The organism is Streptomyces sp. NTD107, assembly GCF_059510435.1.
Window position 1 is genome coordinate 230,687 of record NZ_JCAJZV010000007.1, and the last position, 56,170, is coordinate 286,856.

56 protein-coding genes (2 of these 56 cut by a window edge) are annotated in these 56,170 nt (G+C 70.1%); 40 read left to right on the forward strand and 16 right to left on the reverse strand.

Annotated elements, in window-relative coordinates; genetic code table 11:
- The 3 genes in view from AC5WRL_RS16760 to AC5WRL_RS16770 are tightly spaced (each overlapping or abutting the next) and all read left to right on the forward strand, a layout consistent with a single transcriptional unit that may run on beyond the window.
- Nucleotides 1-510, forward strand: the 3' portion of a protein-coding gene (locus AC5WRL_RS16760) for a hypothetical protein (protein WP_496089341.1). Its footprint begins 423 nt before the window's first position; 510 of the gene's 933 nt are visible here — the last part of the coding sequence; its start codon lies beyond the left edge, outside the window; the stop codon is at nt 508-510.
- Nucleotides 507-1,601 carry a hypothetical protein gene (locus tag AC5WRL_RS16765; RefSeq protein ID WP_496089342.1) on the forward strand — a complete coding sequence of 365 codons (1,095 nt, stop codon included), beginning with the start codon at nt 507-509 and terminating at the stop codon, nt 1,599-1,601. Before AC5WRL_RS16760 ends, AC5WRL_RS16765 begins: the two co-directional genes overlap by 4 nt.
- Nucleotides 1,598-3,190 carry a hypothetical protein gene (locus AC5WRL_RS16770; RefSeq protein ID WP_496089343.1) on the forward strand — a complete coding sequence of 531 codons (1,593 nt, stop codon included), beginning with the start codon at nt 1,598-1,600 and terminating at the stop codon, nt 3,188-3,190. Before AC5WRL_RS16765 ends, AC5WRL_RS16770 begins: the two co-directional genes overlap by 4 nt.
- Here the strand turns inward: AC5WRL_RS16770 and AC5WRL_RS16775 are convergent.
- Together AC5WRL_RS16775 and AC5WRL_RS16780 are read right to left on the reverse strand one after the other, a co-directional pair.
- Complete coding sequence (locus AC5WRL_RS16775; protein ID WP_496089344.1) at nt 3,187-4,446, reverse strand: AlbA family DNA-binding domain-containing protein; 1,260 nt, start codon at nt 4,444-4,446, stop codon at nt 3,187-3,189. The genes AC5WRL_RS16770 and AC5WRL_RS16775 overlap by 4 nt on opposite strands.
- 134 nt (nt 4,447-4,580) lie before the next feature.
- Nucleotides 4,581-4,910 (reverse strand): hypothetical protein, encoded by a 330-nt coding sequence (locus tag AC5WRL_RS16780; protein WP_496089345.1) that lies wholly within the window; start codon nt 4,908-4,910, stop codon nt 4,581-4,583.
- Between the two features lie 620 nt (nt 4,911-5,530).
- Here AC5WRL_RS16780 and AC5WRL_RS16785 point away from each other — a divergent pair.
- The 9 genes from AC5WRL_RS16785 to AC5WRL_RS16825 all read left to right on the forward strand — a co-directional run bounded on the left by AC5WRL_RS16785 (nt 5,531) and on the right by AC5WRL_RS16825 (nt 12,979).
- Nucleotides 5,531-6,451: a peptidoglycan recognition protein family protein gene (locus tag AC5WRL_RS16785; protein WP_496089346.1), complete on the forward strand. Its 921-nt coding sequence runs from the start codon at nt 5,531-5,533 to the stop codon at nt 6,449-6,451.
- Between the two features lie 17 nt (nt 6,452-6,468).
- Complete coding sequence (locus AC5WRL_RS16790) at nt 6,469-6,723, forward strand: hypothetical protein (RefSeq protein ID WP_496089347.1); 255 nt, start codon at nt 6,469-6,471, stop codon at nt 6,721-6,723.
- Between the two features lie 19 nt (nt 6,724-6,742).
- The gene (locus tag AC5WRL_RS16795) at nt 6,743-6,997 is read left to right on the forward strand and encodes a hypothetical protein (protein ID WP_496089348.1); all 255 of its coding nucleotides are present in this window, start codon (nt 6,743-6,745) and stop codon (nt 6,995-6,997) included.
- A 104-nt stretch (nt 6,998-7,101) separates the two neighbouring features.
- Nucleotides 7,102-7,695 (forward strand): hypothetical protein, encoded by a 594-nt coding sequence (locus tag AC5WRL_RS16800; protein WP_496089349.1) that lies wholly within the window; start codon nt 7,102-7,104, stop codon nt 7,693-7,695.
- Nucleotides 7,696-7,888: 193 nt separating this feature from the next.
- Entirely contained in the window at nt 7,889-8,659 is a 771-nt protein-coding gene (locus tag AC5WRL_RS16805; protein WP_496089350.1) for a recombinase RecT, read from the forward strand.
- 55 nt (nt 8,660-8,714) lie between these two features.
- Nucleotides 8,715-9,821, forward strand: a complete 1,107-nt coding sequence (locus tag AC5WRL_RS16810) for a PD-(D/E)XK nuclease family protein (protein ID WP_496089351.1) — start codon at nt 8,715-8,717, stop codon at nt 9,819-9,821.
- 16 nt (nt 9,822-9,837) lie between these two features.
- Entirely contained in the window at nt 9,838-10,683 is an 846-nt protein-coding gene (locus tag AC5WRL_RS16815) for a helix-turn-helix domain-containing protein (protein WP_496089495.1), read from the forward strand.
- A 120-nt stretch (nt 10,684-10,803) separates the two neighbouring features.
- Entirely contained in the window at nt 10,804-11,484 is a 681-nt protein-coding gene (locus AC5WRL_RS16820) for a hypothetical protein (RefSeq protein ID WP_496089352.1), read from the forward strand.
- Between the two features lie 64 nt (nt 11,485-11,548).
- A complete protein-coding gene (locus AC5WRL_RS16825; protein ID WP_496089353.1) occupies nt 11,549-12,979 on the forward strand; it encodes a DNA cytosine methyltransferase in 1,431 nt (476 codons plus the stop codon).
- Nucleotides 12,980-13,098: 119 nt separating this feature from the next.
- Here the strand turns inward: AC5WRL_RS16825 and AC5WRL_RS16830 are convergent, their stop codons facing one another.
- Nucleotides 13,099-13,344: a hypothetical protein gene (locus AC5WRL_RS16830; protein WP_496089354.1), complete on the reverse strand. Its 246-nt coding sequence runs from the start codon at nt 13,342-13,344 to the stop codon at nt 13,099-13,101.
- A 727-nt stretch (nt 13,345-14,071) separates the two neighbouring features.
- On the opposite strand from AC5WRL_RS16830, the gene AC5WRL_RS16835 reads away from it, so the two are divergent.
- From AC5WRL_RS16835 to AC5WRL_RS16855, 5 genes are all read left to right on the forward strand, one after another.
- A complete protein-coding gene (locus AC5WRL_RS16835) occupies nt 14,072-14,917 on the forward strand; it encodes a phosphoadenosine phosphosulfate reductase (RefSeq protein WP_496089355.1) in 846 nt (281 codons plus the stop codon).
- Nucleotides 14,918-14,957: 40 nt separating this feature from the next.
- Complete coding sequence (locus AC5WRL_RS16840) at nt 14,958-15,908, forward strand: hypothetical protein (RefSeq protein WP_496089356.1); 951 nt, start codon at nt 14,958-14,960, stop codon at nt 15,906-15,908.
- Between the two features lie 192 nt (nt 15,909-16,100).
- A complete protein-coding gene (locus AC5WRL_RS16845) occupies nt 16,101-16,982 on the forward strand; it encodes an N-6 DNA methylase (protein WP_496089357.1) in 882 nt (293 codons plus the stop codon).
- A 95-nt stretch (nt 16,983-17,077) separates the two neighbouring features.
- A complete protein-coding gene (locus AC5WRL_RS16850; RefSeq protein WP_496089358.1) occupies nt 17,078-17,422 on the forward strand; it encodes a hypothetical protein in 345 nt (114 codons plus the stop codon).
- Nucleotides 17,415-18,470, forward strand: coding sequence for a DUF4192 family protein (locus AC5WRL_RS16855; protein WP_496089359.1), 1,056 nt, complete (start codon nt 17,415-17,417; stop codon nt 18,468-18,470). The genes AC5WRL_RS16850 and AC5WRL_RS16855 overlap by 8 nt, the downstream gene beginning before the upstream one ends.
- Before the next feature lie 380 nt (nt 18,471-18,850).
- Here AC5WRL_RS16855 and AC5WRL_RS16860 read toward each other — a convergent pair whose 3' ends face one another.
- Together AC5WRL_RS16860 and AC5WRL_RS16865 are read right to left on the reverse strand one after the other, a co-directional pair.
- Nucleotides 18,851-19,375, reverse strand: coding sequence for a hypothetical protein (locus tag AC5WRL_RS16860; RefSeq protein ID WP_496089360.1), 525 nt, complete (start codon nt 19,373-19,375; stop codon nt 18,851-18,853).
- A 78-nt stretch (nt 19,376-19,453) separates the two neighbouring features.
- A complete protein-coding gene (locus AC5WRL_RS16865) occupies nt 19,454-19,765 on the reverse strand; it encodes a hypothetical protein (RefSeq protein WP_496089361.1) in 312 nt (103 codons plus the stop codon).
- A gap of 397 nt (nt 19,766-20,162) precedes the next feature.
- Here AC5WRL_RS16865 and AC5WRL_RS16870 point away from each other — a divergent pair, with 397 nt between their 5' ends.
- On the forward strand, nt 20,163-22,595 hold the full coding sequence (locus AC5WRL_RS16870; protein ID WP_496089362.1) for an NB-ARC domain-containing protein: 2,433 nt from the start codon (nt 20,163-20,165) through the stop codon (nt 22,593-22,595).
- 16 nt (nt 22,596-22,611) lie between these two features.
- Here AC5WRL_RS16870 and AC5WRL_RS16875 read toward each other — a convergent pair whose 3' ends face one another.
- From AC5WRL_RS16875 to AC5WRL_RS16890, 4 genes are all read right to left on the reverse strand, one after another.
- A complete protein-coding gene (locus tag AC5WRL_RS16875) occupies nt 22,612-24,321 on the reverse strand; it encodes a hypothetical protein (protein ID WP_496089363.1) in 1,710 nt (569 codons plus the stop codon).
- 322 nt (nt 24,322-24,643) lie between these two features.
- On the reverse strand, nt 24,644-27,070 hold the full coding sequence (locus tag AC5WRL_RS16880; RefSeq protein WP_496089364.1) for a polysaccharide lyase family 8 super-sandwich domain-containing protein: 2,427 nt from the start codon (nt 27,068-27,070) through the stop codon (nt 24,644-24,646).
- 64 nt (nt 27,071-27,134) lie between these two features.
- Nucleotides 27,135-28,181, reverse strand: a complete 1,047-nt coding sequence (locus AC5WRL_RS16885; RefSeq protein WP_496089365.1) for an L-idonate 5-dehydrogenase — start codon at nt 28,179-28,181, stop codon at nt 27,135-27,137.
- Between the two features lie 38 nt (nt 28,182-28,219).
- Nucleotides 28,220-28,990 carry a glucose 1-dehydrogenase gene (locus AC5WRL_RS16890; protein WP_496089366.1) on the reverse strand — a complete coding sequence of 257 codons (771 nt, stop codon included), beginning with the start codon at nt 28,988-28,990 and terminating at the stop codon, nt 28,220-28,222.
- A 132-nt stretch (nt 28,991-29,122) separates the two neighbouring features.
- Between AC5WRL_RS16890 and AC5WRL_RS16895 the strand changes: the two genes are divergently transcribed.
- From AC5WRL_RS16895 to AC5WRL_RS16920, 6 genes are all read left to right on the forward strand, one after another.
- On the forward strand, nt 29,123-29,899 hold the full coding sequence (locus tag AC5WRL_RS16895; RefSeq protein ID WP_496089367.1) for an IclR family transcriptional regulator: 777 nt from the start codon (nt 29,123-29,125) through the stop codon (nt 29,897-29,899).
- A 449-nt stretch (nt 29,900-30,348) separates the two neighbouring features.
- Complete coding sequence (locus AC5WRL_RS16900) at nt 30,349-31,071, forward strand: GntR family transcriptional regulator (RefSeq protein ID WP_496089368.1); 723 nt, start codon at nt 30,349-30,351, stop codon at nt 31,069-31,071.
- Nucleotides 31,068-32,069 carry an ADP-ribosylglycohydrolase family protein gene (locus AC5WRL_RS16905; protein WP_496089369.1) on the forward strand — a complete coding sequence of 334 codons (1,002 nt, stop codon included), beginning with the start codon at nt 31,068-31,070 and terminating at the stop codon, nt 32,067-32,069. The genes AC5WRL_RS16900 and AC5WRL_RS16905 overlap by 4 nt, the downstream gene beginning before the upstream one ends.
- Before the next feature lie 16 nt (nt 32,070-32,085).
- Entirely contained in the window at nt 32,086-33,552 is a 1,467-nt protein-coding gene (locus tag AC5WRL_RS16910) for a purine-cytosine permease family protein (RefSeq protein ID WP_496089370.1), read from the forward strand.
- The gene (locus AC5WRL_RS16915) at nt 33,549-34,484 is read left to right on the forward strand and encodes a PfkB family carbohydrate kinase (RefSeq protein ID WP_496089371.1); all 936 of its coding nucleotides are present in this window, start codon (nt 33,549-33,551) and stop codon (nt 34,482-34,484) included. The genes AC5WRL_RS16910 and AC5WRL_RS16915 overlap by 4 nt, the downstream gene beginning before the upstream one ends.
- A gap of 21 nt (nt 34,485-34,505) precedes the next feature.
- On the forward strand, nt 34,506-34,727 hold the full coding sequence (locus AC5WRL_RS16920) for a hypothetical protein (RefSeq protein WP_496089372.1): 222 nt from the start codon (nt 34,506-34,508) through the stop codon (nt 34,725-34,727).
- Here AC5WRL_RS16920 and aztA read toward each other — a convergent pair.
- Nucleotides 34,699-35,325, reverse strand: a complete 627-nt coding sequence (gene aztA / locus AC5WRL_RS16925) for a zinc ABC transporter ATP-binding protein AztA (RefSeq protein ID WP_496089373.1) — start codon at nt 35,323-35,325, stop codon at nt 34,699-34,701. The genes AC5WRL_RS16920 and aztA overlap by 29 nt on opposite strands.
- A gap of 51 nt (nt 35,326-35,376) precedes the next feature.
- Here aztA and aztB point away from each other — a divergent pair, with 51 nt between their 5' ends.
- The 8 genes from aztB (at nt 35,377) to AC5WRL_RS16965 (ending at nt 43,826) form a co-directional block, all read left to right on the forward strand.
- Nucleotides 35,377-36,213, forward strand: coding sequence for a zinc ABC transporter permease AztB (gene aztB / locus AC5WRL_RS16930; protein WP_496089374.1), 837 nt, complete (start codon nt 35,377-35,379; stop codon nt 36,211-36,213).
- 20 nt (nt 36,214-36,233) lie between these two features.
- A complete protein-coding gene (locus AC5WRL_RS16935; protein ID WP_496089375.1) occupies nt 36,234-37,259 on the forward strand; it encodes a hypothetical protein in 1,026 nt (341 codons plus the stop codon).
- Nucleotides 37,256-38,185, forward strand: coding sequence for a zinc ABC transporter substrate-binding protein AztC (aztC, locus tag AC5WRL_RS16940; RefSeq protein ID WP_496089376.1), 930 nt, complete (start codon nt 37,256-37,258; stop codon nt 38,183-38,185). The genes AC5WRL_RS16935 and aztC overlap by 4 nt, the downstream gene beginning before the upstream one ends.
- A 23-nt stretch (nt 38,186-38,208) precedes the next feature.
- A complete protein-coding gene (gene aztD, locus AC5WRL_RS16945) occupies nt 38,209-39,399 on the forward strand; it encodes a zinc metallochaperone AztD (protein ID WP_496089377.1) in 1,191 nt (396 codons plus the stop codon).
- 110 nt (nt 39,400-39,509) lie between these two features.
- Entirely contained in the window at nt 39,510-40,571 is a 1,062-nt protein-coding gene (locus tag AC5WRL_RS16950) for an NUDIX hydrolase (protein ID WP_496089378.1), read from the forward strand.
- Nucleotides 40,568-42,667 carry an ABC transporter ATP-binding protein gene (locus AC5WRL_RS16955; RefSeq protein WP_496089379.1) on the forward strand — a complete coding sequence of 700 codons (2,100 nt, stop codon included), beginning with the start codon at nt 40,568-40,570 and terminating at the stop codon, nt 42,665-42,667. Before AC5WRL_RS16950 ends, AC5WRL_RS16955 begins: the two co-directional genes overlap by 4 nt.
- A 45-nt stretch (nt 42,668-42,712) precedes the next feature.
- Entirely contained in the window at nt 42,713-43,384 is a 672-nt protein-coding gene (locus tag AC5WRL_RS16960) for a restriction endonuclease (RefSeq protein ID WP_496089380.1), read from the forward strand.
- A gap of 43 nt (nt 43,385-43,427) precedes the next feature.
- Nucleotides 43,428-43,826 (forward strand): hypothetical protein, encoded by a 399-nt coding sequence (locus tag AC5WRL_RS16965; protein ID WP_496089381.1) that lies wholly within the window; start codon nt 43,428-43,430, stop codon nt 43,824-43,826.
- Between the two features lie 218 nt (nt 43,827-44,044).
- Here the strand turns inward: AC5WRL_RS16965 and AC5WRL_RS16970 are convergent, their stop codons facing one another.
- Nucleotides 44,045-44,641: a TetR/AcrR family transcriptional regulator gene (locus AC5WRL_RS16970; protein ID WP_496089382.1), complete on the reverse strand. Its 597-nt coding sequence runs from the start codon at nt 44,639-44,641 to the stop codon at nt 44,045-44,047.
- 74 nt (nt 44,642-44,715) lie between these two features.
- Here AC5WRL_RS16970 and AC5WRL_RS16975 point away from each other — a divergent pair, with 74 nt between their 5' ends.
- The gene (locus AC5WRL_RS16975; protein ID WP_496089383.1) at nt 44,716-45,213 is read left to right on the forward strand and encodes an FBP domain-containing protein; all 498 of its coding nucleotides are present in this window, start codon (nt 44,716-44,718) and stop codon (nt 45,211-45,213) included.
- A 10-nt stretch (nt 45,214-45,223) separates the two neighbouring features.
- Here the strand turns inward: AC5WRL_RS16975 and AC5WRL_RS16980 are convergent, their stop codons facing one another.
- From AC5WRL_RS16980 to AC5WRL_RS16990, 3 genes are all read right to left on the reverse strand, one after another.
- Nucleotides 45,224-46,459 carry a cytochrome P450 family protein gene (locus tag AC5WRL_RS16980; protein WP_496089384.1) on the reverse strand — a complete coding sequence of 412 codons (1,236 nt, stop codon included), beginning with the start codon at nt 46,457-46,459 and terminating at the stop codon, nt 45,224-45,226.
- 315 nt (nt 46,460-46,774) lie between these two features.
- Nucleotides 46,775-48,109 carry an MFS transporter gene (locus tag AC5WRL_RS16985; protein ID WP_496089385.1) on the reverse strand — a complete coding sequence of 445 codons (1,335 nt, stop codon included), beginning with the start codon at nt 48,107-48,109 and terminating at the stop codon, nt 46,775-46,777.
- Nucleotides 48,106-48,645, reverse strand: a complete 540-nt coding sequence (locus AC5WRL_RS16990; protein ID WP_496089386.1) for a MarR family winged helix-turn-helix transcriptional regulator — start codon at nt 48,643-48,645, stop codon at nt 48,106-48,108. The genes AC5WRL_RS16985 and AC5WRL_RS16990 overlap by 4 nt, the downstream gene beginning before the upstream one ends.
- Nucleotides 48,646-48,815: 170 nt before the next feature.
- Between AC5WRL_RS16990 and AC5WRL_RS16995 the strand changes: the two genes are divergently transcribed.
- The 6 genes from AC5WRL_RS16995 to AC5WRL_RS17020 all read left to right on the forward strand — a co-directional run bounded on the left by AC5WRL_RS16995 (nt 48,816) and on the right by AC5WRL_RS17020 (nt 54,073).
- Nucleotides 48,816-49,532 (forward strand): FadR/GntR family transcriptional regulator, encoded by a 717-nt coding sequence (locus AC5WRL_RS16995; RefSeq protein WP_496089387.1) that lies wholly within the window; start codon nt 48,816-48,818, stop codon nt 49,530-49,532.
- A 17-nt stretch (nt 49,533-49,549) separates the two neighbouring features.
- Nucleotides 49,550-50,539 (forward strand): NAD(P)-dependent oxidoreductase, encoded by a 990-nt coding sequence (locus AC5WRL_RS17000; protein WP_496089388.1) that lies wholly within the window; start codon nt 49,550-49,552, stop codon nt 50,537-50,539.
- Nucleotides 50,536-51,930, forward strand: a complete 1,395-nt coding sequence (locus tag AC5WRL_RS17005; protein WP_496089389.1) for a GntT/GntP/DsdX family permease — start codon at nt 50,536-50,538, stop codon at nt 51,928-51,930. The genes AC5WRL_RS17000 and AC5WRL_RS17005 overlap by 4 nt, the downstream gene beginning before the upstream one ends.
- Nucleotides 51,931-51,978: 48 nt before the next feature.
- Nucleotides 51,979-52,848 (forward strand): aldo/keto reductase, encoded by an 870-nt coding sequence (locus AC5WRL_RS17010; protein WP_496089390.1) that lies wholly within the window; start codon nt 51,979-51,981, stop codon nt 52,846-52,848.
- Between the two features lie 27 nt (nt 52,849-52,875).
- Nucleotides 52,876-53,760, forward strand: a complete 885-nt coding sequence (locus AC5WRL_RS17015) for a fumarylacetoacetate hydrolase family protein (RefSeq protein ID WP_496089391.1) — start codon at nt 52,876-52,878, stop codon at nt 53,758-53,760.
- 115 nt (nt 53,761-53,875) lie between these two features.
- Nucleotides 53,876-54,073: a hypothetical protein gene (locus AC5WRL_RS17020; RefSeq protein ID WP_496089392.1), complete on the forward strand. Its 198-nt coding sequence runs from the start codon at nt 53,876-53,878 to the stop codon at nt 54,071-54,073.
- A 28-nt stretch (nt 54,074-54,101) separates the two neighbouring features.
- Here the strand turns inward: AC5WRL_RS17020 and AC5WRL_RS17025 are convergent, their stop codons facing one another.
- Both AC5WRL_RS17025 and AC5WRL_RS17030 read right to left on the reverse strand, forming a co-directional pair.
- Nucleotides 54,102-54,854, reverse strand: a complete 753-nt coding sequence (locus AC5WRL_RS17025) for an ABC transporter permease (protein WP_496089496.1) — start codon at nt 54,852-54,854, stop codon at nt 54,102-54,104.
- Nucleotides 54,855-54,898: 44 nt separating this feature from the next.
- Nucleotides 54,899-55,819 (reverse strand): ATP-binding cassette domain-containing protein, encoded by a 921-nt coding sequence (locus AC5WRL_RS17030; protein ID WP_496089393.1) that lies wholly within the window; start codon nt 55,817-55,819, stop codon nt 54,899-54,901.
- A 144-nt stretch (nt 55,820-55,963) separates the two neighbouring features.
- On the opposite strand from AC5WRL_RS17030, the gene AC5WRL_RS17035 reads away from it, so the two are divergent.
- Nucleotides 55,964-56,170: the beginning of a PadR family transcriptional regulator gene (locus tag AC5WRL_RS17035; RefSeq protein ID WP_496089394.1), read on the forward strand. Its footprint extends 414 nt past the window's final position; the window shows 207 of its 621 coding nt (coding positions 1-207); its start codon is at nt 55,964-55,966; the stop codon falls past the right edge of the window.

The window sequence follows — 56,170 nt, forward strand, 5'->3', positions numbered from 1 at the left end:
CGGCTCGACCTCCCGGCGAACACCTCGATCGTCACCGCCGCCATGATCAAGGACCTGCGGCAGATCGCGAACCCCCGCCGGGACCGCCGCCTGTACAGCGCCTACCCCTCGTCACTGGACGAACTGCCGGTCCGAATCGGGCAGTGGGTGAACTGGCCGCCTCATGCCCGGTGGACGATCGACGTTCCCGCCTGGGCGGCCCGGTGCATTCTCACCGTGACCATTGGCGGACTGCGCCTGACCGCAGGGAATGTCTGGACCAGCGGCAGAGCCGTCTTCGGCGAGCGACAAGGGCAGGTGACGTCTATTGACGACAACCAGACGGGCGCCAACCGCCGCGCCACCGAGATGATCGCGGACACCTTCAGCGTCCCCGCCGACTATCGCGGTACCAGCCGCGTGCTCTACCTGCAGATGTACCACAACCGCGCCGAGGACACCGGCCGGATCTCGGTGAACGGATCGACCTCAATCGTCGCGGACCTTGAGTTCACCGAGGGGGTCATGTGAGACCCGCCTACCGGTTCGAGACCCGGCACGCTCTCACCGGCGAACTGCTTGCCCACGACCTCCCCCTGAGCGGCGTTGAGTTCGGGGCCTCGCTCAACGCCACCGGCACACTGTCCGCCACCCTGAAGCCGGGCTTCCCGCACCTGGGTGATGCCATCGACCCCGGCAACACCATCGTGACCGTCACCAGGAACGGCGCGGTGCAGTGGGGCGGCCTGGTGTGGTTGACCGCCCCCGAAGGTCCCGAACTCTCCCTCGAAGCAGCAGGCTGGGGCAGCTACCTGCACCGCCGCCACGATCTCCACGGGAACCTTGGCGGCCGAGGCCCGTACGTCTACGCCGACCCGTGCTCCGTCATCCGGCACACCTGGGAGTACGCACAGGAGCAGCCCGACAGCGACCTCGGGGTGCTGGTCGACTCCACCGTCAGCGGCAGCACCGTCGGAACACCGGCCGAGCCCTACGCCAGCCAGTGGTGGGACGCACCGGCCTTGGGCCGAATCGTTGACGACATGGTCGGTCTCGACGGCGGTCCCGAGTGGACGGACGAGACCGTGCTGAGCACCGGTCGGCCGTACGGCCGTATCCGGATCGGTTGGCCACGCCTGGGACGCCGACGCTCCGACATCTCGTTCAGTTCGGCCGTCAACATCACCAACACCGTTCCGGTCGAGCACGATGCTGATTCCTACGCCCAGGCCGTCATCGCCCTCGGCGCCGGAGAAGGCCGCAACCGGAGGCGGGCCATCGACGCGATCCGCAACGGACGACTGCGCCTGGAACATGTACTTGAGGTTCCGGCCGAGACAGCCAGCGACCGGCTGGCTCAGCGGGCACGCGGCGAGCGGCTGACACGGCAGATCCTCGGTGAGGTCACCCGCATCGAGGTGGTCGATCACCCTGCGGCGCGCCTCGGCAGTTGGCAGGTCGGCGATGATGTCCGAGTCCAGCTCATCGACACCTGGGCAGCCTTCGACGGCTGGTGCCGCATCACCAGCTGGACGGTCCGCCCCCCGGACGAGAACGCCCCCGAGCGCGTCACGCTCACCCTCGCCCGCGCCGACCGGTTCACCTACGGCGGTAGCTCATGACTTCTGATGACCTCACCCGCCTTGCCGCGCGCATCGCCATGCTGGAGCGTACGGTGTCGCAGCTCATGCGGACATCGAGGCTGGCCTACTCCTCCATCGAGGACGGCGCCGTCGACGTCTACGACCGTGACGGCTCTCTGCGCGCGATCGTCGGCCAGCTGCCGGACGGCACCTCCGGCATTAGCGTCGTCAACGGTCCGCCGCCGCCCACCCCCAGCGCACCCGAAGTCACGGCTGCTCTCGCCGCCCTGGACATCAACTGGAGCGGCGACTTCACCGACGCGGTGGCGGTACCGCTGGACTTCACCCGGGTAGAAGTCCACATCGGCCCCGTTCCGGACTTCCCGCTGTCACAAGGCACGTTGCGCGACACGATCGAGACCGCGCAGGGCGGCTCGGTCACCGTTCCGCTGCCCTACACGCAGTGGTGGGTGCGCCTGCGCGCCCGCACCGCAGCAGGAGTAGCCGGACCCCCGTCGACCTCCGTGGAGGGAACACCCCGGCGAGCGGCGGCGGCCGACCTCCAAGCCGGCGCGGTGACCGCCGAATCCATCGCCGCCGACGCCCTCACCGGCAAGACCATCACCGGGGGCACCATCTCCGGAGCCGTTGTAACCGGCGGACGACTCCAGACTGCCGACGAGGGCAACCGAGTCGAGGTGGCACCGGATGGCGACATCGGCGGAGTGGTCAGGCTCTACTCGGGGTCGGAAGCCGAATCCCGCCCGGGAGAGCTGGCGGCCGGTGTCGTCACCTGGAAAGAGGTGAACCAGCCCTACCTGAAACTCAGCGCACCCGTGGAGCGCTTCGACGCCGCGGGGTTGTGGCTGATATCGCCGGTCCGCGACCAGGTCGGCGGGTCCTTCTCCCTCGATGCCGACGACCCCACCACCGGATACGGCGGCGCGTACGTACACGGCGGCGCGACCGGCCACACGGACGGCACATCCTTCGTCGAGCTGTACGCGCAAGACGGCCCCGGTGCCGGAGGCCGGTCCAGCTCCCTTCACCTCACGGGCCAGCAGGTGCGGCTGAGAACAGGGGCGAGTACCTACCAGTTCGCGCAGTCCTCCGCGAACCTCCCGGCCGACGTCACCATCACCGGCACGCTGAGAGCCGGATCCATCGCGACCGGCCGCGTCACGATCACCCCCGTTGCCGCAGACACACCCACACCCGCCACCGTCACCGGTCTGTCCGTGGCCGGCTCCAGCCATCACGCGCTCGCCACCTCCATCAGTGCCGTCCCCGGCCTGCGCGTCACCGGAGTGTCCGCCTCGGACATCTCCAGGACAGGGCTCACGATCTGGCTCACCCGCACCAACACCAACGCCACGGGCGTCAACTGGATGCTGGTGGGCAGCCCGGTCTCAGCGAACGCGACCAGCCTCTCCATCCTGAACGCGGAGGAAACACCGGAGTTGTGGGCGCCCGCCGCTGCGGTGGCGACGTGCCACACCATTGGCTGTCCAGCAGAGGGCGCCGCCTTCCGCGTTACCCTCTACCGGAACGCCGGGGATGGCCTGTCGGCCTGCGTCTGCGGCTCATGCGGGCGGGACGTCGCCAACCTCGAATTCCCAGTTGGCTAGGGCTGATCATCGGTGCGCGGTGGCGGCTGGATCATTCGTACGTTAGAGATGCCACCCTGGTTCACGCAGTCCCGAGCCAGATCATGTACGTGCCAGTAGTATTCCAGCGGCGATTCCGTCGCGTTCACCGTTGTCTCGACGGGCGTGTAGCGAGGCAATGGCGTGGAGGCTTCATGATAGGCATAGCCGAAAGTGTCTTCCGTGGAGATCATCAAGGAATTGCCTCCCTTCCACTCAACTCCCACGCGCACGTCGTACTCGGTATTTTCGGTCGCCTCCGCAGTGGTTCGGAGGGCAGCCATGAAGTCGGCGATGCAGCATTCGATGGCTGACGACATGATTTGGTTTCCTGGGAAAGTACCAACAGGGCCGGGACGTGGGTATCCGCCGATCACTGTTGCGAGGGCGACCGAACCGTCATGGTGGATGCTCAGCCACGCCTCCTCCCACTTCTCTCGTTCGATGGTTGGGATGTAGACCGCCACCCAGCGGTTCAGACCCGGCCGCGGGTTGAGGCGGTCCGTGGTCTCAATGGGATGGAGGCCGTTACGGCCTACGTAGGTGAACGCGAGGTCCTCGGCGTTCGATAGCAGCGTGCGTGCTTCGTCTCGTGTCAGGCGACCGCGCAGGTTTGGAACCCGCGGGTGCGCTACCGCGATCAGCCAGGCGTGTCTTTCGGTCTTGCGTCCGTTGGCCGCTTCCTTGTACAGGTTGTCCAGGGCCTCGGTCGCGTGGCGCTGTTCGCTGAACCGTGCCCGGTACATGGCCTCGATCTGCCGCTCCTTCATCCACACTGTGTCGGAGTTGTTGCGTACGGGAGCACCGAAATACTCCCCTTTATAGATCAGATGAGGTCCGTCGACGCTCGCAGGAACCTCGACCACGACGGCCCTCCTGTCGGCGGCTCCGACGCGATGCACATTCAGTCCGAATACCGGCGGTGAGATGGCGGTGATGGCCGCGCTGCGCAGAGCGCGCTCGTGCACTTCATCGAACTCACCGACATCGACACGCTCGGTAGCTCCCCCCTGGGATTCGCGCACCCCATAGACGATCACGCCTCCTCCACTGTTGGCCATCGCGGCCACGTCCTTGGGGAAGTCGGTCTGTGGAAGGCCCTTTGCTGGGGGCAGTTCGGACTTCCAATCAAGATCGTGCGTCTCCGCCACGCCGTCAGTCACGGCCGCGTCCAGCAGCTCATCGGTCAGTGGTCCGGGAGCCGCGCCGAGGGCCCGATGGAGCGCTGTGAAAGTCATGGCCCAAGAGTAGAGACGGCCACCGACATCGACTGCTGCACGGCGAGGAAGGTGCGACGTCCAATGGCGGCGCCGTGCTCGAACCTCCCCCGGTGCATAGCTCATGACGGTCGTTGAAGCCTGGATACCCCTCGTTACGAGGGCGGAGCGACCTCACGGGTGAGGGACAGGGCATCTCCGAACCGCAAGGCCAACGATCGATCGCCATAGACGTCGGCGAAGCCCCGGCAGATCGCTGGTTGGACCCCTGGGGGAGCTGTGTCCGGCAGCGTCGAGTGGCACGTGATGTGGCCCTCGTTCGCCACGGCATCAGCGACCATGGCGCGGATCCGTTCCGGCATCGTGGCACGGAACGGGTTGCCTGACCTGAAGATGCAGGTCGAGCACCGCTCAGACAGGAGTCGTACTTCGCCCGCACTGGCGACGGCGGGGTCCTCGAACAGGTCATCCGTTTCGATGGGCATGGGGATCATCCTGTCGGAGGCTTCGGACAGCTGTCAGTCGTTCGTCAGCAGGGTTGCCGCCTCCGGTCGTTGGTATCGGGCCTGTGCTGCTCTGGCCGTTTGAGAGGGTCGTCGGTGAGGGGAAGAGGAACCTGGCCCCTCGCGGCCCGGCGGACCGACCGCTGTCGGGCAGCCTCCAACCGCGCAGCTCCCGTGACAAGCTGGTCACAGCGCACGCAGAAGGTGCCGGCGAGAGGACGCTGAAAGTCCTCCGCGCGTACGGGGAGCTGGCCACAGGCAACTTCCCAGCGCCCAGGCTTCGATGTTCGCGCCCGATGGTCCCGGCGACCCCCGCGAAGACGGACACTGAACGGCCAGTCCGCTGGGCCGGCCTCTCCATTGGGGACTGCGGCGCCTGGAATGAGCCGTTCTCCATCAGTACGCATTCGCCCTCCAGCTGTCCCGATCGGTTCGAATCCTGGCTGGAGGGTACCCAGCGTGTACTACAGTGTGCGCGATGGGCGACCCTCTGCTCACCTGCCCTGCTGACCATAACAGCCTGGGCGCGCTCCCCCGAGGGACAGTTACGGCTGAGACGGCCGACTGCTTCATTGACGGCGCGGGGGAGAAACGCGTACGCAATGGCGATACCGCTGACACCTGACAAATTCCTGGCAGCGCTCAAAAAGTATGGCGTCCGCGTCGTTGAACACGCGGGCTGGAAGGCGCACTCACGCAACCACAAGGGACCGTGGGGGCCCGTCCACGGCATCATGATCCACCACACGGGCAGCTATTCCAGCGAGCCGCAGATGGTGGAGCTGTGCCGGACCGGGTACACCAACTTGCCCGGCCCTTTGTGCCACGGCGTGATCGACCGCTCAGGCGTTGTCCACCTCATCGGCTACGGCCGGGCGAACCATGCCGGCCTGGGGGACAACCGCGTCCACCAGGCGGTGATTGCCGAGCGAGGGTCCCTGCCGAAACCGCTGAACGCGGACACCGACGGCAACCGCCACTACTACGGCTTCGAGGCGATCAACAACGGGACCGGCCAGGCATGGCCGAGTGCCCAGCTCCACGCGATGAAAGCCGTCGGCGCCGCGCTGTGCGACGCCCACGGCTGGCTGGCCGAGTCCGTCATCGCCCACAAGGAATGGCAACCGGGCAAACCCGACCCGGCCGACATCGCGATGGCCTCCTTCCGGACGGACGTGAGAGCCCTCATCGGGTCGACCTCTCCGTCTACCGCACCGCAGCAGCCCTCGGTCAGCCTGTCGAAGCTGATCACAGCGGCCCGCACGGACCCGGCGGCACCGCAGGGAAAGGTCACCTACTCAGCGGGGGTGCGCCTGGTCGAGCAGGCCCTGCTCAAGGAGGGACTACTCGCGGCCCAGTGGGCCTCGGACGGCCACTTCGGGACGAAGACCCTCGCCGCGTACGCCAAATGGCAGCGCTCGAAAGCCGGGGGCAACTACCGCGGCGCCGACGCCGACGGAGTGCCCAGCCGCGACTCGCTGACCCGGCTCGGGAAGCGTCACGGCTTCACCGTCACCACGTGACCCAGGAGGAGAAGACCATGAAACACACGATCTCCACGCGCCTGGCGGCCGTCCTCGACGTCGCCGAGCGGGCGCTGCTCACCTACATCGAAGCCTTTCTCGGGATCCTCCTGGCGGCCCAGGTGACGGACCTGTTCAGCGTCTCCGCGCTCCAGGCCGCCGCCGTCGCCGCGGCCCCCGCCGGCCTGGCCGTCATCAAGGGCGGCCTCGGCGTGGCGCTGGGGAAGTCCGGCTCGGCCGCCTGGCTGCCCGACCTGAAGACATCTCCGTGACGGCCCGGGAGGTGACGCAGTGAGCGAGCACGACTCGGCCGACACCGCGCTGAAGCTGGCCGAGCTGCGCGGGACCCTGGAAGTGGGGCTTGCACGGATCGACGGCCGCCTGGCGGTGCTGGTCCAGGAGAGCAGCCGGAACGAGAGGGCGGTCTCCGACCTCGAAGACCGGGTGAAAAGTCTGGAGAAGGCCCGCTGGCCGCTTCCCGCTGTGAGCGTGCTGTGCGCGCTGCTCACTGCGGCGATCGGGCTGTGGGTCGCACTGGGGAAATAGGCGCGGTGGAGCCGGGCCGTACGGATGACCGTCCGTGCGGCCCGGCTTCGTCGTCTGTGCTGACGGAGGTGCGGTTACGCTGAGCCGAGGCAGAGAGGAACCGCATGTCTGCACGGACAAGACCGGGGCTGTATCTCGTGGGGCACCAGGAGTTCGCGGCCCTCTACGGGGTCAAGCCTCCGATGATCTCCCAGTGGATTCAGCGGCGGGTCCTCAAGGGCGAGCAGGCGCTTGTCGTCTCGGGCGTGCGCTACTGGACGCTTCGTTCCGCGTTGGAGTTCGGCCCCGCCGCTCCGCGCCCCCGACAGCCCGACATGGACGTTGCGCGGGAGATCGTCGCCGGCCAGGAGCCGGCCGGCTCCGGCGACATGCCGGCACTCGATGAGATGGCGGGTGCGTGTGACCTGCCGCCGATCGTCGGCCAGCAGGAGCTGCAGCAGATCTTCGGTGCGGTACCGCAGGGAACGCTGGCAACAGCCCTCGCCACAGGCAGGTTCGCCTCCCCGCGGTGGCGACTGTCGGGCTCGCCGCTGTGGCTCCTCGATGAGGTGATGGCGTCAGTGCCCGACCTCCAGGCCACGGCGCGGACCCTGACGTGGTCACCGGACGAAATGGTGCTGGCCCGGCTGCGGGACGGCACTTACGACGGGCCGGGGTCTGTCGTTCGCTCTCGCGGCCCGCGACGCCACGCAGAGTAATTGTACAAAACGGGCAACTGCATATAAGATATATGTAATATCCGACGGCAAGCGGCATTGCCCTACCCTTCTTGATCCGTAAAGATAGGTGTCATCTTTGACTGGGTGGGGCTCCTTTCTATGTGCCGGGCTGTCTCCACGCGATCCGATGGGCCGTCACCGCGGCCGACGGACCAACCTGACGGGAGTCTCTGTGTCCGAACCAGCCCAGCAACCCGCCTCCTCCAAGGCACACGAACCGCCCTCCTCTGCGGTGGCCATCCGGGCCGACCAGAACGAGTTCGACCAGAAGCAGATCGGTGCTCTCAACCTCATCAACAAGAGCATGGCAGACGCACCGAGAGGAATCCTCGCGGTCTTCTTTCACCACTGCGTTCGGACGGGCTTGGACCCCTTCGCCCGCCAGATCTACCTGGTCGGCCGCTCGGGGAAGGCGGGCATGCAGTACACGATCCAGACGGGCATCGACGGCGCCCGGCTCATCGCCCATCGCGCCGCAGCCAGAGACGCCGGGAGCCTTACCTACGAGGATGCCGTCTACTACGACTGGGATGGCAACAAGTACGAGGCGTGGCTGCAGAAAGGGCCGCCTGCGGCCGTCAAGGTGGTCGTCGTGCGGAACGACGCCAACGGCAGGTCCACCCGTTTCCCCATGATCGCGAACTGGTCCGAATTCGCCGCGTCCAACTGGGACCCGAAGGCGGGACAGTACGTGCTGGCGCCGATGTGGCAGCGCATGCCCGCGCACATGCTGCGCAAGTGCGCGGAGATGGGCGGCCTTCGTATGGCGGCACCGCAGGATCTCGCCGGCATCTACATCGATGAGGAGATGGCGGCAGCCGATGCCGAACAGGTCGCTGGCACGGCTGATGACGCGGCACAGCGGCTGCGGCAGGCGGCGGGCCTGGATGAGGTGGCCCAGCATGAGGGCGGCGAGCACGGAGCAGCTGACGCAGCGCAGTGACCAGCACAGGCCCCGCGCTTCGTGGGGCAGTGTCTTCTTCCATAGAGAGGCGACCATGACGAGCATATGGCCTTTGGCAGAGAAGGCCGACAGCGAAAGACCCCGCTCCCGCCAGCAGGAACTCGGCGCATCCGACACCGTGTGCGCCCGGCGCGCGGCGTACATACTGCACGGCTACGAGCGGACGGACGTCGGCGGCGACAACCGCAAGGCCATCCTCGGCACGTGGCTGCACGAGCCCATCCTGCTGCTCGCGCGCCGCGAGTGGGGGTGGCAGATCGAACGACGGGTTGAGAACTCGTGGTTGCGCGGGCACATCGACGCGGTGCAGTTCGACGAGGAGACCGCCGCCCGGCTGCCGAGACGGCTGCGTCCGCGGTTGCCGAGCCCGTCGCAGACCACCGTTGAGGACATCAAGACGAAGGGCTGGCGGGTCTGGCCGCGCGTCCTGCGCTACGGGGCGAGCGATGAGGAGAAGCGCCAGCTGCTGCTGTACGCGGGGCTCCTGGAGGCCCATGGGTTCGCCGACGTCCGGGGCCAGCGGCAGCTGGCCCGGGTGGGGCCGGTCAGAGTTGGCCGCATCCGGTTCCGGTTCATCAACCGGGACACCGGCGAGGAGCACGTTCAGGAACTCCCCTGCGACCGCGAGCAGATCAGGGAGGCGCAGGCGTGGGTTGCCACCGTGCGTGCCTCGTCGTCGCCGGAGCAGGTGCCGAGGACGCACGACGGCCCGGGGCTGTCGGCCATCTGCGACAACTGCCCCTGGCGCACGGCCTGCTGGGGAAACGGCGCGGCCCCGCAATCAGTCCTGATCAAGAGCGACACCGACCGCGAGGAGGCGTTGAGCGAGTACGTCTCGGCGTCTGAGCAGGCCGCTGCCCTCCGGAAGCGGATGAACAAGCTGCGGAAGATGCTGGATGCCACCTCGCCCGGCGTCTACGGCCAGAACCGACTGTCGTGGAGCGGCGACAACCCCGTTGAGTCGGATGACGGTGCGGCGATGGAGGCGCTGTTCCGCAGGGCCGATCTGCCGGTGCCCATGGTTCCCGACGTGCGGGAGATGTCCGCTCAGCTCATCGCGGCGGGCATCGCCGTACCTCGCGTACGGCATCCCACCAGGCGCACGCCGCGGACCATCAACGTCACCCCGTACAAGGGGTGACGTGAGCATTCACCTCATGGTGGCAGCCGCCTATTTGCCCTCGGACGTGCTGACGCCGACACAGAAGCTCGTGCTGATGAAGATTGCGGACTCCGCCGACGACCAGACCCGTCTGGCCACCCCGGGGGCTGACCGCATGGTCGCTTGGGCCGGGGTCGGGGAGAAGAGGGTCTTCACGATCGTCACGGAGCTGATCGCTCTCGGCCTGGTCGAACGTGTCCAGGTGGGACGTGCCGGCCGGCGTGCCCAGTACAAGGTGTTCCCGCTGATCGTGCCGACGATCCCCAGCACCGAGGAACTGCGGGAGCGGCGGGCCTCGGCTCTGGAACGGCCGAAGAACCAACGATTGGCCCGGCAGCGCACGGCTCCATCCCGGCCATCCCCGCCCGCTCGTACTCATGAAGATACTGAGAGGAGAGCCAAGCAGAGGAGCGGGCGGCAGGAATCGGAGGGGTTCCGCGACGGGAACCCACAGACGAAGGAGGCGAGGGTCACGCCCTCGGAACCCAGAGGGGTCCCCAGCGGAGACCCCAGGGGTTCCCGAGGGGGAACCTCTGTTCTTCCTTTTCCTTCCCACATGCCGTCCACCCCCCCACCCCCCACGCCCGTGGAACCGGAGAGCGGCTGTCCGAAGCATGAGCGGACCGCCGCGAACTGCCGCTCGTGCGGCACCAGTCCCCGGCAGCTGCGGCGTCGGCGCAAGGAGGAAACCAAGGCCCGGGATCGTGACCGCGCTGCCCGGTGGCTGCGCACGTTTGTGAGGGACCGCCAGACCCGGATCGAGGAAGCAGATCCCCAGGTAAGGGCGTCCGCGATCCGGGCCGCTCGTCAGGCCCTGCGCCGTGAGCCGGACGACGGCTGAGGCGCGAAGGCATTGTCGCTAGTGGCAGAATGCATATAAGATATATGCAACCCCTGCTTGCATGAACCCCTTCTCCTGCCTGCCTAGAAGTAGGTGTCATCTTTGAAAGGAAAGTCTGACATGTCTGCGGATCGAGAGCCTTCCCATGTGGGACAGTCGAACGCCGTCCAAGCGCTCGTACCTGGATTCGCCCGCCAGTACGAGCCTTTGCTCACGGCGCTCGCCTGCCTGGGATGGCGGGCACAGCTCGCCGTCACCGCCAAGAAGCGGCTGACCATACGGAGCAGCTACCAGGGGCACCATCTGACGATCACCAACGGTGAGGCCGGCTTGCCTAGCCGCATCGTCGAGGTGACGGGCTGGGTCGCCGAGATAGCTCATCCGAACGGGTCAGGCCGCACCGAGACGGTCTACGACAGCGCCACCGGCGTTCAGGTCCCCCAGGGGGCGGCGATCTACCCGCTCATCCATCACCTCATGGTCCTGGCCAAAGCCTTCTCCGGCCGGTTCCCCGTGGCTCTATCCGCCCTGGGCCTCGTGTCGCTGACCACTACGGCGTCTCATGCCAGCAGTACCGACTTGGGTCCGGGTGAGCCCTTGGCTCTCGCCGTCGCCCGCTTCGGAGATGCCACTGCCGAACTGGAGGCGACAGACGCCGTCCGCCTGTGGCGATGCGCGCATCACGGATCGGGCCCCGTGTCCGTCTGGGATGTCCACGGCGACATCTGCGTGCTGCGTGTTACCAAACCCCAGCACGACCCCCACCGCAGGTTGCGCCACGTGGTGACCGCCAGCCGCTGACCGCCGGCTGGGCGCCGCCGCCTCCCGTGCGGCGGCGCCCAGCGCCAACCGAACAGAGAGAATCATGGCTAGATCAGTCCACCTGCTCAGCGGCGCCGGCGGCGACGCAACGGGGTTCAAGGAAGCGGGTATAGAGCCGATCCTCGGGATCAACCACTGGCAGCCCGCCGTTGACACCTTCCAAGCCAATCACCCACAGGCCAAGGCCCGCTGCGCTGACGTGGCGAACTACCCGATGCGGTTCCTTCCCAAGGCCGAAATAGCCTGGGCTTCGGTGATCTGCTGGGAAGTCAGTCCTGCCGGCGGCCTCGGATACCGCCATGTTGAATTCGACGAAGACAGCGGCGACTGGAAAGAACCCGACCGTGATGCGTTCCAGCAGACCCGGGTAACCGGCTGGTGCGTAGTCCGCGCCGCAGAAGCACGCCGCTACCCGGTGATCGTCGTCGAGAACGTCGTCGAGTTCGCCCGTTGGCCCCTTTTCTCGACATGGATCAAGGCGATGGAACTCCTTGGATACCGGGCCAAAATCATCTCGGTATCTTCAGCACACATAGGAGACGGCGACAATCTTCACGCACCTCAATGGCGGGACCGCATCTACATCATTTTCACCCTCCGCACCATGAGCCCTCTGAATCTCACGCCGAGGCCCCTTGCCTTTTGCGAGTCATGCGGGCGCGATGTCCGCGCCCGCCAGAACTGGAAGCGGCCAGGGCGGCGGCGCGTCGGTAAATATAGGCAACAGTATGTCTACCGCTGTCCAACCTCAAAGTGCTTTCGGGTAGTCGAACCGTACATACGCCCGGCGGCCGATATCATCGACTGGGATGATATCGGGGATCGGATCGGTGACAGGGCCGAGCCACTGGCAGAGTCCACTATGGGGCGCATCCGAAGAGGACTCGCCAAGCATCCGGCCAGTCCGTCCGTCGTCACCTTGACGCACGGCCGGCAAGGGGGTGACCGGTCCTTTTCCCCGGACGCCTGGCCCCTGCCGACGCGTACCGCCAAGCTTGGCGAGGGTCTGCTTGTGCCGGTGGGCGGCACGTGGAACAAGACCGCGGTCCCCACAGGAACAGCGATGCGGACCCTCACCACCAGGGAGAGCCAGGCGCTGGTCTCCCCGCCGTTCATCGTGGAGTACCGCGCCCACCAGTCGGCCAGCCCCGTGACCCGGCCCCTGAGCACGGTGACAGCAGGAGGGCGGCATCACGCCCTGGTCATCCCGTACCGGAAGGCCAGCCCTCGCCCGGCGGATGAGCCGTTCCACACCATGGCAACCCGAACGTCAGCGGCAATCGTCCAAACGGCACCGTCCGTTGAGGACTGCTATTTCAGGATGATCAAGCCCGAGGAGCAACTGCTCGCTCAGCGCTTCCCGCCGGATTACATCACCACCGGTAGTAAAGCTGATCGCACGCGCATGGCCGGAAATGCGGTAAGCGTCAATATTGCGCGCTGGATTGGTGAGGCGCTCGCCGAGATTGTATGAGCAATGCTCAAGGGAAAGGAAGAGGCATGTTCCCCGGCGAACCGCATGTTCAGCACGCCCCCGTAGAGGCCCTTCGCCAACTCATACGCGATTACCGGTATCTGCCTCGCCTGGAGTGGTCAATCAAGGAGAACGGCGTTCTCGCTGGTACCCAGTACGCCGCCCACGCGTCGCTTGACGTTCTGCGCGAATACAGGGTAGTTCTGGGCGGGATTATCGAGCCGACCGATGTCGTATTCCGCTTGCGCGGCCAGCCGATGCGCATGCACCAGCTCAGGGCGACGTGGAGAGACGTTCCAGTGGCAGTTCGGGTTCCCGTTCACGAACCCCGTGACATAGGTCCGATATATGGGATCCACTTTCACAGGACCGGTGGTATTGATCCATGAAGATTACTTGCTGGGCCGTAGTGGCGGCTTTCCTCGCTATTGTCCTGTGCCGTCTGATGCTGAGCTTGACGGAACACCACGACAAAGTGCGGCGGGGGAAACGCGGGATCCCGAAGCACCGTTCATGCGGGGGTCACAGGGCCAGCCCCCCAACAAGTGGCGAGTCATCACCCGGAGGTAACGGGTGACCCGGACCCGGACACTGATCACCTCCCCGTGGATTTTCCGAGCCCCCTGCCGGGGAGATCTGCGCTTCTCGCCGGCAGATGACGACGAGCAGATCACCATGCACGCAGCTATTGAACTCCTGGATGTGTGTGCGGGCTGCCCCTTCCGGAGACCATGCATCGAACGCGTCCAGCCGCAGCAGTCAGGCTTCGACGGTGTCTGCGGAGGATGGCTGTGGCGCAACGGCGGAGCGCTGGCGGAGTGCGCCGGTGCCGACCCCGCCGACCTCCATGCAGAGGGCCCCCCGTACTCAGTGTGCGGGACACCCTCCGGGGCCAAGGCCCACCGCCGACGGCGAGAACCGAGCTGCCAGGCATGCCTGGCAGTCGAACGAGAACAACAACGCCGGCGCCAGCGCCGGGAGCGAGACCGCTCCACGACCAAAGCGAAATAGGAGACATCTTTGAAAGCGATAAAGGCTACATTGGCCGAGCCTGGAAGCGTTGGACAACCGCATTCCCCGGAAGCCCCCAGCGTGCCCTCCGGCATACCGCGCATCGCCACGCGCCCGCCGGAACTGCGCGCCTTCTCCTTCGGCGGTGGCTGGCAATCCATGGCCGTGCTCGTGCTCGCAGCACGCCGAGAACTGCCCTACCGCCACTTCATCTTCGCGAACGTGGGCTCCGACAGCGAACACCCCGGCACACTGGAGTACATACGACAGTGGGTCCGCCCCTACATCGCCGCACATCGCAGGATGACGTTCACCGAGGTGCAGCGAACACGATCGGACGGGTCCGTCGAGACCCTGTGGGGCCGCCTGACCAAGCTCGGTTCCAGGGCTCTGCCCATACCCGTCCGGATGTCCAACGGCGCACCGGGCACGCGCAGCTGCACGGCGGACTTCAAGATCCACACCATCGGCCGCGAACTGAAACGCCGGGGCGCCACGGAGCGGATACCGGCCAGCATCGGCATCGGCATCTCCGTGGATGAGTTCGAGCGCGCCAACCGGCGACGGTCAGAGCCGTACGAACGGATCGAGTACCCACTCCTAGACCTGGGGATCCGACGCCACGAAATACCCGCGATCCTCGCAGAAGCTGGGCTGCCCGTTCCGCCCAAATCCGCCTGCTATTTCTGCCCACTCCACAGTGTCGGAACGTGGATGTCCATGAGGGCAGAAGAGCCCGAACTGTTCCAAAAAGCCGCAGCGCTTGAAAACACCCTCAACGCGCGCCGCCGCAGGCTCGGCCGAGACGAGATCTACCTCAGTCGATACGGAATGCCACTATCCACCGCATTCCCCGAGGGCTCCCAGTTCCTTCCGGATGACGAAGCCGCAGACAAAGGGTGCGACTCCGGATGGTGCATGACCTGACCCAGTAAAGCTCCGTACCCCAACCCACAAAGGATCAGTAATGACGCATGAACCGCACATCCAGAGATTCATAGAGACGTTCGAGCTGCGGGGATTTGCAGCCCTGATCGACGTGACAGTGGATGACCTTCTGAGGGCATTCGAACGCGACATTCTCCAGCCCATACACCGGGAGTTCATCCAAGGTCCCCCTGGATTCGATGCGGCGATGGCTGCCGTCGAGAACCACACAGAGGAGAATCTGGTCGCCACCATCCTGATTCGGGCACTGGAAAACGCAGGACGGGGAAGAGACGCGAGGCTGATCCGCGACGTTCAGAACGCGTCCTTGCTGCCCCTCACGACCTCTGCCCCGGCCGGCATAGGAACCAAATCCCGGTACCAGGAAGATCCACACGTCCAGCACGCGATCCGCATCTTCATCGCGGCCGGTCTGCACCCGGCACGTGATACCCGACCCGCACCGGACAACACAGGGTTCTTCGTCGTCCCTGTTTTGGATACGCCAGGGCGCGTCATCATCCGACACGATGAGGACGCTCTCCAGCGGCAGGGATTGACCGGCGGACGTCACGCCTACGTCCGCATCATGACGCTTGCAGGGTGGGCAATCCCTGAAACCACAGACGAGACGAACCTGACCGTGGCGCAGAACCCGGCTGGCTCCCTGCCCTGCATGGCAGTTGAGGCTGACGACTCCGATGTGTGGCCGTTCTACACTCGCCCGGGTCTGCCCGTCGACCGCGAAGCGTTCGATGCCCACTGCAATCAGTACGGTCTGGGCGAACACCAGCGATCAGCGATCCTCAAATCCATCCCGCACTTCTTCCACTTCCAGAAGGCCAGATTCGAGGCCCTGGGTAAAGCTAACCATCAGGCCGAAACAGGGCACCTATCCAAAGCCACCCTGGAACTTCTTATCCGTGCCGCGGTACTGTTCTTCACCGGACATGAAAAGGAGGCAATGGCCCTCAATCTCACGTTCGTCTGACACGCCACCAAACAACGGCCCCGGCTCACCCGAGCCGGGGCCGTCCCCCATTCCCTAGTGAAGAAAGCAGGATGAAGGAAGGGAATGATGAACCTCCCGAAAGTCCATGCCGATAACCGCAGAGCTGCGCCGAGGTGGGCGAAAGAGGCCAAGAAAAAGCGACAGAAAGAAGCATATGCGCCAGTAGCCCCCGTGAGAATCAGCAAACCCCGCGGGAGCCGCGAGAGCCATGCCTGGGCTATCGCAGAGAGCATCGCACCGGCTTGGTACAAGCAAAACCCTGGGCGCGACTTCATTATCCCGATCGGAGTCGTGGCAGCGCTCTCACTGATCGAGGCCGACCACAAAAAACGAGATCAGAACGCCCGGGATATTCTCGCCCTTCCGGCCGAGGAGCTTCCCAAACTCTTCTCCAACTTGTGGGCATCCACCTGGATTCGACAGCCCAGCCTCATCACCATGGCCCAGCCATTGATCGAGTGGACCGAACGGGGCAACCTGTCAGAGGCCGAAATCCAAGGAGTCGGTGCCGTAACCGAGACGGTCCTGACCCAAGGAATTCTTGAGCTGACAGCAGACCCTGACCCGTGGACGAGATCCGCCGTCGACGTACTCGGGCCGGTGGTCACGAGCCTGCGAACCACAGGACAACAGAAAATGAACGCGGAGATCCACACCCCCTCGCCAGTGGCAAATTTGATGTCCAAATTCACCCTGGGTACCAAGCCGCCACCCCGAGGAGCCTGGATATCCGATCCCGCCTGCGGCACCGGCTCTCTGCTGCGAGCCACAGCACATGAACTGTGCGACCAGGGTCTCAACCCCCGCGACTACTACTGGTACGCCAACGACATCGACCCGGTGGCAGCAGCCGCCATGTCCGTGAACGCCATCGTGTGGGGCCTCGGCCCGACTCTCGTCAGCTGCGGCAACGCCCTTGGAGAGGAAGACCTGTTCGCCCAGGCTCTCAAACAACACTCACAGATCATCGAATATCGGGACCACATCGCGAGGTTCGCGGGGATGGCCACGGCCATGCAGAAGACGCTGGCCCTCCTCAGCGACCCGACATGACCCTAACCACCCCCGAACCCGAACCCGGACCCGCGGCCCTCATCCACTGCCCCGATTCGGCATCTCCACACGCCACGTGGCAGGGGCCCAACATCGTGCACGATCGCGGGGCCATCGACTTCCGTCACTCCGACGCCGGCCACCGCATCGGCATGCGGCTCAGCCTCGACGGCCTCGTGGCACAACTGTGGATCACCGCAGGTGCAATCCCGCCACCCGACCAGCCAGAGCCACGGGCGCCCGAAGAGAAAGCCGCACAGCAAGTCGCCCAACACAGACGTCTGCAACCAGGCCGGACCTGGCATGTCCTCGTCTACCCCCGCGATACCCCCGACCTAGAGGAGGCCATCACGACCGCCGTCAAAGAACAGCTCATCCCCGCACTCAAAGAGAAGCCCAGACACATCCCAGACCGAAAGAAGAAAGCGCCCAATGCCTGAACCAATACCATTCAACCACTCTGAAATGGTTGAAAGCCTTCAATTCGCCCCCGCGCTCTACCCGGAGAACGAAATCGTCATCCGACCGACCCGCAACAACACCAACGCAACCAGGCTCTACATCAGCCAGGGCATCCCCGATGGCCCCGCCAGTCGGCCAACCTACGCCCAAGATCTCGCCCATTTCGTCAGAAAAGCCACCAGCAGCCACAACGAACCCGCCACAGGCACCATCGTCTACGTCGTACCGAAACCCACACCCCTCGACCAATTCCAGAACGCCGCCGACAACGCGCAACCGCTCATCACCGCCCTGCGCAACGAACTGGCCGCCATCGACCTGCCCGTCACCGCCTCCATCTGCATCGCCGGCGGCCTGTGGCGCGCATATGAATGCTCGGCCCCTGAGTGTTGCAGCCACTTCGCCCGACCCCTCATCCAGGGACGCGTGACACGTGAGTACCTAGCTCTCGGCGCCCGACCCGCCCGCACCCGCGCCACCGTAGAGAAGGAACTGCTCCCTATCCGGGGGGGAAAAGCCATCCAGCTCAGAGCACACCTGGCCCAGAGCCAGCACCGCGAGCCACCACAGTCTGACCACTGGATGAGCGGGATCAAGGGACCGTCTACCGCGATCCTGCAGGGCATACGAAACGTCACCGACAACCTACCCATCCCCTCAAAACTGGGGGCCACCGTCATCAGTGACCTCCAACAAGACCTGGAGCAGGCATTCGCACTGGAAATGATCGAGGACGAGCTACCTCACGCACACCAACTTTGGCGCACTCTCGTACCCCGATGCGTATACCCGTACGAGAGATTGGCCCTGCCGTTGCTGGCCCTGCTCAGCTGGACGTCTCAACACCTTGGGGACCAGGCCCTCGCCCAGGTCTCCTACGAACGCGCCCTCCGCATCGACCCCAGTAACCGATTGGCCATCGAGATGCGCACTACCTGTGGGGATGCCGAGGCGCGCATGTCGGCACGGAACCTCTATGCGACCACACGATGGGCAAGAACCCGTATGCGACCGCGAAGGGATTAGCAAGCTGACGCCTACCGGTGGATACTGCCCTGCAGGAGGAGAAGAGCCTGTGCATGCCCGTGACGCCCAGGACGCTGTGAACGGCCCTTCGGCACGCCTCCGCCGCGCCTTCTGGGGCCAAGCTGGGGACACGAGACCGACGTAGCATGTACAAGGATCGGTGAACCTTGATTTCTGACCCGATGGGCCCACTTGCCTCACAGTCCGTCTGACCTGGGAGCTTGCGACTCTGGCGAGGATGAAGCTATGAAGATCAAGTAGGCCCCAGTCTCACTCGTAATGCGTAGGTCAAGGGTTCGATTCCCTTAGGCGGCTCACCCAAAGGCCAGGTCAGACATTTCTGACCTGGCCTTTCGTGTGCCTGCTCTCGGCTCGTGGCGTCAGTCCACGAATTCGACGCTCTTGAATGTCGCGGACGTGTGTTTGCCGGGTTCGACGGGTTCGGGTTGTGAGCCGGGGCAGTTCGCGTGGGTGTAGAGGAGTGCGGTGGCGTCGGTGCCGTTGATGACGACGCCGTTGCCGGTGAGGTTGTAACAGCGGTTGGAGGCTGGGTTCTTGAGCGTCTTCTGGGGGGCGCTCCGGTAGTAGATGAGCGTGCCCAGGGCGGACTCCCGGATCCAGATGCTGTTGAAGTCGAGATCACGCTGAGAGCCCGGGGAAACCGTCATGAAAGAGCCCGCGCAGTTCGGGCTGGTGAAGAGCAACACCTCCCGGTTGGTCTGGTTGTCGACACCGACGCCCCCCGGGGCGGGGTAACAGATCCCCGCTCGCGGGTCGACGATCGTGCCGACGTCGTCGGGCGGGGTGTAGGTGAACGTTCCGGTCGCGGCGCCGGCCGGGCCTGTGGGCAGCGTCAGTGCCAGGGTGAGGGCGAGCACGGTGAGCACGGAGCGGGAAGTCGCCACGGTGTTCCTTTCAGGGGACGGCACGGCCGGCACCGCTCGGCCGGCCCGCCTCGCGGCGGGCCGGCGGCCGCACGAGGGTCAGGGAAGGAACATGACGCTCTTGAACTCGGACTCCGTGTGCTGCTGCCCCGGTTCGAGGGAGATGGCCTGGGTGCCGGCGCAGTTCGGCACGGAGTACAGCAGCGCGTGGGCGTTGGTGCCGTTCGAGGTGCTTCCGGCGCCGGTGACGTTGTAGCAGACGTGGTTCGCGGGGTTGTTGAGGAAGCCGAGGGTCTTGTCCAGCTTGAGGTAGGTGAAGGTGCCGGTCGCGGCGTACGCGCTGGTCGTCGTTCCCAGCGCGAGCGCGGCGGCCGCCCCCACGGCCGCCGCGCACAAGGCGATGCGCTTCATGTCCGCTGTTCCTTCCGTCCGGGATGATGTGTCCTCCCTCAGCCCCGCTGGGCGCGGTGATCAGCACCTGCCATTACTCCGTGCGCTCAGTGGTGACTGTGTGGAGTGACGCTGTCAGGCTTGCACGTCCATCGACCGGACAGGACGGCGCGCGGCCACATTGCCCGGCAGCGCTCGCAGCGCGGCCCCCCGGCCTTCGCGCCACTTCACACCCGGCGGGTGTGCCACGCTCCCACCGAACAGGGGCTGGGTCCGAGGAGGCGCGTGCGTGCCGGGCTGGGCAAATGTCGCGGATCTCTCTACGGTGGGTGTCCGACTGGCCACGGGTTGAGGGGGCTGTGTGGAAGCCGAGTTGGCGGCGCTTGCCGCGGCGGGAGCTACGACGCTGGTTGGGCTCATGGTGTCGGAGTCGTGGGAACGGGCGAAGAGCGGGCTGGCCCGGTTCTTCGGGCGGCGGGCTTCGGGCAGTGCCGCCGAGGAGGAACTCCAAGCGGCGAGTGAGGAGTTGGACAGGGCGCGGGCCGTGGGGGACGCGGCGGTTCAGGCGGATGTCCAGACCCGGTGGCAGCAGCGGCTGGAAGGGATGTTCCAGGAGGATCCCGGCGCCGCCGAGGAGCTGGCGCGGCTGCTGTCCGGGCTCGCGCCGGACGCGTCACGTACCTTCGTCGATCTTGTCGCCGGAGTGGTGAACAACTACGGTCCGGTCCTCCATGGATCGCATATCCATGGTGGTATTACTTTCAATATTCCGTCGGCACCGTCGGGTCTTGCCGTCAAGCCCGATCAAGTGCCCTCCGTGACGGTCCCGTTCAGCAATCGGACAAGCGAGCTTGCTGCCCTGGACGAGACGCTCGGCTCCGGGGCCGTCGATGTCAGGGTGCTCGAAGGACTGCCCGGAGTCGGCAAGTCGACGACGGCCTGGCAGTGGGCGGCAAGGGCCCGGGGGCTCTTCCCGGATGGACAGCTGTACGTGGATTTCGCGGACCTGCGTGACCGGTCCGCGCCGGGGAGCGCCGTCGGTGCGGATGTCTCGGAGGCCCTTGCCATGTGCCTGAGGTCGCTTCAGGGAGGCGACAACGGCATTCCGGATTCGCTCGCGGAGCGGACCAACCTGTTCCGGTCGCGCTCGGCCGCTCTGCGCATCCTGCTCGTCCTCGACGACGTGACCCAGCCCGCACAGGTTCGTGCGCTGATCCCCAAGGGCGCGGGCAGCGCCGTACTGGTCACGAGCCGGCGGAGACTGGGTGAACTGGCCATGGACGGCGCCCGGTTGATCTCCGTCAAGCCGCTGGACGCACCTGGCGGCCTGACGCTGCTGAAGGACCGGTGCGGCGCTGAAGCGGTCGAGGCCGAACGGGAAGCCGCCGAGCACCTCGTGGAGTTGTGCGGCGGCCTGCCGGTGGCGCTCCAGATCGTCGCGGCACGGCTGGTCACCGATGACCATCTCACCATGACGGCACTGGCCGCCGAACTGGACGACGAGGCCGGACGACTGGCCGGCCTGGCACTGGACGGAGAGGAGTCCGCGGTGTCCGCTGTTCTGGGTCCCTCCTACCGGCTGCTGCCGCCCGAGGCCGCCCGGCTCTACCGGCTGCTCGGCTGGCTGCCGACCGGGATCTTCGACGCCGGTGTGGCGGCGGTCGCCGCGGACATCGACACGAGGAGTGCGAAGCGCCTGCTGGGGGTTCTGGTGAAGGCGAGCCTGGCGGAGGCCACGGATGACGGCCGCTACCGCATGCACGATCTGGTCCGGCTGCACGCGAGGGAGCGCGCGGCCCGGGAGGAGCCGGTTACGGAGCGGGACGCACTGACGCAGCGGGTGGGCACGCACTACCTCGTCCTCACCGCACTGGCCGATCGCGCCCTGCGGCAGGACCGGCTGCGGATCGCCGAACTGGACGGCCTGCTCCGGGACGCCGAGGACCCCTTCGCCGCCGCCGGCGGGCCGGATCCGCTGGAGTGGCTCCACACCGAGCGTCCCGCCATCCTCGCGGTGCTGCGGACGGCCGTACAGCACGGGCTGTTCACCCTGGCCTGGCAGCTCGCCGAAGCGTTCACCGTGCTGTTCCTGCACAGCCGCTATCTCGGGGCGTGGAAGGAGTCGCTGGAGCTGGGTGCCGAGGCGGCGGCATCGGCGGCGGCAGCGGCCAGTACGGCCGGCGAGATCGCGGAGGCCACGGCGGGCGAGGCCAGGCTGCGCAGCCTGCTGTCCCGCCCGCTGCTGGACCTCGGTGAGAACGACCGCGCGGGCGCGGAACTGGAGAAGTCCGTCGCCCTGGCCGAGACCTCCGGGCACCTTGTACTGCGCGCCTCCGTACAGGAGTTTCTCGGACGGTACCGGGATCTGTTCGAACCGGCGCGCGCCGTCGAGGCGTACCAGCTGTCCGTTGAACTCAACGAGCAGGCCCGGGAATTCCGTGGCGCCGCCCTCGCCCGCTACTTCCTCGGGTGTGCGCAGAACGCCCGGGGCGATCACGCCGAGGCCATGGTCACGCTGCGCCGCGCGCGGCGGGATCTGGAGACCCGCGCGGAGCCCGACCGGCGGATGGCGGCCCGGGTGACCGCCGCCATCGGCGTCGTGCACGATCATCTCGGCGAGAGTGCCGAGGCGATCCGCGAGCTGAGTGAGGCGGCCCGGGTGCTGGGCGAGGTGCGGGCGACGCACTACGAGGCGCAGGCCCTGGTGCAGCTTGCCGACATCGCGGAGCGGACGGGAGGCCGCGAGGAGCTGGTGCGCGAGTGCCTGGGCCGGGCCGTCGCCATCCATGAGGCGGCCGGCAGCCGGTTGGCGGAGGGTCTGCGGCGGCGCTGGGAGGACCTCGATCGCTGAGGCCGGTTCGTGGCGCTTATCCGATCGGCCGGGTGGGACGAAGGCGGAGGACGACGTCCTCGTCCCGCCGGTCACCGGTCCGCAGCGTCACCCAGGTGTCGTGCAGCGGAAGACCAGCGCGCAGCGCGGCGTACACGACGGCGGCCGGCAGGCCCGGATCCCGGTCCTGGCCGGTGGCCGCCGTCTCCACGATCCGGCCGTCCCTGAGCCCGACCAGACAGCGGCCCCCGCGTACGCCCGACGCCGCGAGGAGGCTGCCGGGCCATTGGGCGAGGGTCTCCTCGATCCAGCGCAGCGCCTCCACCGACGTGGACGCGGGGCGGCGCCGGAGGAGTACGGAGGCGCTTTCGGTCAGCCGGCGGTCGCGCTCGTCGTCCGCGCAGGCCAGATGGGTGACGTGGGCGGGGGAGTCCTGGCGTGCCCCGTCGTACGCGGACACGGCGGCCGGAAAGCGGCGCACGGTGACGGTCGGCGCGGCACGGTCTCCGCCGAGGCCGGTGGTCACTTCCCATGAGGTGACGGAGGCGGCGGGCGGATCCGGCACCGGCAGTATCGGGGGAGACGGTGGTGGGAACGGCGGTTCCGGGAGCTTCAGCAGATGGTAGAGGGCGGTACGGAGCCGTGCGAGGGCATGGCCCGGTTCGGCGAAGGCCCGCTCCGCGACGGCGGCGTACCGCTGGGGCGAGTGCCCACGTACGACCTCCGCCACCTGCCGGAGCAGATCCCCGCCGGTGTCCAGGCGGGGCGCGACGGCCGCCAGGTCGTGTACGGCCGTCCCCGGCACCGCGTCATCGCCGAACGCGGCCAGCAGCAGCGGCGTACCGGCTGCCGCGCCGTACAGCGTCACCGAACCGTGGTCGCCGATGAGGACGTCCGCGGCGACGAGCGCCGGCCGCCAGGCGTGGACGGGCGGCATGAGCAGCAGACCCGCGTCCAGGGCGGCGGCTTGCAGGGTGCGGAGCTGCCAGCCCCCGTGGGCGGACCAGACATTGGGGTGGACGATCGCGCCCACCCGGTAGTCGTCGTAGGGCAGTTGGGAGAGGAGGCGCGGGAGGAGGGTGGGGTGACAACCCAGGAGCGAGGTGGGCCCCCAGGTGGAGCTGACCATGATCAGCCGCTGGTGCTCGGTGACCCCCAGCGCCTCCCGGTACGCCGTCCGGTGTGGCCGGCTGCCGACCAGCTCGTCGAAGCACGGGTCCCCCACGACCAGGGTGTGTCCGGCGGCCTTCGGGTGGCTGGTGAGCAACTGCGTTTCCTGTGCCGGATGCGACACCGTCAGCCAGGCGCGGCCCGTCTCCAGCAGGGAGTCCGGTACGACGCCGGAGAGCCGGTTCGCCGAACTCCGGGAGTCCGGAACGTACTTCTGAAATCCGACGCCGTGCGGCAGCACCAGCACCGGACAGCCGCCTTCCGGCACGTCGATGTTCTCGCTGGCGGAGAGGATGAGGTCGGGGGTGAGGTGGCCCAGTTGTTCCCAGGGCATGACCCGGCATCCGTGGGTGTGGAGGAGGTCGAGGACCCCGGCGTTGAAGGCGGATGTGCGGTCGTAGGCGAAGACGACCGTCACACGGCTGTCGCCGCGCAGCAGCGATGGCAGTGCTTCGAGGGCGCGTACGGTCGAGGTGACCGTACGGGCGGCGACGACGAGGGTGCGTTCGCCGTGGAAGGTGCTCCAGCGGTGGGCGTCCCGCCCTACAGGTACGCGAAGCGGCCGGTCATCGAACAAGGTGGCCGCCGCCCCGGACCATCCCGCTCCGCCGGCCGGTCAGCGGCTCGCGGCTCGCGGCTCGCGGCTCGCGGCTCGCGGCTCGCGGCTCGCGGCTCGCGGCTCGCGGCGAGGGTCCTTTATCGTGTTTCAATCCTCTTGGCAATCTTTCGGGCGATTTGTGGCGCGTAAGCGGACGGGTGAACGCGTACACGGTAACGAATCACCCCACGTCAGGGTGCGGTGGACAGGCGGGATCCGATGCCGTGGAAGTGGGCACCGATGGTTGTGGCGACCTGGCCGGCCTGCGCGAAACCCTGCGCCGCACGGGCGGCGGCGCCCGCTAGGTTCGCAGCCGGGCGGTGAGGGTGCGGCCGTGGAGTTGATGGGTGGTGGCGGTCACGTGGGTGGCGTGGCGGGTGGTGTGGGTGTGGATTCCCTCGTCGGACTCGATCGTGTGCAGGGGGCGGCCGTGCAGGGTGAGGGAGATCGTCGGGCGTTCCGTTGTCGGGTCGCTGATCGCGATCGACAGGGTGCCGTCCTTGGCGGTGTGGAGGATGACGGATGCAGGGCCGTCGATGGTCAGGTTCCGGGTGTGGTGGGGGCCGGGGGTGAAGGTGTTGGCCATCAGGAGGGACAGGCCCTTGTGCTCGATGGCCTGGAGGTCCGGGGTGTTGGCGAGCAGTGACAGGCGGCCGTCCGCATAGGCCGACAACTGTGCTGCTGTGGCGTTCGGGACCAGGGCGTAGGCCAGTGACAGGGGCCGGGCGCCCGGTGGTTGGTGCACGGTGAGGGTGAAGACCTGCTTGGTGACCGGGGTGTCGGGGTTCGCCGTGCGGATCAGGCGGCGGCTCCTGGTCACGGTGTCGATGGCCGCCGTGGGCTGTGGTCCGGTGAGGAATACGTAGCCGAGCGAGAAGTCCGGTCCCGCGCAGCGCAGCCACGGCGGTGGGCCGGGGCGGCGGGTGACGGTGAGGGTGTCGGACGGTGCCGCGATTCTGGTGTCCAGGGTGGTGGTCACGGTGCGGCCGGCCGGGTCGCCCACGTTCGCCGCCAGGATGATGATCTCGTCGTCCAGCATGAACCAGGACTTGGTGGCACGGGCGTTGGCGTAGGTCACGAAGTCCGCCGGGAGTTCGTGCCGGGCCGCGTGGGCGGCGTCGTCGCCGAGGATCAGGGCCGCCGTGCCGTAGGGGCCGAGGTGGGCGCCGCCGGAGTGGGTGTTGGTGGCGCGGGGGAAGTAGACGTACCGGTTCTGGAGTTCGGACGACGCGGTGAAGCCGGCCGCCGGGTTGTCGTACCAGGCCGCCCCGTACAGCTCGGGGATCGTGCGGCGGGTCTCCACCGGGGCGGTGACGCCCGCCAGTTGGTGCGGCGGCACCGTCGTGCAGTGGTCGACGCCGTACGCCCGGGTCTGGTCCTGGCCGGCGAGATAGAGGTGGTGCGCGCCGTCGCCCTGGAACCAGGGCAGCAGGTTCTCGCCGTTCATGTATTCGTACTTACTAATCCGGCTGGAGCTGCGGGCCAGCGCGAAGGCGTAGCCGGGGCGCCGGTGGACCGTACGGTCCATGGCGTTGAATGCCGTGTGGCGCTCCGGTGCCCCGAGGTCCTGGGCCGGTATCGAGGGGTCGGCGAGGATGTCGGCGTAGCGCGCCACGCTGACCGGTGACACGAAGGTGGCGGGGTCCAGGGCCGCCTTCGAGGTGTGCCGGAGGTGCTTCACGTACCCCTTGAGCGCCGGCACATGGTCGGCCAGGTCGGTGACCGCCTCCACGATGGTGGCGACGCCCGCGTAGCCGGTCTCGGGGCGGGAGACGGTGCGGCCCTTGACGATCTCCATCAGCCAGCCCTCGAAGATGAGCGGGGCGAAGCTGTCCGCCACCCAGCCCCGTACGACGGCGGCCAGCGCGGCGGTGTCGGTGTAGTCGGTGCCGTGCAGGAATTGGATGGTCTGTACGGCGCGGGTGAGGAGGTTCTTGCCGTAGGCGCCGGTGTAGGCGACCGAGTCGTGCTGGATGAACGAGCCGTCCGCGTGGAAGCCGTCGCCCTCCTCGACCGTCGCGTACACCGTGAGCTGGTCCGTGACCGCCTTGGCGATGCGCGCGTCGTCGCCCGTCACGGCGCCCTGGAGGATGCGGTTGGTGGTGATGTCGGCGAGGTTGGCACCGGTGTGGAAGCGGGAACCGAGGTCGACGTCGCCGTCCTTGCCGTTGCGCAGGTAGGCGTCCATCGAGGTGAGGTAGGTGGCGGTCAGGGCGGGCCGGTACGTGGCGAGTTCGTCCCTGAGGAGTACGAGGGTCTTGGTGACGCTCGTGGAGATGCCGATCTCCCAGGTGAACCAGTTGCCGTAGTAGCCCGTCGACTGGTCGCCGTAGTACGTGTCGTGGAGCCGGGCCAGGGCGTCGATGACGCGCCGCTGGGTGGCGGGAGTACGGGTGGCGGTGAGGGCGATCTCGTACAGGTTGCGGTAGGTGGTGTTGAGGTTCGGGTCGCTGGTGCCGAGGGGGAGCCCCCGGAAGAGTTCGCCGGGGCCTGCGGCGTCCATCGCGGTGAGGTGGGCCTGTGCCGTGGACGCCATGGCGGCGAGCTTGGCGGCCACTTCGGGGCGGGCGTTGGACTCGGCGGTGCCGGTGAGCAGGGCGGTGGCGTTGCCGAGGATGGCGGCGTGGCCGGGGCTGATGGCGGTGGCCCGCGCGTGTGGGGGCGCGGCCACCGCCAGCAGGGCGGACGTGGGCAGGGTCGTCAACAGGGAGCGGCGCGAGAGCGGCAAGGGGGATCTCCCAACTCACCCGGAGCGGGCTGCCCCTTCACCGAACCAAGGCGGGTTCCGCCTGTCAATGGGACAGATCCAGCAGCACCTTGGAGGCGGTGGTGCGGTCGCCGGCCAGGTCGAATGCCTCGGCGGACCGTTCCAGCGGGAAGGTGTGGGTGACGATCGGACCGACGGGCAGCCCGCCGGCCAGCAGGGACAGCGCCTCGTCGAACTCGGTGTCGAAGCGGAAGGCGCCGCGCAGGTCGAGTTCGCGGGTGACCGCCACATTGCCCAGCAGGCCGACCTCGCCGGGCGGCAGCAGGCCGAGCAGGACGACGGTGCCGCCGCGCCGGGTGCGTTCCACGCAGGTGCGCAGGCCGGCCGGGGCGCCGGACGCCTCGATGGTGATGTCGAACGGGGCGGCCCAGGCCGGGTCCTCGGGGCGGTCCGCCCGTACGGTGGCGGTGGCGCCGACCTCGGTGGCGATCCGCAGCGGCTCGTCGACGAGATCGCTCACCACGATCTCGGCGGCGCCCTTGTGCCGCAGCGCGGCGACCACCAGGCAGCCGATCGGGCCGGCGCCGGTGACCAGGACGCGTCGGCCGGTTACGTCGCCGGCCCGGTTGACGGCGTGCAGGGCGACGGACAGCGGTTCGGCGAGCACGGCGCGGTCCAGGTCGAGGCCGGGCGGCAGGGTACGGAGCTGGGCCGCGGGCACGCTGATGAGCTGGGCGAAGCCGCCCTGGACGTGCGGGGTGTGGGCGGCGCTGCCCAGGTACCGGGTGTGGCCACAGATGTTACGGCGGCCGGCGGCGCACTCGGGGCAGGTGCCGCACGGGGTCGCGGGGTGGACGGCGACCGGGGTGCCCACGGCGGGTCCGTCCGTACCGGGCCCCAGGGCCGCCACGTGGCCGACCACCTCGTGGCCGAGGATCATCGGCTCGCGCACGGCGAAGTCGCCGACCCGGCCCCGGTGGTAGTAGTGCAGGTCGGAGCCGCAGATCCCGCCGAGCGCGATGGCGACGGCGATCTCACCGGGCGCGGGGGCGGCGGCCGGGCGCTCCTCGATCCGCAGGTCGCCGGCCCCGTGCACGGTGCAGGCGCGGACGGTGGTGGTGATGGGGTGCATGGGGGTGGCTCCTTGCGGATTCAGCGGATTCAGCGGATTCAGAGGACGGAGAGCATGCCGCCGTCGACGTACAGCACCTGTCCGTTGACGAAGTCGGCGGCGGGGGAGGCGAGGTAGATCAGGGCGCCGACGAGGTCCTCGACCTGGCCCCAGCGGCCGGCCGGGGTCCGCTTGCGTACCCAGGCGCTGAACTCCTCGTCCGCGACCAGGGCGGCGGTCAGCTCGGTGTCGAAGTAGCCGGGGCCGATGCCGTTGACCTGGATGCCGGCCGGGCCGAGGTCGGCGCACATGCCCTTGGTGAGCATCTTGAGGCCGCCCTTGGTGGCGGAGTACGGGGCGATGCCGGGGCGGACGGCCTCGCTCTGGAGCGAGCAGATGTTGATGATCTTGCCCTGGCCCCGGGGGACCATCCGGCGGGCGACCTCGCGACCGACGAGGAAGGCGCTGGTGAGGTTGGTGTCCAGCAGCCGCTGCCAGTCCGCGTCGGTGAACTCCGTGAACGGGGTGCGGTGTTGGGTCCCGGTGTTGTTGACGAGGATGTCGAGGGGGCCGGCGGTCTCCTCGACGCGGGCGATGCCGGTGGCAACCGCGGCCGGGTCGGTGACGTCGAAGGCGGCGGTGCGTACCCGGTCCCCGAAGGTGGCGGCGAGCTCCGCGCGGGCCGCTTCCAGGGTGGTGGCGTCGCGGCCGTTGAGGACGACCGTGCAGCCGGCTTCGAGCAGCCCGGTGGCCAGCGCCCGGCCGATACCGCGGCTCGATCCGGTGACCAGGGCCACCTTGCCGGTGATGTCGAACAGCGGGTGGCTCATGCGGTGCGTCCTCTCCCCGTTTCCCACTCAGTGGAAAACTTATCTACTCAATGGAATCCATCGTGGGGAGCGGCCATGAGGGCTGTCAAGCACTGAAGGAAAAACCTTTCCGGCCAGTGGTAATTTCCCGGGGTGAGCACCAGCGGCACCAGCGAAGTCCCGGCCGATGTCGTCGGCCGGGCGATCCGGCTGCTCGTCCTGGTCGGCGAGCACCCGCACGGCATCACGCTCTCCGAACTGGCCCGCGCGAGCGGCGTCCCCGTCAGCACGGCGCACCGGCTGGTCAACTCACTGTGCCGCGAGGGCCTGGTGGATTTCGAGACCACCGGCAAGCGCTACAAGCCCGGCCTGCGCCTCTTCCAGCTCGGCCAGCAGGCCGGCCAGGTGTACGGATTCGCCGGCACCGCCCTCCCCGTGATGCGCCGGGTGACGGAGCGGACCGAGGAAGCCACCCTCATGTCCGTCCTCGACGGCACCCGCCACCTGTACGTGCACTACGTGGACGGCCCGCTGCCGGTCGGCGTCCGCAGCGAACCGGGCCGCCACGGCCCGCTGCACTGCACCTCGATGGGCAAGGTCCTGATGGCCTTCGCCCCCGACGAGGTACGCGCCGACCTGCTGGAGCGCGTCGAACTCACCCCGTACGGGCCGAACAGCATCACCGACCGCGACCGCCTGCGCGAAGACGTCGCCCGCGCCGCCGAACGCGGCTACGCCACCGCCGACGAGGAACACCACCGCGGCCTGCGCGCCGTGGCCGTCCCCATCCTGCGCCCCGACGGCACCCTCTTCGCCTGCCTCTCCACCGCGGCCCCCGCCTTCCGCCGCACGATGGACGACCTGATCGCGATGGTCCCCGTGCTCCAAGAAGCCGCCACCGAACTGGGCGTCCGCCTCCCGGCCCACTGACCCGCCCCAGTTCTGACAGCAGAGCGGCCACTTCGGTGAGTTCGGTGTCGATGGCCGCCAGCCGGGCCAGCCGGGCCGCCTCCCGGGCTCCTTCCCCCAGGTACTCGGCGGCCGGCTTCGACCAGGAGCCGGCCAGCGCGCCGAGCCGGAAGCGGCCGTCCGTGGACAGCCAACTGCCGTCCGACGGCAGCGGATCACGGGGGGCCAGCAGGCCGATGCCCGCCAGCAACGCCCGGACCGTGGCATCGGAAACGGCGTCCGCCGCCGGGTCGGCGCGGTTCACCGCCGGGGTCAGTACATCGGCCAGGCTGCGCCCGGTGGCCGGCGGGCCGATGGTGATCTGGGTGTCCCTCAGTTGCTGTGAGTTATCGACGAGAAAGGCGTGGGCCGTAAAAGATCTTGCCCCGCGGGGGTGGACCGGAAGGAAATCATCCGGTTATCTTCTGGACATGCCTGGACAGGTACACAAGCATCATCGCATCGCCCGCGTGCTCGCCGACGAGATTCGGGCCGGGGTTCATTCCGACGGGAGTCGGCTGCCGGGGGAGCACGCGCTCCGGGAGCGGTTCGGGGTGAGTCGGACCACCCTGCGGCAGGCGCTGCGGGTGCTCGGTGAGGAAGGGCTGATCGCCACCCATGCCGGGATCGGGTCCTTCGTCACCTTCGACGGGGCGCCGCTGGACAACCGGCGGGGCTGGACCCAGGCGCTCGCCGAGCAGGGGATCGAGCTGACCACCGAGATCCGGCGGTTCGAGACCGTCAGCGATCCCGCGCTGGCCGGTGAGCTGGGGGTAGCACCGGACACCTTTCTCGCGCTCGATCGCGTCCGCCGGCTGCCCGACGGGCAGGGCGTCTCCCTGGAGCTGAGCCGGGTCCCGGCCACCGGCGAACTCGCCGGGCTGCCCCGGCGCGGGCTGGACGGGGGGTCGCTGCACAAGGCGCTGGTGGCCGCCGGGCGGATCACCGCCTCCGGTGAGGGGCTGCTGTCCGTCCGGGCGATCGACGAGGCCGAGGCCGCGGTGCTGGGCCGTACGGCCGGTGAGTTCTTCATCCAGCTGACGCAGGTCTACCGGGCCGCCGACGGATCGGTCGTCGAGCAGATCACCAGCCTGCTGGATCCCGCCCATTTCCAGGTGCGGGTCCGGTCGCACGAGGGAGGCGTTCCGCGGTGACCACGGGGATCGACGATCGGGCGCTCGGGGCGTTCTACGGGCTGGCGCTGGGGGATGCGCTCGGCATGCCCACCCAGTCCATGGCCCGGGCGGGCATTCTGCGCGCGTACGGGTCGGTCGGCGGGTTCGTCGACTCCGTGGCCGCCAACCCCATCAGCGCGGGCATGGCCGCCGGATCCATCACCGACGACACCGAGCAGGCCGTCCTGGTGGGGCGGCTGCTCGCCGACGGGGGCGGCCACATCGACCCGCTGCTGCTGGCCCGCGAACTGCTGGCCTGGGAGGCGGAGATGAAGGCCAAGGGGTCCCTGGACCTGCTCGGCCCCTCCACCAAGGCCGCCCTCGATGCCATCACCCGGGGCGTCCCGCCGCGCGAGGCCGGCCGGTACGGCACCACCAACGGGGCCGCCATGCGCGTCACCCCCATCGGCATCGCCTTCCCGGCCGAGCCGCTGGAGCCGTTCCTGGACCGGGTGGTGGAGTCCTGCCAGGTCACCCACGACACGACCATCGGCATCGCCGGCGCGGCGGCCGTCGCCGCCGCCGTCAGCACCGGGGTCGCGGGCGGCACCCTCCAGCAGGCGGTACGGGCCGCCACCGCCGCCGCCCGGGCCGGCGCCCGGCGCGGCAACTGGATCGCCGGGGCCGACATCGCCACCCGGATCGGCTGGGCCTGGGATGTGGTGCGCGGGCTCGACGAGCAGGGCGCCCTGGAGCGCATCGGCTCGCTCATCGGCACCAGCGTCGCCAGCCAGGAGTCCGTCCCGGCCGCCTTCGCCGTGCTGTCGGTGGCCGGCGGCGACCCCTGGCGGGCCGCCGTACTCGCCGCCAACCTCGGCGGCGACACCGACACCATCGGTGCCATCGCCGGTGCCATCGCGGGCTCCGTCACCGGATACGCCGCCCTGCCCGCCGATGTCGTGCGCACCCTGCGCACCGTCAACTCCCTGGACCTGCACCCCCTGACCGCTCGGCTGCTCGCCCTGCGCACCACGTAAGTAAGGAGGCACCGTCATGAGCGATTCGACGACGAACGATCAGATCGGCGCCGTAGAAACCCGCGGCATCGAGCCGGTCCCCGACCACGAACGGCACGGCCACGCCGGCCAGATGTTCTGGACCTGGTTCGCCGCCAACATTTCCATCCTCGGACTTCCCCTGGGCGCCACCCTGATCGCCTTCCGGGGCCTGAACATCTGGCAGGCCGTGGCGGTCGCCCTCATCGGCTCCTTCGGGTCGTTCGCCCTGGTCGGGGCGCTCAGCCTGGCCGGCAAGAAGGGCGGCGCCCCCGCCCTCACGCTCTCCCGGGCCGTCTTCGGACAGCGCGGCAACGCCGGCCCGACCCTGGTCACCTGGCTGAGCCGGATCGGCTGGGAGACCATCTCCACGACCACCGCCGCGTACGCCCTGCTGGCGCTGCTCAACGTGGCGTTCGGCTTCCGGGCCGGCACCGTGCTCACCCTGCTGTGCCTGCTGGTGTTCATCGCCTGCACGCTGCTGATCAGCGGCCTCGGGCACGCCACCATCATGTGGATCAACAAGTGGGCCACCATCGCCTTCGGCGTGCTCAATCTGGTGGTGATGGGCTTCCTCGTCGCGACCGTCGAGTGGCACCAGGTGCTGGACGCGCCCGCCGGGCCCACCAGCGCGGTGATCACCGGCATCGGCTTCGTGGCGGCCGGCACCGGCATCGGCTGGGCCAACGCGGGCGCCGACTACGCCCGTTATCTGCCCCGCGAGATACCCGGCGGCCGGCTGGTGGTGGCCTCCGCGTTCGGCGCCGGCATCCCGCTGCTGCTGCTCATCTCGCTCGGCTCACTGCTGGCGGCCGGCGATCCCACGCTCGCCACCGCCACCGATCCGGTCGCCGCCATCAACGCGATGCTGCCGTCCTGGATGGCCATCCCCTATCTCATCGCGGCCTTCGGCGGGCTGCTGATGTCCAACCACCTGTCCACGTACTCGGCCGGCCTCACCATGATCACCCTGGGGCTGCGGACCTCCCGGATCACCGCCGTCGCCCTCGATGTGGTGCTCATGTTCGCCGGCGGCATCTACTTCATGCTGATCGCCGACGACTTCTACGGCCCGTTCACCACCTTCCTGACGCTGCTGGCGGTGCCCATCTCGGCGTGGATCGGCGTGGTCGCGGTGGACTCGCTGCGCGGCCGTATGTACGACCCCGTGGCGCTGATGGACACCGGGCGCGGCAGCCGCTACTGGTACACCGGCGGCTACCGGCTGCCCGCCGTGCTGGGCTGGGCCGCCGCCATCGTGGCCGGGCTGCTGTTCACCCGGGCGGCCACCGGGCCCGACGACGTGTGGTTCGCCGGTCCGTTCGCGGACAGCTGGGCGGGGACGAACGGCCTGGGCTGGGCGATCGCCATGGGGACGGGAGCTCTTGTGTACGCGCTGGCCGGGCGGTCCGCCGGTACCCCGGTGACGGACGAGTCTCCTGCCCTTCAGGGGGCGGGGCGGTGAGCGGGCGGCTGGTGCTGGCCGGCAATGTGATCGCCGATCTGGTGATCGAGGTGCCCGCGCTGCCGGAGCGCGGCGGTGACGTCCTCGGCTCGAACGCCCGGCTCACCGCGGGCGGTGGCTTCAACACCCTGGTCGCCGCCCGCCGGCTGGGCACCCCCGCCGTGTTCGCCGGGCCGCACGGCACCGGACCGTACGGGGAACTGGTGCGCGCCGCGCTGGCGGCGGAGGGCGTCGAGGTGCTGCTGCCGGTACGGGCGGACGGGGACACCGGGTTCACCGTCGCGATGGTGGACGCGGGCGGCGAGCGTACGTTCGTCACCAGCTTCGGTGTCGAGGCGCGGCTCGCGGACGCGGACATCGCCGCGCTGCGGGAGCGGGTCGGGCCGGGGGACACCGTCCAGTTGTCGGGGTACGCGCTGGTACTGCCGGGGGTCGGGCCGCTGCTGGCCGCCTTCACGGCCGCGCTGCCGGCCGGGGTGACCGTATGTCTGGACCCGGCGCCGCTGGTCGCGGACATTCCGCCGGCCGTGCTGGAGCCGGTGCTGGCGCGCGCGGACTGGCTCAGCGCCAACGCCCGTGAGGCGCGGTTGATGACCGGGCTCCAGGATCCGGGGGCGGCGGCCGTGGCGTTGCGCGGGCGGTTGTCGCCGGGGGCCGCCGGGGCGCTGGTACGGGACGGGCGGGACGGCTGTGTGCTGGCCCTTTCCGGCCGGGAGCCGCTGCGGGTGCCGGGGTTCTCCGTCGATGCGGTGGACACCAATGGGGCCGGGGACGCGCATGTCGGCGCCTTCCTCGCGCTGCTCGGCCAGGGGGCCGACCCTCTCACGGCGGCGCGTACCGCCAACGCGGTCGCGGCGTTCGCCGTCACCCGGTCCGGGCCGGCCACCGCCCCGACCCGTACCGAGCTGGCGGATTTCCTCGCTCGACACTGACCGGCCGTCACTGTCAGTGACGTGTGTCACGATGCGGGTGATGAGGAGGTGGAGCCGGTGGAGGCTGTGGCGCTGGGGGAGTTGGCCCGGGGGGTGGTCGCGGACCATGAGCGGGCGGTGGCCGGGGCGCGGGAGGCGCCGGACGCGCTGGATGTGTCGGAGGGGGAGTTGGCGCGGCGGGTGGTGGCGGCGGAGCGGGAGCGGCTTCTGCGGGTCAGCACAGGTGGCCCGCGGTCAGGGTGAGGGTGTGGTCGGCCGCGGCTGCTTCGGCCGGGTGGTGGGTGGCGTGCAGGATCGTGGTGCCGTCCTCCGCCGCGATACGGGAGAGCGTGTCGGTGATCTGCCGCTGGGCGGTGGCGTCCAGGGCGGCGGTGGGTTCGTCCAGCAGGAGCAGTGGGGAACGCTGCGCCAGGGCCTGGGCGATGAGGGTGCGCTGGCGCTGGCCGCCGGAGAGGTCGCCGAGTTGGCGGTGGGCCAGGTCGGCGATGCCGAGGCGGTCCAGGCTCTCGTCCACGATCCGGCGGTCGGCGCGGGTCAGCCGGCGCCAGGGGCCGCGGTCGGCCCAGCGGCCCATGGTGACGGTTTCGCGCACGGTGAGGGGGAGGGTGTCGGGCACCGCGCTGCGCTGGATCACGTAGGCGGGGCGGCAGGGGCGTGTGTAGCTGATGGTGCCGGTGGTGGGGGCGAGGGTGCCGGCCAGGAGGCCGAGGAGGGTGGATTTTCCTGAGCCGTTGGGGCCGGTGAGCGCGGTGACCTGCCCGGCGGGGATGGTCGCGGTGATGCCGTGCAGGGCGCGGTGGCCGGCGTAGTCGGCGGTGACCTCGTGGAGTGTGACCGGCATGACAGTCCTTAAGTGCTGACGATAATCGTTTTCATTATAGGGTGACCGCTCATGGAGTGGTTGCTCGAACCGTTCGCGGTGTCCTTCGTTCAACGGGCGCTGTGGGGCGGGATTCTGGTCTCGCTGATCTGTGCCCTGGCCGGCACCTGGGTCGTGCTGCGCGGCATGGCCTTTCTCGGCGACGCGATGGCGCACGGCATGCTGCCCGGTGTCGCGCTCGCCTCGCTGCTCGGCGGCTCGCTGCTGATCGGGGCGGCGGCCAGCGCCGGGGCGATGGCGCTCGGGGTCACCGCGCTGGGGCGTTCGAAGCGGATCTCCCGTGACACCGGGATCGGGCTGCTGTTCGTCGGAATGCTGTCGCTCGGCGTCATCATCGTGTCGCGTTCGCAGTCGTTCGCGGTCGATCTGACCGGGTTCCTGTTCGGCGATGTGCTCGCGGTACGGGAGGGGGACCTGGTCTTCCTGGCCGTGGCGCTGGGGTGCGCGGCGGTGGTGACGGCGCTGGGTCACCGGTCGTTCATGGCGCTGGCGTTCGACCCGCGCAAGGCGCACACCCTGGGGCTGCGGCCCCGGTGGGCGCACGGGGTGCTGGTCGGGCTGGTGACGCTGGCGATCGTGGCGTCCTTCCATGTGGTGGGCACGCTGCTGGTGTTCGGTCTGCTGATCGCCCCGCCGGCCGCCGCCGCGCTGTGGGCGCGCCGGGTCCCGCTCATCATGCTGGGCGCGGCGCTGCTCGGTGCCGTCTCGACGGTGGCCGGGCTGGTCATCTCCTGGCACGGCGGTACGGCCGCGGGCGCCACGATCGCCGCCGTCGCGGTGGGGCTGTTCTTCGTCTCCGCCCTGGCCACCCTCGCGAAGTCCCTGCTGGAGAAGAGAACTCAGTCATGATCACGAGATTTAGGAATGTCATGCTCGCGGCAACCTTCCCCGCCGTGCTGGGCATGACCGGGTGCGCCTCCGCGCCGAACCAACCCGCCACCGACGCCTCCGAGTCCACGCCGCACGGCTACGTGGAAGGCGCCGAGGAAGCCGCCGAACCGCAGTCCCGGCTGGTCATCGCCGACGCCGGCACCGGAGAGATCCGGGTGCTCGACCTCATCACCGAGGAGATCACCGAGGTGGGGCACGGCGACCGGCTCACCCGCGTACGAGGAGATGGCCGGTACGGCTATCTGACCGGCGCCGATGGTGCGGTCCACGTCGTCGACAGCGGGGCCTGGACCGTCGATCACGGCGATCACTCGCACTACTACCGCGCCGCCATCGCCCTGGACGAGGTCCTGCCGGCCGGCACCCTCCCCTACCAGGACGCGCTCCTCACGGTCGCGGACGGCACGGTACGGGGGGCCGGGCTCGACGAGCCGTGCGCCGACCCTTCCCCAGGCTCTTCGAGCAGCGGATACCCCGGGGGTGCCGCCGTCACCCGGGCCGGCCTCGTCCTCGGATGTGCCGACGGCGCGCTGGTCGTCACCGCCGCCGAATCCGCAGCCGGGTTCGCGGCCCAGCGCCTTCCCTACCCGGACGGTACCGACCCCGGCACCCGGGCCACCGAACTCCGGCACCGCAGCGGGAGCACCACCCTGGCCGCCACCTCGGCGGACGGGCGAGGCTACTGGACGCTCGATGTCCTCGCCGGGGAATGGGAATTCACCGCCGACGACTCCGTCGTCGCCGTGAACACCGTCGGCAGCGGCGGCGCCCTGCTCGCGCTCACCGACAGCGGGGAGCTGATGTCGATCGACCCCGGCAGCGGCGCGGAAACCGCCCGGATACCGCTGGCGGGAGACAGCATTGAAGTGGATAGCAGCCGTGCCTATGTCAATGATGTGGCGGGGCAGAAAATTTATGAGATCGATTACGCGGATGATCTCCGGATAGCCCGCACCTTCGAACTCGATTTCACGCCCTCCCTCATGGTGGAGACCGGGCGATGAGACGAAGGAACCCCCTCACGGCGGGCGCGCTCGCCCTCGTCGCCGCCCTCGGGACCGGCCTGCTCGCGACCGGCTGCGCCGCCACCGGCGACCACCGGGCCGCCGTGGTCGTCACCACCAACATCCTCGGCGACATCACCCAGCGCGTCGCCGGCGACCAGGCCGAGGTCACCGTCCTGATGGGCGCCGGAACCGATCCGCACTCGTTCGGCATCTCCGCCCGCCAGGCCGCCGGCATCGAGACCGCCGCACTGCTCGTGTACAACGGCCTCGGCCTGGAGGAAGGCGTCCTGCGGCACGTCGAGGCGGCAGCCGGCTCCGGCACCCCCACCCTGGAGGTCGGCGCCGGAATCGACCCGCTCCCGTACGCCTCCGACGCCATGGCCGGACAGCCCGACCCGCACTTCTGGACCGATCCGCAACGGGTGGCCACCGCCGCCACCCTCATCGCCGAGCGGATCGTCGCCGACGTGCCCGGGGCGGACCCGGACACCGTCCGGAAGAACCGCGACGCCTATCTGACCGAACTCGGCGCACTGGACAGCTGGATGGCGGACCGGTTCGAGGAGATCCCGGACGGGCGGCGCGCCCTGGTCACCAACCACCACGTCTTCGGCTATCTCGCCGAGCGCTACGCGTTCGACGTCGTCGGCGCCGTCATCCCCAGCGGTACGACGCTGGCCTCCCCCTCCGCCGCCGATCTCGAATCCCTGGCCGGCGCCATCCGGGAAACGGGCGTGCCCGCCATATTCGTCGACGCCGAACAACCCGACCGCCTCGCCCAGGTCCTCGCCGGGGAAACCGGATTGCGGGTGGCCGTCATACCCCTGTTCTCCGAATCACTGAGCCCGCCGGGCGGCGGCGCAGAGACCTATCTCGACCTGATGCGTTCCAACACCGAAGCCATTGTCTCCGGCTTGCGATAAGAAGAAAGAAGAGAGAGAAAACCATGCGGAAGAAGAAGTCCATCGCCGGATCGGTGGCCGCACTGGCCGCCTCGGCCCTTGTGCTGACCGGCTGCGGAGCCGAGGACGGCGACACCACCAAGGACAGCGGGAAGCAGCAGGACGCACCCGCCACCACCCAGGTCGCCGAACCGCTCGTCGCCACCTACGACGGCGGCCTCCTCATCCTGGACGGCACCACCCTCGACATCGTCGAGGACATCCCGCTCGACGGCTTCAACCGGCTGAACGCCGCCGGCGACGACCGCCACGTCCTCGTCTCCACCGCCGCCGGCTTCCAGGTCCTCGACGCGGCCGGCGCCACCCTCACCGACGCCACCTTCGCCGCCGAGAAGCCCGGCCACGTGGTCCGGCACGGCGACCGCACCGTGCTGTTCGCCGACGGCACCGGCGAGGTCACCCTCTTCGACCCGCACCGGCTGGGCGGCGCCGACCTCCCCGAAAGCGAGACGTACCAGGCCGCCGAGGCCCACCACGGCGTGGCCGTCGAGCTGGAGAGCGGCGAACTCCTCGTCACCCTCGGCAACGAGGAGACCCGCGTCGGCGCCCTCGTCCTCGACCCGGACCGCGCCGAGACCGCCCGCAGCGAGGACTGCCCCGGCGTGCACGGCGAGGCGGCGGCCAAGGACGACGTCATCGTCATCGGCTGCCAGAACGGCGTACTCATCTACCGGGACGGCGCGTTCACCAAGGTCACCAGCCCCACCGACTACGGCCGCATCGGCAACCAGGCCGGCTCCGACGCCTCCGCCGTCGTCCTCGGCGACTACAAGCAGGACCCGGACGCCGAACTGGAGCGCCCCGAGCAGATATCCCTCATCAACACCGCCGACGGATCGCTCACCCTCGTCGACCTCGGCACCAGCTACTCCTTCCGCTCCCTGGCCCGCGGCCCGCACGGCGAAGCCCTCGTCCTGGGCACGGACGGACAGATCCACGTCATCGACCCGGAGGCCGGCGAGGTCACCGACACCATCCCGGTGGTCGACGCCTGGGAGGAGCCGCTGGAGTGGCAGCAGCCGCGGCCCACGATCTTCGTACGGGACCACACCGCCTTCGTCACCCAGCCCGGCAGCAGGGAACTGCACGCCGTGGACATCGAGTCCGGCGAGGTCCTGAACACCGTGACCCTGCCGCAGGTGCCCAATGAACTGAGCGGAGTGCTCGCCCACTGACCGACGCGCAAAGCGCCCGGGGGTGCGCCCCCGGGCGCTTCCAGCGCGCCGCCGAGCGCCCTGGTGGGGCCGGGTTTCCGCGCTGATCATGAGGTGTGACGCCAGACCATGTGACCTCCACCAACGCCGAGTACGCCGCCTCCCGGCACGCCGTATGGGTGTGCGCCACCGCCCTCATGACGGACGAACTGGGGCGCGTCCTGCTGGTACGCCCCTCCTACCGCGACACCTGGCTGCTGCCGGGCGGCGGGGTCGAGGCGAGTGAGCTGCCGACCGAGGCATGCCGGCGCGAGGTGTGGGAGGAGACCGGACTCACCCGCGACCCCGGCCCCGCCCTCGCCGTGGACCATGTCAGCCCGCGCATCGAAGGGCTGCCGGACGACCTGCCGTTCCCCGGCGAGTTCCACACCGTCTTCGACGGCGGCGTGGTCGACGCCGCCCGGGCGGCCCGGATCCGGCTGCCGGCCGGCGAGCTCAAGGACCACGCGTTCCTCGACGCGACCGAGGCCGCCGACCGGATGGCGGGACCCGACGCCCGCCGCATGCTGGCGGCGCTGCGCGCCCGGCTCGGCGGCACCGGCACCGTCTACCTCCAGGACGGCCGGCACCCCGGACCGCAGCCGCAGCAGCCGCCGCTGGAACGCCACTCGGTGATCACCCGGGTGCCCACCGGCCACGACTGGCCCTGGCACCCCGGCCGGCCGGCCCCCGACCGCACCCCCGTGACCCAGGCGTGGGGCTGGCTGTTCGCCCCGGACGGGCGGGTGGTGATCCTCGTCGACCCGAAGGACGGCACCGTCCTCCTCCCCGGCGGCACCGTGGAGCCGGACGACGGCCAGGACCCGGCCCGTACCCTGGCGCGCGAGGCGTACGAGGAGGCCAGGCTCACCCTCGGCGGAGCGGAGTGGCTGGGGTGGGTCGAGGCGGTGGCCGGCCCCCGGCGCGCCCTGGTACGGATGGCCGGGCGGATCACCGACATCGGCCCGCGCGGCGTGGACCCGGCCACCGGGCTGACGTACCACCGGCTGCTCGCCACCCCGGCGCAGGCCGCCGAACTGCTGGGCTGGGGCCCGGCCGCCCGCCGGCAGGCCGCGCGGGCGGCCCGGATCGCCGCCGAACGCTGGGGCATCCCGTACGCCACCGACCGCCCCGTCACGGAGGTGGACGCATGAGCGGTCGCCCGGCACGGCGCGAGCCCACGCCCGTACCCCCGGACCGGCCGAAGCCGGCCCCCACCCCCGACCGGCCGCCCGCGCCGACGCCCGCCGAGCCCCCCGTGCCGCCCGGGCACCCGACCCCGCCCCCGCCACCACCCCCGCCGCCGCCCGCCCCCGAGCCGCCCGCGCAGCAGAAGTCCGAGCAACTCCTCTTCGGCGGCCCGCTGCTGTACGACCACGCCTGGACCAGCCACGAGGGCGCGTCCGCCCGGCTCAGCCTGTGGCAGATGCTCAGATCGCTGCCCAGCCTGGTGGGCATGTCCGTCCGGCTGGCCAGGGCCGCCGACCCGGCGGCCCTGCGCATGGTGGCCGGCGCCGAGATCGGCCGGGGCCTGGCCCAGGCGATCGGCCTGGTCGCCGTCAACGCCGTACTCGCCGCGATCCTCGCCGACGGCCAGCCCGCCGACCGGCTGCGCGCCGCCCTGCCCGGGCTCGCCGTGGTGGCCGCCGTGGGCGTGGCCGCCGCCCTGCTCACCGCCGCCTCCACCTACGGATCGGGACGGCTCAAACCCAAGGTGGAACGGGTCGCCACCGAGCGCTATCTCGAACACGCCGCCCGTGTCGAGCTGGCCGCCATGGAGGACGACCGGTTCCACCGGCTCCTGGACACCGCGCAGTACGGGGCGTCCGCCGCCCGCAGCATGATCAGCTACTGCCTGAGCGCCGTCACCGGACTGTTCTCGCTCATCGCGGCGGCCGGCGTGCTCACGGTGCTGCATCCCGTACTGCTCCCGCTGCTGCTCCTCATGACGCTCCCCAGCATGTGGAGCACGCTGGTGACCACCCGCCGCCGGTACGAGTCGTACCGCGTGTGGGTCCAGCACACCCGGGCCGGGCATCTGCTCAGCCACGAACTGACCCGGCCCGAGCCGGCCCCCGAGATCCGGGTGCACCAGGTCGGGCCGTTTCTGCGCAAGCACTTCCGCCACATGTCGGAGAGCGCCGAGGGCGAACAGACCCGGCTGGCCCGCCTCGACGCCCGCACCGGCCTGTGGGCCGCCGCCTGGACCGGGCTGGCCGGCACCGTCACCTACCTCACGCTCGGTGCGCTCGCCTGGAGCGGCGCCGTGGCCATGTCGGTGGCCGGCACCGCCGTGCTCGCCATCCGCACCGGCGCCGGCAGCCTGGGCGGGCTGGTCAGCGCCATCAATCAGCTCTACGACGAGTCGCTGTTCGTCGCCGATCTGGAGCGGCTGTGCACCGAGGCCGACGGCTGGGCCATCCCGGTGGGCGGGGTGCCGCTGCCGGCCCGGATCGACCGCATCCGGTTCGAGGACGTGTCGTTCAGCTATCCGGCAGCCCCCGAGGCCGAGCCCGTACCGGCCCTGGACCGGGTCAGCCTCACCGTCCCCGGCGGCCGGATCACCGCGCTGGTCGGCGAGAACGGCTCCGGCAAGACCACCCTCGTCAAGCTGCTGGCCGGGCTGTATCTGCCGCAGACCGGGCGGGTCAGCTTCGGCGGGGTCAGCACGGCGGACGGCGACCGGCAGCAGTTGTTCTCCCGGATCGCCATGGTGGCGCAGGACTTCAACCGCTGGCGGTTCACCGCCCGGGTCAATATCGCCATCGGCGCGCCCAACGACCCCATCGAGGAGCGGCGGGTGACCTCGGCGGCCGGATACGCGGGCGCCGACCAGGTGATCGGCCAGCTGCCGCGCGGCCTGGACACGCTGCTGGCGCGCGGCTTCCAGGGCGGGCATCAGCTCAGCGGCGGTCAGTGGCAGCGGCTCGGCATCGCGCGCGCCCGGTACCGGGACAGCGAGATCCTCATCGTGGACGAGCCGACCGCCGCGCTCGACGCCAAGGAGGAGGCGCGGGTCTTCGCGCAGATCAGGGAGCTTGCGGCGGCCGGGCAGACGATCATTCTCATCACCCACCGGATGGCGTCGGTGCGCCACGCCGACCTGGTGCATGTGCTGCACGAGGGGCGGCTGGTGGAGTCCGGGTCGCCGGACGAACTGCTGGCGCGGGAGGGCGGACGGTTCCGGGAGCTGTACGAGATCCAGGCGGCCCAGTTCGCGCCCGCCGGCGCCCCGGTGGATGGCCGATAAGGCGCTCTGGCGGCCGGGGGCGCGTACCTCCCACACTGGCGCGCCATGGGCGGAAAGCGGCAGAAGCAGCGGAAACGGCGGACGCGGCGGAACCAGCGGGCCGTTGCGGGTCTTGTGGTGGCGGCGGCAGTGGTGGTGATCTTCTGGCCGTACGTGCTGGTGGCGCTGGGCGCCGGTGCGCTGGGGGTGCTGGGCTGGTGGCTGTGGCGCCGCGACCGGCGGGCGCGGGCGGCCGACCGGGAGTTCCGCGAGGCGGACCGGCGGGCCAGGGCGCGGGCCACGGTGGCGGCGCTTGACGTGCTCAGCTGGCGGGAGTTCGAGGAACATGTGGCCTGGCTGTGCCGCCGGGACGGCTGCGGCCAGGTGGAGGTCACCGGGCGGGCCGGCGACCTGGGCGCGGATGTGACGGCGCTGCTGCCGGACGGGCGGCGGCTGGTGGTGCAGTGCAAGCAGTACCGGGCGGACCGCGCGGTGGGCAGCGCGGACATGCAGAAGTTCCTGGGCACGGTGTACCAGCACCACCGGGCGGATCTGGCGGTGTTCGTGACCACGGCGCGTTCGTTCACCAAGCAGGCGCTGGAACTGGCCACACAGCAGCGGGTTCTGGCCATTCACCGGGACTATCTGGGACTGTGGAACGGTGGCACGCCGCTGCTGGAGCTGATCCCCGTCAACGGGGCCGGGCAGGGACGGCGTGAACGCCGCCCGCGCGGGTAGGGGCGGGGCGGAACGGGTCGGGAACGGAAGGGGGCGGTTCCGCATGGTCGATCCGCTGTCATTGGCGGCCATCACCGCGGCGGTCTCGGCCGCGGCCGGCGCGGTCGGTACGGAGGCGGGCAGCCGCAGCTGGGCGGCGCTCGCGCGGCTGGGGCGCCGGGCCCTGGGGCGCGCCGAGCCGGAGCCCGGACCGGAGCCGGGCGCGGATCCGGTGCCCGCTGTACGCCCCGAGGAGCCCGAGGTGCGGCAGCTCGCGGCCGTCGTCTACGCCCGCGCGCTCCAGGACCCCGCCTTCGCCGCCGACCTGCGCGCCTGGATCCACGACAGCGAGGCGGCCCGCGGCACTTCGGGCGGCGTGACCGTGACCAACGTGGTCAAGGGCAACGCCAAGGTGGAGAACCTGATCCAGGCGAACGAGGTGACCTGGCACTCCACCCGGTGAGGTGCCCGGCCGCCGGGTCGTCCGGCGGTCGCCGTGCGGCGCGGGAGGCGCGACGTGGCCGGGCTGCCGGAGGTACGCGTCGCGCGCGCGGCCGGCGGGGGCGAGCGGGCGAACCGCGTCGGAGACCTGGGCACCCCGGCGGCGACGGATTCTTCGCATCCACCCTGGTCAGCGGCCAGTTCGCTCAGAGCGAACAACTCCGCGGACGCCCCGCGCGATCACGGCGACGGCGTCAACGCCGCCGTTCCGGGCGCCGGCCAGTTGCGCAGCAGGGCGTCGAGGGAGTCCAGGATCCGGGCCCAGGTCTCCTGGGTGTCGGGGGCGCTGTGGCTGAAGCCGCCGCCCAGCTCCAGGCTGACGTAGCCGTGGAAGACGCTGCCCAGCAGCCGCACCGCGTGCGTCCGGTCCGGCTCGCCGAGGTCGTAGCCGCGCAGGACGGCCCGGGTCAGCTCGGCGTGCCGGCCGCCTGCGCTCGCCGCCGCCGTCCCGGGGTCCAGGCGCAGCTGGGCGGCGGCGTAGCGGCCGGGGTGTGCGTGGGCGTAGTCGCGGTAGACGCCGCCGAGGGCGGCCAGCGCGTCGCGGCCGGCCCGGCCGGCGAGGGCGGCGGCGGCGCGGTCGGCCATCTCTTCGAGGGCGAGCAGGGCGATGCGGGTTCTGAGGTCCTGGGAGTTCTTCAGATGGGAGTAGAGGCTGGCGACCTTGACGTCGAAGCGGCGGGCGAGCGCGGAGACGGTCACCTCGTCGAAGCCGACCTCGTCGGCCAGCTCCGCGCCCGCCCGGACCACACGCTCCGTGGTCAGTCCCGCACGTACCATGACTGCTCCTCCGCTCGGTCCCGAAAGCTATTATTTATTTGCCTAACACCTTTAGGCAAATTAGCCTCGGTCGTATGAAGCCACTGGCCGAGAAAGAGATCCGCGCCGCCTTCGTGAACTGCACCAAGGGCGAGACCAAGCGCCTGTACGTCCCGCACCCCCAGGATCTGGCCGACCGCCCCTGGGCCGACCTCGACTACCTCGGCTGGCGCGACCCCCAGGCGCCCGACCGCGCCTACCTCGTCGCCGAACTCGACGGCCGCCCCCGCGCCCTCGCCCTGCGCCGCCCCGCCCCGACCGCCGGCCGGCGCCGGCACAGCATGTGCTCGATCTGCCTCACCGCCCACGCCGGCGGCGTCTCCCTGATGGTCGCGCCCCGGGCCGGCAAGGCCGGAAAGCAGGGCGACTCGGTGGGCAGCTACCTCTGCGACGACCTGGCCTGCTCGCTGTACGTCCGCGGCAAGAAGGACCCGGGCAGCGGCGCCCGGGTGTACGAGACGATCACCGTGGAGGAGAAGATCCGCCGGATGCTCGGCAACCTCACCGAGTTCCTCGCCAAGGTGACCGCCTGACCTGCCGGCGTCACTCCGGTCCCGGTCCCGGCCCCAGCTCCACCGGCAGCCGGGCCAGCGCATGACTGCGGAAGGTGGTCCGCCACACCGGCTCCGCCGTCGCCGCCGCCCGCAGCCCGGGGAACCGGCGCAGCAGCGTACCGAGCGCGATCTGGATCTGGGTGCGGGCCAGCGGCGCGCCCAGGCAGTAGTGCAGGCCCTGGCCCAGCGCCAGATGGGACTTCTCGGCGCGGTGCAGGTCGAAGCGGTCCGGCTCCGGGTAGCGCGCCGGGTCGCGGTGCGCCGCCGCCAGGCCGAGCAGTACGGTCTCGCCGCGCGGGATGACCGTACCGCCCACCTCGACGTCCTCGACCGGGAAGCGCCGGATGGCCGTGACATTGGGGTGGATGTAGCGCAGCAGTTCCTCGACCGCCTCCGGGAGCAGCGCGTCGGGGGCGTCGCGCACGGCGGCCAGCTGCTCGGGGTGGGTGAGCAGGGTGTGCAGACCGCCGGAGATGAGGTGGGTGACGTTCTCGATGCCGGCGCCCACGATGAGGAAGGCGAGGGAGACGAGTTCGCTCTCGCTGAGCCGCTCATGGCCGTGGCCGTCGCCGTCGTCGCGGGCGGCGATCAGCCCGGAGAGCAGGTCCTCGCCCGGGTGGGCCCGGCGGTCGGCGATCAGCTCGCGCATGAACGCGGCGATCGTGTCGATGGCCTCCCGCACCTCGGCCGGCCTGCGGGCCGAGATCACCGTGCCGATGAGCCCGGCGAACGGCCGGCGGCCCTCGGCGGGCAGCCCGAAGAGATCGCCGATGACGGTCATCGGCAGCGGCCCGGCGTACGCGGCCACCAGATCGACCGGCGCCCCGGACCGCCCGGCGACCGCCACCCCCTCCGCCAGCCGCCCGGCCGCCTCCTCGATCCGGGGCCGCAGCGCCTCCACCCGGCGCGGGGTGAACGCCTTCGACACCAGCCGGCGCAGCCGCAGATGGTCGGCGCCGTCCATGTTGAGGAGGTTGGTGTCCAGCTCGGGCGGCAGCGAGAAGCCCTGATAGCCGGTGGTGGAGTGCGACTTGTCGAGCGACAGCCGCGGGTCGCCCATCAGGGCCCGGACGTCGGCCTCGCGCGTGATGACCCAGGCGGCGGTGCCCTCCGGCAGCGTGACCCGGACGACGGGCGCGCCCTCCCGCAGCCGCGCGAACGCGGCGTACGGGTCGGCGGCGAAGACCTCGGGGTCGAAGGGCATGGGGGCCTGAGCGAGCGTCATGTCCCCAGCGTAGGGCGGCGGGACGGCGCCCCGCACCCCCGGCCGCAGGTCCGGTGGTGCGGCAGGCGGCGGCGCGGCGCGCCGGTCCCGCCGGTGCCCGTGGCGGTCACCGCCACGTCGCCGGTGCCCTCGGTGAACACGGCCGTGCACTCCGCCCCGCGCACCGCGTTCGCCACGCGGCCGGCACCGCGAGCGGGCGGCGCGACGGCCGGCCCGCCGGGGGCCGGCTCCCGCTGGGCGGCGCCCCGCAGCGGCGGCAGCGCCGGGTCGGCGGGCCGGGATTCGCGGGCCGCCCATGACCGTCCCGCGCGGAGGTCACCCGGTCGTCTCGGGGAGGGGCTTCGGTACGGGCCCCGGCCGCGGCTCCGGCAGCGGCTCCGGCAGCGGTTCGGCTTCCGGCCCGGGCACCAGATACGCACGCAGTGGCCGGTTCGCCACCGCCACCAGGCAGATGCCCAGGGCCCCCGCCAGGCCGCCGGTCAGCTGGGCGATCGGCGCCGAGGTCAGCGAAGCGACCAGCCCGCCCCGGAAGTTGCCGAGCTCCGGGCCCGCCATGCCGATGATGTGCTCGACGGAGGACACCCGGCCCCGGTACGCGTCCGGCGTCTCCAGCTGGATGAGCGTCCCCCGCGCCACCACCGCGATGGTGTCCGCGCCGCCCGCCACCGCCAGGCAGGCCAGCGCCAGCCACAGCGGCCCGGCCACACCGAACCCGGCCAGCGCGAGACACCACACCAGCGAGCCCAGCAACTGCACCCGTCCGAGCGGGCGCAGCCGGGTCACCGTTCCGGAGAACAGCCCCGCCGTGATCCCGCCCACCGCGACCGCCGACAGGAACAGCCCGAGCGAGCGCGGATCCCCGCCGAACCTGATCTCGTTGATCAGCGGAAAGAGCGAGACGGGCATCACCAGCAGGGTCGCGGAAAGGTCGGTGGCGAAGGACCCCCACAGGGTGCGGCGGCGCAGGATGTAGCCCCAGCCGCCGCGTTCGGGCCGCCGCACCCGGCCACCGGCGCCGCCGTTCGTCCCGTCCTCGCCCACCGGGGGCATCGGCGGCAGCCGGAACAGCACCAGCAGTGAGATGAGCACGGTGCCGGCCTGGAGCCCGTACACCGCCGGGAACCGCCACTGCGCCAGCATCACCCCCGCCAGGGCCGGCCCGGCCAGCATCGCCACCTGGAAGGCCATGCCCTGGAGGGCGAGCCCCGCCGCCAGCTGATCGGACGGCAGCAGCCGCACCGGCAGGGTGCGCCGGGCGGGCGCCCCCAGCGCGCTGGCCCCGCTGCTCGCCGCGACCAGGGCGAGCAGCAGCAGCACCGACCGGTTCCCGGCGACGGCCTGCCCCATCAGGGCCAGGGCGGCGAGCAGTTGGGCGGCGGTGGTGGCCCGTACCAGGGCACGGCGGTCCATGGCGTCCGCGAGGGTGCCGCCGGCCAGCCCCAGCACCAGGGCGGGGCCGGCCGTGGCCAGGCCGATGGCCCCGGTCCACAGCGGACTGCGCGTCAGCTCCCACACCTGCGCCAGTACGGCGACGGTGGCGATCTGCTGCCCGATCGAGCCGAAGGAGGCGCCGATCCACAGCGCGCGGAAGGGGCGGCTGGTGCGCAGTGGGCGCAGATCCAGGAAACGTATCCGGCGCCGCCCGCTCACGGCTTCGGCTCCTCGGGGTGGTCGAGGTGGTCGGGGTGCTCGGGGTGGTCGAGGTGGTCGAGGATCCGGTCCTTCATCGGTCGCCGCTCCAGCACGCGCGCGAGGGCGACGGCCGCGGCGCTGAGCGGGTGCGGCAGTTCGTCGTCCAGTTCGGCGACCACCGCCTTGGTGGCCCGCCACTCGGCCTCCAGGAACGGCACCAGGGCGCGCCCGCGTTCGGTGAGGGTGATCTTGCGGGTGCGGCCGTCGTCGGGGCCGGGGGCGGAGTCGATCAGGCCCTCGCGGCGCATGGCGGTGAGGGTCTGGCTGAGGGCGGAGTGCGAGCGGTCCAGGGAGGCGGCCAGTTCGCGGATGGTGAGCGGCCCGGTGTGCGCGAGGCGGATCAGCGGATAGGCGAAGCGCGGTCGTACGCCGTGGATGCCGCGCAGCGCGTACACCTCGCCGATCTCGTCGTCCATGGCGCGGAAGAGCTGGTGCAGGGGTACCCAGCGGTCCGGTTGGAGGGTGGGGTCCTCGGCGGGGGGTGGGGATGTCATAGCGCTAATGTAACAGCGCTTGGATAAATAAATCCCCGCTCGGATCTCTTGACCGGACGGCCGGACCGATGCCAGAGTTTGCCGCCATTGGGACAGGTCAGACATCAGACGTCAGATGTCCGGGTTGCTGTCCCGGCAATGGAGCCGAGTCAGCAGAAAGAGCCGCCGCCATGTCGCTCTCCGGAGACCTCGCCGAGCAACTGCTCAGCGAGATCATCGACGGTGTCCACCCACCCGGCGCCGCCCTGCCGCCCGAACAGGAACTCGCCGACCGCGCCTCGGTCAGCCGCCTCACCGTCCGCGAGGCCATCAAGCAACTGCGCGCCCAGAACGTCCTGCGGGTCGCCCGCGGACGCGGCACGTACGTCAACCCGCCCGACCGCTGGAGCGCGCTCGGCCCGGTGCTGCGCGCCGCCAGCCACAGCGCGCAGCGCACCAGCGGCGGCCATGTGTCCGAACGGCTCGTCGAAGCCCGCCGGCTGATCGAGAACGGCGCCGCCGAACTCGCCGCCCAATGGCGCACCGACGCCCACCTCGCCGAGCTGCGCGAACACCTCACCGCCATGCGCGCCTCGAACGAGGCCGCGGATGTGGAGGAGTTCACCCAGGCCGACATCGACTTCCACGACGCCGTGATGCGCGCCACCGGCAACCTCTTCGTGCCGCTGCTGCTCGAACCCTTCGGCCCGCTGCTCGTCGAGGCCCGGCGCGAGACCTCCGCCGTCCCCGCGATCCGGGCCAACGCCATCGGCCACCACCAGGCCGTCCTCACCGCCATCGAGGCCGGCGACCGTGAGGCCGCCCGCCGGGCCATGGACGCCCACATGAACCAGACCGCGCACGACATCCGCACCCACGTCCTGGGCTCCGCCAACACAACGAAGTGAAAAGGGAAACCCGCTCCATGCACGACCACGAACACGGCCACGAACACGGCCCCGGCCACGGCACGACCCCACCCCCGCGCACCGCCGTCATCGGCCTCGGCGCGATGGGTCTCCCCATGGCCCGCCGCCTCGCCACCGCACTCCCCGTCTCCGTCTTCGACATCGCCGCCGACCGGCGCGCCCTGCTGGCCGCCGAGGGCGCCACCGACGCCGCCACCCCGGCCGAGGCGGTACGCGACGCCGACATCGTGCTGCTCGCCGTGCGCGACCAGGCCCAGGTGGACGGCGCGCTGTTCGGCGAGCACGGCGCCGCCCCCGCCCTGCGCGCCGGCGCCGTCGTGATCCTCACCAGCACGGTGGGCCCCGACGCCGCCCGTACGATCGCCGGCCGGCTCGCCGCCGAGTACGGCGCGCGCACCGTGGACGCGCCGGTCAGCGGCGGCCCGGTGCGGGCCGGGAACGGCGATCTGCTGATCGTCGTCGGCGCCGAGCCGGCCGCCCTGGCGGCGGCCCGCCCCGTACTGGAACTGCTGGCGTCCACCCTCACCGTGGTCGGTGAGCGGCCGGGTGACGGGCAGGCGCTGAAGGCCGTCAACCAGCTGCTGGCGGGCGTGCACATCGCCGCCGCGGCCGAGGCGATCGCACTGGCGCGCGGGCTCGGGCTCGACCCGGGCACGGTGGTGGAGAGCCTGCGGCAGGGCGCGGCCGGGTCGTTCATGTTCGCCGACCGGGGCCCGCGGATGGTCCAGGCGTACGAGGAGGCCGCCGCCGACATCGAGGTGAAGTCGCGGCTGGACATCTTCGTCAAGGACATGGGCATCGTGACCGGTGTCGCGCGGGACGCCCACGTACCGGTGCCGCTGGCCGCCGCCGCCGAGCAGCTGTATCTGCTGGGCGAGCGCGCCGGGCTCGGCGCGCGGGACGACTCCTCCGTGGTGACCGTCCTGTCCCCGGTGTCTCCGGTTACCGCTGCGTCCGGCATATCCGGTGAGGAGTCGGCCCGATGAGCGACACCTCACTCGTACTGATAGGGCTGGGCGGCGTTGTCGTCCTGCTGCTGCTGATCATGAAGGCCAAGCTCCAGCCGTTCGTCGCGCTGGTGCTGGTCAGTCTGGGCACGGCGCTGGCCGCCGGGGTCCCGGTCGCCGACCTGGTGAAGACCGTCCAGGACGGCATGGGTTCGACCCTCGGCACGATCGCCACGATCATCGCGCTGGGGGCGATGATCGCCAAGATCATCGAACTGTCGGGCGGCGCCGAGTCCTTCGCCCAGACGCTGATCGACCGGCTCGGCACCAAACGCACCCCGGCCGCCCTGACGGTGGCGGGCTTCGTCCTCGGCATCCCGATCTTCTTCGATGTCGGGGTGATCATCCTGATGCCGATCGCGTACGGGGTGGCCCGCGTCTCCGGCAAACCGCTGCTGAAGTACGGGCTGCCGATGTGCGCCGCGCTGCTGACCGTGCACGCTTTCCTTCCGCCGCACCCCGGCGCGGTCGCCGTCGCCGAGCTGATCGGGGCGGACCAGGGGCGGGTGCTGATGTACGGCCTGCCGGTCAGCGCGATCGTGGTGATCTGCGGCTTCTTCATCTCCCGGGTGATCACGCGCCGCGAGTACGTGATGGACCCCGAGGTACGCGAGCGGGTGTACGGAAGGACCAGCGGCACCGGGTCCGGCCCGGACGCGGACCCGGCGGAGACGGAGAACGCGAACGCCCCCGCCCCGCCCTCCTTCGCCATGGTCCTGACGCTGATCGTGACCCCGATCGCGCTGATCCTGTGCGGCACCCTCGCCGACAACCTGCTGGACGAGGGCGGCATCGCGTACTCCGTCCTCACCGTCGTGGGCGCCCCGATGGTCGCGCTGCTGATCTCCCTCCTGCTCGGCGCCTACTTCCTGGGCTTCCGGCGCGGCTGGGACCGGGACCGCGTCGAGAGCGCGATGAGCGCGGCGCTGCCGCCGGTCGCGATGGTGATCCTGGTCTCCGGCGCCGGCGGCATGTTCGGGAAGGTGCTGGCGGCCAGCGGCATCGGTGACGCGGTCGCGTCGCTGCTGGAGTCGACCGGACTGCCCATCCTGGCGCTCGCCTTCGTGATGACGGCGGCCATGCGCGCCGCCCAGGGCTCGGCGACGGTGGCCATGGTGACCACGGCCGCCATCCTCGCCCCCATGCTGGAACGCGCCGACATGACGCCGACCCAGCTGACGCTGGCCGCGCTGGCGATGGGCGCGGGCGGACTGATGTGCTCGCACGTGAACGACTCCGGCTACTGGGTGGTCGCCCGCCTCAACGGCCTGGACGTCGCCACCGGCCTGCGCACCTGGACGCTCACCACCTCCCTCATGGGCGTCATCGGCTTCGTGCTGGTGTCGGGGTTGTGGCTGCTGTTGGCTTGACTTTCGGACCGTTAGGATCCAGCGAAAAACAGCCAGAGACGGGTGGCCATGAAGCACCGCATGATCGGAGCCGTGGAGGTCAGCGAGATCGGTCTCGGCGCGATGCCGATGTCGATCGAGGGACGGCCGCAGGACGAGAGCCGTTCGATCGCCACCATCAAGGCCGCGCTGGACGCCGGCATCACCCTCATCGACACCGCCGACGCCTACTCACTGGGTGACGCGGACGACGCCGGCCACAACGAGTCGCTGATCGCCCGCGCCCTGGCCGGGGACCCGCGCAGGGACGAGGTGCTGATCGCCACCAAGGGCGGTCACACCCGTCCCGGCGACGGCAGCTGGGGGCTGAACGGCTCGCCCGCCCACCTGCGGTCGGCGTGCGAGGCGTCGCTGCGCCGGCTGGGGGTGGAGGCGATCGGCCTGTACCAGTTCCACCGGCCGGACCCGGCCGTCCCGTACGCCGAGTCGATCGGCGCGCTGGCCGGTCTGCTGGACGAGGGCAAGATCCGGATGGCGGGCATCTCCAACGCCGACCCGGAGCAGATCGAGCAGGCGAACGCGATCCTCGGCGGGCGGCTGGTGTCCGTACAGAACCAGTACTCGCCGGCCTTCCGCTCCAGCGAGCCGGAGCTGGAGCTGTGCACGGAGCTGGGCATCGCGTTCCTGCCCTGGAGCCCGCTGGGCGGCATCGCCCGGGCGGGTGACCTGGGCTCGCGCTTCGCGCCGTTCGCGGCGATCGCCCGGGACCGGGGGGTGAGCCCGCAGCGGGTGTGTCTGGCCTGGATGCTGGCGAAGTCCCCGGTGCTCGTCCCGATCCCGGGCGCCAGCCGCCCGGAGACGATCACGGACTCGGCGGCGGCGACCGAGCTGGCGCTGACGGCGGAAGAACTGGCGACGCTGGCATCAACACTCGACTGAGCAGGAAAGGCAAGAGGGACTGACACGATGCGACTGATGCGGATAGGCGAGCCGGGGCAGGAACGCCCGGTACTGGCGGCGGCCGACGGCACCGGAACCGGCACCGGAGCGGGCACCGGCACCCGGCACTATGACTTGCGGGCCGTCACCCGGGACATCGACGGCGCGTTCCTGACCGCCCTGACGGAGAACCCCGGCATCGTCCCGGCCGTGCACGACCTGCCGGAGACCAGCATCGAGGGCGAACGGATCGGCGCCCCGATCGCCCGCCCCTCGGCGGTGCTGTGCATCGGGCAGAACTACGCGGCCCACGCCGCCGAGTCGGGCTCCGCGCCGCCGGAGTGGCCGATCCTCTTCTACAAGTCACCCAACACGGTGATCGGACCGTACGACGAGGTGCACATCCCGCGCGGGTCCTCGACGACCGACTGGGAGGTCGAACTGGCCGTCGTCATCGGCCGCCGCGCCCGCTACCTCGACAGCCCGGACGACGCGCTCGCGCACATCGCCGGCTACACGATCGCCAACGACGTGTCGGAGCGCACGTACCAGAAGGACGAGTCCGGCGGGCAGTGGTCCAAGGGCAAGAGCTGCGAGACCTTCAACCCGCTGGGCCCGGTCCTGGTGACCCCGGACGAGGTGCCGGACCCGCAGCACCTCACCCTGCGTTCCTGGGTCAACGGAGAGCCGCGGCAGGACTCCAGCACCGCGGACATGATCTTCTCGGTGGCCCACCTGGTGCATCACCTGTCCCAGTACCTGGTCCTGGAGCCGGGCGACGTGATCAACACCGGGACGCCGCAGGGCGTCGCGATGTCCGGGAACTTCCCCTATCTGGCCGCCGGCGATGTGATGGAACTGGAAATCGCCGGCCTGGGCCGCCAGCGCTCGCCGCTGCGGGCGGCTCCGTAGGCGAGATGGCCGTCACCCGAAAGGGTGAGGAATCGGGGACAGCTGCCCGATTTGATGGCTCTTGACGTGATTCACGGGGGGAAGCCCAAGGTGACACCTGGTTAGGTTGGGCGCCATGGCTTCCCCCCACGTGATCAAAGTCCGCTTCGACGGCGGCCCCCGCCACGGCCGGACGATCGATCTCGTCATCACCGGCCATGTCCCCCTGATGCTCTCCGGCCGCCCCGACAGCACCGGCCTGTACGAACTCCGCTGCACGGAGGGCCGGGGCACCCGCTACACCTGGATCGACGACCTCCCGATCCGCAAGTAGCGCGCGGCAGGGCAGGCACCTTCCGGCGTCAGCGGCCCAGGGCCCGGAAGCGGCGCAGGGACAGCGGGACGGCCACCGCCAGCAGGGCCAGGGGCCACACCACCGCCAGCAGCACGGGGTGTTCGGCCGGCCAGGAGGTGCCGGCCCAGGTGGGGTTGGCGAACAGGTCGCGTACCGCGCCCGCCGTGGCCGACATCGGGTTCCATTCGGCGAGCGCGCCCATCCAGCCCGGCATGGTGCCGGGCGAGGTGAAGACGTTCGACAGGAAGCCCAGCGGCCACACCAGGATCTGCATGGTCTGCACCAGCTCCGGGCGCCCCGCGACCAGACCCAGCCAGATGCCGACCCACAGCATCGCGAACCGCAGCAGGAGCAGCAGCCCCAGCGCGGCGAGCGCCTGCGCCGGTCCGCCGTGCCAGCGCCAGCCGATGGCGAGGCCGGCGCCGACCATGACCAGCAGTGAGGCGGCCGAGCTGAGCATGTCGAGCAGGCTGCGCCCGATCAGGAACGAGGACGGGGCGATCGGCATCGAACGGAACCGGTCGAGTACGCCCTTGTTGATGTCCTGGGTGAGCGCGACCATGGTGCTTTCGAGGCCGAACGCCATGGTCAGCGCCAGCATCCCGGGGATCAGGAACTCCTTGTAGTCCCCGCCGCCCGCCACGGCCATTCCACCGCCGATGAAGTACGCGAACATCACCAGCAGCAGCACCGGGAAGACCAGCTGCGCGGCGAACTGTCCCGGCTGCCGGGCCCAGTGGGCCAGGCCCCGGCGGGTCATGGTGAGCGAGTCCGTCCACAGGCGCGGTCCGGTCTGTACGAGGGTCACGGGGTCTCCGTTCCGGTCAGGGCGAGGAAGACCTCGTCGAGGGTGGGTCTGCGCAGGGCGATGTCCTGGGCGTCGACGCCGGCCGCCGCCAGTGCCGTGACCGTCTCGGTGAGGGCGGTGGTCCGGTCCGCCGCCGGGCGGCTGATCAGCCGGCGGTCCGGGTCGGTGACCGTGCCGCCGACCGCCGCCGCGGCGTCGGCCAGCCGCGCCCGTTCCCGTACGACGATGTCGATCCGGTCGGTGCCGGCCCGCGCCTTGAGTTCGTCGGCGGTGCCGTCCGCGATGCGCCGGCCCCGGTCGATGACCGAGATCCGGTCGGCGACCTGGTCGGCCTCCTCCAGGTACTGGGTGGTGAGCAGCACGGTGGTCCCGCCCCCGGTCAGCCGGCGCACCGCCTGCCAGACCTCGGTGCGCCCGCGCGGGTCGAGGCCGGTGGTGGGTTCGTCCAGGAAGAGCACCTTCGGGTGGACGATGAGCGAGGCGGCGAGGTCGAGGCGGCGGCGCATGCCGCCGCTGTAGGTGCCGACCGGGCGGTCGCCGGTGCCGGTGAGCGAGAACTCGTCGAGGAGTTCGCCGGCCCGCCGGGCGGCGGCCCTGCCGCCCAGGTGGTGGAGGCGGCCGAACAGTTCGAGGTTCTGCCGTCCGCCGAGCCCCTCGTCGAGCGCGGCGTGCTGGCCGACCAGGCCGATGCGGCACCGCACCTCGTACGGTGCGCGGCGGACGTCGTGGCCGGCCACCTCCGCGAGCCCGGAGGTGGGGCGGAGCAGGGTGGTGAGGATGCGGACGGCGGTGGTTTTGCCGGCCCCGTTGGGGCCGAGGACGGCGTGCACGGTGCCTTCGTCGACGGTGAGGTCGAGCTCGTCGAGGGCTCGCCGGCCGGCTCCGTGGGTTCTGGTGAGTTCGCGGACTCTGATCATCCGACTCCCTCTCTTCACATTTGAGGAGTGAGTCGCCGAGGGTAGGGCCGGTGGCTCCGGCTAGTCAAATTTTAATAGCGACTCCGATGAGAGACTGTCCGCACAGACACACCCCGGGCGATCAGGGCAAGAGGAGGACGAGTGATGTCGGTCATCCGGCTGCTGGTGCTGGGTTCGGTGCGCCAGCACGGGCGGGCCCACGGGTACCAGGTCCTCAAGGACCTGGAGTTCTGGGGCGCCCACGAGTGGTCCAACGCCAAGCCGGGCTCGATCTACCACGCGCTGCGGGCCATGACCAAGCAGGGACTGCTGCTCGCCCACGAGGACGCCCCCAGTACGGCCGGCGGCCCG

Bases quoted from the DNA above. Each gene is read 5' to 3' on its own strand.
- AC5WRL_RS16770 (WP_496089343.1), top strand. From the start codon at position 1,598: ATGACTTCTGATGACCTCACCCGCCTTGCCGCGCGCATCGCCATGCTG.
- AC5WRL_RS16775 (WP_496089344.1), bottom strand. From the start codon at position 4,446: ATGACTTTCACAGCGCTCCATCGGGCCCTCGGCGCGGCTCCCGGACCA.
- AC5WRL_RS16780 (WP_496089345.1), bottom strand. From the start codon at position 4,910: ATGCCCATCGAAACGGATGACCTGTTCGAGGACCCCGCCGTCGCCAGT.
- AC5WRL_RS16785 (WP_496089346.1), top strand. From the start codon at position 5,531: ATGGCGATACCGCTGACACCTGACAAATTCCTGGCAGCGCTCAAAAAG.
- AC5WRL_RS16790 (WP_496089347.1), top strand. From the start codon at position 6,469: ATGAAACACACGATCTCCACGCGCCTGGCGGCCGTCCTCGACGTCGCC.
- AC5WRL_RS16800 (WP_496089349.1), top strand. From the start codon at position 7,102: ATGTCTGCACGGACAAGACCGGGGCTGTATCTCGTGGGGCACCAGGAG.
- AC5WRL_RS16810 (WP_496089351.1), top strand. From the start codon at position 8,715: ATGACGAGCATATGGCCTTTGGCAGAGAAGGCCGACAGCGAAAGACCC.
- AC5WRL_RS16815 (WP_496089495.1), top strand. From the start codon at position 9,838: ATGGTGGCAGCCGCCTATTTGCCCTCGGACGTGCTGACGCCGACACAG.
- AC5WRL_RS16820 (WP_496089352.1), top strand. From the start codon at position 10,804: ATGTCTGCGGATCGAGAGCCTTCCCATGTGGGACAGTCGAACGCCGTC.
- AC5WRL_RS16825 (WP_496089353.1), top strand. From the start codon at position 11,549: ATGGCTAGATCAGTCCACCTGCTCAGCGGCGCCGGCGGCGACGCAACG.
- AC5WRL_RS16840 (WP_496089356.1), top strand. From the start codon at position 14,958: ATGACGCATGAACCGCACATCCAGAGATTCATAGAGACGTTCGAGCTG.
- AC5WRL_RS16855 (WP_496089359.1), top strand. From the start codon at position 17,415: ATGCCTGAACCAATACCATTCAACCACTCTGAAATGGTTGAAAGCCTT.
- AC5WRL_RS16865 (WP_496089361.1), bottom strand. From the start codon at position 19,765: ATGAAGCGCATCGCCTTGTGCGCGGCGGCCGTGGGGGCGGCCGCCGCG.
- AC5WRL_RS16870 (WP_496089362.1), top strand. From the start codon at position 20,163: ATGGTGTCGGAGTCGTGGGAACGGGCGAAGAGCGGGCTGGCCCGGTTC.
- AC5WRL_RS16885 (WP_496089365.1), bottom strand. From the start codon at position 28,181: ATGCACCCCATCACCACCACCGTCCGCGCCTGCACCGTGCACGGGGCC.
- AC5WRL_RS16890 (WP_496089366.1), bottom strand. From the start codon at position 28,990: ATGAGCCACCCGCTGTTCGACATCACCGGCAAGGTGGCCCTGGTCACC.
- AC5WRL_RS16900 (WP_496089368.1), top strand. From the start codon at position 30,349: ATGCCTGGACAGGTACACAAGCATCATCGCATCGCCCGCGTGCTCGCC.
- AC5WRL_RS16910 (WP_496089370.1), top strand. From the start codon at position 32,086: ATGAGCGATTCGACGACGAACGATCAGATCGGCGCCGTAGAAACCCGC.
- aztA (WP_496089373.1), bottom strand. From the start codon at position 35,325: ATGCCGGTCACACTCCACGAGGTCACCGCCGACTACGCCGGCCACCGC.
- aztB (WP_496089374.1), top strand. From the start codon at position 35,377: ATGGAGTGGTTGCTCGAACCGTTCGCGGTGTCCTTCGTTCAACGGGCG.
- AC5WRL_RS16935 (WP_496089375.1), top strand. From the start codon at position 36,234: ATGCTCGCGGCAACCTTCCCCGCCGTGCTGGGCATGACCGGGTGCGCC.
- aztC (WP_496089376.1), top strand. From the start codon at position 37,256: ATGAGACGAAGGAACCCCCTCACGGCGGGCGCGCTCGCCCTCGTCGCC.
- aztD (WP_496089377.1), top strand. From the start codon at position 38,209: ATGCGGAAGAAGAAGTCCATCGCCGGATCGGTGGCCGCACTGGCCGCC.
- AC5WRL_RS16955 (WP_496089379.1), top strand. From the start codon at position 40,568: ATGAGCGGTCGCCCGGCACGGCGCGAGCCCACGCCCGTACCCCCGGAC.
- AC5WRL_RS16960 (WP_496089380.1), top strand. From the start codon at position 42,713: ATGGGCGGAAAGCGGCAGAAGCAGCGGAAACGGCGGACGCGGCGGAAC.
- AC5WRL_RS16965 (WP_496089381.1), top strand. From the start codon at position 43,428: ATGGTCGATCCGCTGTCATTGGCGGCCATCACCGCGGCGGTCTCGGCC.
- AC5WRL_RS16970 (WP_496089382.1), bottom strand. From the start codon at position 44,641: ATGGTACGTGCGGGACTGACCACGGAGCGTGTGGTCCGGGCGGGCGCG.
- AC5WRL_RS16975 (WP_496089383.1), top strand. From the start codon at position 44,716: ATGAAGCCACTGGCCGAGAAAGAGATCCGCGCCGCCTTCGTGAACTGC.
- AC5WRL_RS16980 (WP_496089384.1), bottom strand. From the start codon at position 46,459: ATGACGCTCGCTCAGGCCCCCATGCCCTTCGACCCCGAGGTCTTCGCC.
- AC5WRL_RS16990 (WP_496089386.1), bottom strand. From the start codon at position 48,645: ATGACATCCCCACCCCCCGCCGAGGACCCCACCCTCCAACCGGACCGC.
- AC5WRL_RS16995 (WP_496089387.1), top strand. From the start codon at position 48,816: ATGTCGCTCTCCGGAGACCTCGCCGAGCAACTGCTCAGCGAGATCATC.
- AC5WRL_RS17000 (WP_496089388.1), top strand. From the start codon at position 49,550: ATGCACGACCACGAACACGGCCACGAACACGGCCCCGGCCACGGCACG.
- AC5WRL_RS17005 (WP_496089389.1), top strand. From the start codon at position 50,536: ATGAGCGACACCTCACTCGTACTGATAGGGCTGGGCGGCGTTGTCGTC.
- AC5WRL_RS17010 (WP_496089390.1), top strand. From the start codon at position 51,979: ATGAAGCACCGCATGATCGGAGCCGTGGAGGTCAGCGAGATCGGTCTC.
- AC5WRL_RS17015 (WP_496089391.1), top strand. From the start codon at position 52,876: ATGCGACTGATGCGGATAGGCGAGCCGGGGCAGGAACGCCCGGTACTG.
- AC5WRL_RS17020 (WP_496089392.1), top strand. From the start codon at position 53,876: ATGGCTTCCCCCCACGTGATCAAAGTCCGCTTCGACGGCGGCCCCCGC.
- AC5WRL_RS17025 (WP_496089496.1), bottom strand. From the start codon at position 54,854: ATGACCCGCCGGGGCCTGGCCCACTGGGCCCGGCAGCCGGGACAGTTC.
- AC5WRL_RS17030 (WP_496089393.1), bottom strand. From the start codon at position 55,819: ATGATCAGAGTCCGCGAACTCACCAGAACCCACGGAGCCGGCCGGCGA.